At 69.0% G+C, this 55,033-nt stretch carries 51 protein-coding genes, 2 tRNA genes and 3 rRNA genes (2 of these 56 only partly in view); 37 read left to right on the top strand and 19 right to left on the bottom strand.

Annotation, left to right across the window (positions count from 1 at the left end; translation table 11 throughout):
- The 6 genes from KYK13_RS38140 to KYK13_RS38115 form a co-directional block, all read left to right on the top strand.
- Positions 1-61 carry the final stretch of a cytochrome c oxidase subunit II gene (locus tag KYK13_RS38140; RefSeq protein WP_223640280.1) on the top strand. The gene continues 776 nt to the left of window position 1, outside the view, so only the last 61 of its 837 coding nucleotides appear in the window; its start codon lies beyond the left edge, outside the window; the stop codon is at positions 59-61.
- Entirely contained in the window at positions 58-1,791 is a 1,734-nt protein-coding gene (locus KYK13_RS38135) for a cbb3-type cytochrome c oxidase subunit I (RefSeq protein ID WP_223640277.1), read from the top strand. Before KYK13_RS38140 ends, KYK13_RS38135 begins: the two co-directional genes overlap by 4 nt.
- Before the next feature lie 136 nt (positions 1,792-1,927).
- Positions 1,928-2,512: a hypothetical protein gene (locus KYK13_RS38130; RefSeq protein WP_223640275.1), complete on the top strand. Its 585-nt coding sequence runs from the start codon at positions 1,928-1,930 to the stop codon at positions 2,510-2,512.
- A complete protein-coding gene (locus KYK13_RS38125) occupies positions 2,509-3,507 on the top strand; it encodes a cytochrome c (protein WP_223640272.1) in 999 nt (332 codons plus the stop codon). The genes KYK13_RS38130 and KYK13_RS38125 overlap by 4 nt, the downstream gene beginning before the upstream one ends.
- Positions 3,508-3,610: 103 nt before the next feature.
- Complete coding sequence (locus KYK13_RS38120; protein ID WP_223640269.1) at positions 3,611-4,723, top strand: LysM peptidoglycan-binding domain-containing protein; 1,113 nt, start codon at positions 3,611-3,613, stop codon at positions 4,721-4,723.
- A gap of 135 nt (positions 4,724-4,858) precedes the next feature.
- A complete protein-coding gene (locus KYK13_RS38115) occupies positions 4,859-6,334 on the top strand; it encodes a hypothetical protein (protein WP_223640266.1) in 1,476 nt (491 codons plus the stop codon).
- Here the strand turns inward: KYK13_RS38115 and KYK13_RS38110 are convergent, their stop codons facing one another.
- Together KYK13_RS38110 and KYK13_RS38105 are read right to left on the bottom strand one after the other, a co-directional pair.
- The gene (locus KYK13_RS38110; RefSeq protein WP_223640263.1) at positions 6,335-7,132 is read right to left on the bottom strand and encodes a hypothetical protein; all 798 of its coding nucleotides are present in this window, start codon (positions 7,130-7,132) and stop codon (positions 6,335-6,337) included.
- Positions 7,133-7,244: 112 nt separating this feature from the next.
- Entirely contained in the window at positions 7,245-7,382 is a 138-nt protein-coding gene (locus KYK13_RS38105; protein WP_223640260.1) for a hypothetical protein, read from the bottom strand.
- Between the two features lie 341 nt (positions 7,383-7,723).
- Between KYK13_RS38105 and KYK13_RS38100 the strand changes: the two genes are divergently transcribed.
- The 4 genes from KYK13_RS38100 to KYK13_RS38085 all read left to right on the top strand — a co-directional run bounded on the left by KYK13_RS38100 (position 7,724) and on the right by KYK13_RS38085 (position 10,568).
- Positions 7,724-8,143, top strand: coding sequence for a nuclear transport factor 2 family protein (locus tag KYK13_RS38100; RefSeq protein ID WP_223640257.1), 420 nt, complete (start codon positions 7,724-7,726; stop codon positions 8,141-8,143).
- A 179-nt stretch (positions 8,144-8,322) separates the two neighbouring features.
- Positions 8,323-9,117, top strand: coding sequence for a hypothetical protein (locus tag KYK13_RS38095; RefSeq protein WP_223640255.1), 795 nt, complete (start codon positions 8,323-8,325; stop codon positions 9,115-9,117).
- 78 nt (positions 9,118-9,195) lie between these two features.
- Positions 9,196-9,768: a YceI family protein gene (locus KYK13_RS38090; RefSeq protein ID WP_223640253.1), complete on the top strand. Its 573-nt coding sequence runs from the start codon at positions 9,196-9,198 to the stop codon at positions 9,766-9,768.
- Positions 9,765-10,568, top strand: a complete 804-nt coding sequence (locus KYK13_RS38085) for a ubiquinol-cytochrome c reductase iron-sulfur subunit (RefSeq protein WP_223640251.1) — start codon at positions 9,765-9,767, stop codon at positions 10,566-10,568. Before KYK13_RS38090 ends, KYK13_RS38085 begins: the two co-directional genes overlap by 4 nt.
- Positions 10,569-10,627: 59 nt before the next feature.
- On the opposite strand, the gene KYK13_RS38080 is transcribed toward KYK13_RS38085, so the two are convergent.
- The 3 genes from KYK13_RS38080 to KYK13_RS38070 form a co-directional block, all read right to left on the bottom strand.
- On the bottom strand, positions 10,628-11,701 hold the full coding sequence (locus tag KYK13_RS38080; RefSeq protein ID WP_223640249.1) for a CBS domain-containing protein: 1,074 nt from the start codon (positions 11,699-11,701) through the stop codon (positions 10,628-10,630).
- A 124-nt stretch (positions 11,702-11,825) separates the two neighbouring features.
- Positions 11,826-12,935 (bottom strand): ArsA-related P-loop ATPase, encoded by a 1,110-nt coding sequence (locus KYK13_RS38075; RefSeq protein ID WP_223640247.1) that lies wholly within the window; start codon positions 12,933-12,935, stop codon positions 11,826-11,828.
- Entirely contained in the window at positions 12,932-13,885 is a 954-nt protein-coding gene (locus KYK13_RS38070) for an ArsA family ATPase (protein ID WP_370645464.1), read from the bottom strand. The genes KYK13_RS38075 and KYK13_RS38070 overlap by 4 nt, the downstream gene beginning before the upstream one ends.
- A 389-nt stretch (positions 13,886-14,274) precedes the next feature.
- Here KYK13_RS38070 and KYK13_RS38065 point away from each other — a divergent pair, with 389 nt between their 5' ends.
- On the top strand, positions 14,275-14,718 hold the full coding sequence (locus tag KYK13_RS38065; protein ID WP_223640241.1) for an STAS/SEC14 domain-containing protein: 444 nt from the start codon (positions 14,275-14,277) through the stop codon (positions 14,716-14,718).
- 19 nt (positions 14,719-14,737) lie between these two features.
- Here KYK13_RS38065 and KYK13_RS38060 read toward each other — a convergent pair whose 3' ends face one another.
- Positions 14,738-15,421, bottom strand: a complete 684-nt coding sequence (locus tag KYK13_RS38060; protein WP_223640238.1) for a hypothetical protein — start codon at positions 15,419-15,421, stop codon at positions 14,738-14,740.
- A gap of 167 nt (positions 15,422-15,588) precedes the next feature.
- Here KYK13_RS38060 and KYK13_RS38055 point away from each other — a divergent pair, with 167 nt between their 5' ends.
- Entirely contained in the window at positions 15,589-16,011 is a 423-nt protein-coding gene (locus KYK13_RS38055; protein WP_223640235.1) for an STAS/SEC14 domain-containing protein, read from the top strand.
- Positions 16,012-16,113: 102 nt separating this feature from the next.
- Here the strand turns inward: KYK13_RS38055 and KYK13_RS38050 are convergent, their stop codons facing one another.
- The 3 genes from KYK13_RS38050 to KYK13_RS38040 form a co-directional block, all read right to left on the bottom strand.
- Positions 16,114-16,449 carry a hypothetical protein gene (locus KYK13_RS38050; RefSeq protein WP_223640233.1) on the bottom strand — a complete coding sequence of 112 codons (336 nt, stop codon included), beginning with the start codon at positions 16,447-16,449 and terminating at the stop codon, positions 16,114-16,116.
- 229 nt (positions 16,450-16,678) lie between these two features.
- Positions 16,679-17,977 (bottom strand): serine/threonine-protein kinase, encoded by a 1,299-nt coding sequence (locus KYK13_RS38045; RefSeq protein ID WP_223640230.1) that lies wholly within the window; start codon positions 17,975-17,977, stop codon positions 16,679-16,681.
- A 114-nt stretch (positions 17,978-18,091) separates the two neighbouring features.
- Positions 18,092-19,306 (bottom strand): serine/threonine-protein kinase, encoded by a 1,215-nt coding sequence (locus tag KYK13_RS38040; RefSeq protein WP_223640228.1) that lies wholly within the window; start codon positions 19,304-19,306, stop codon positions 18,092-18,094.
- 229 nt (positions 19,307-19,535) lie between these two features.
- Between KYK13_RS38040 and KYK13_RS38035 the strand changes: the two genes are divergently transcribed.
- The 6 genes from KYK13_RS38035 (at position 19,536) to KYK13_RS38010 (ending at position 23,485) form a co-directional block, all read left to right on the top strand.
- Positions 19,536-19,913, top strand: coding sequence for a helix-turn-helix domain-containing protein (locus tag KYK13_RS38035; RefSeq protein ID WP_223640226.1), 378 nt, complete (start codon positions 19,536-19,538; stop codon positions 19,911-19,913).
- 80 nt (positions 19,914-19,993) lie between these two features.
- Positions 19,994-20,434 (top strand): helix-turn-helix domain-containing protein, encoded by a 441-nt coding sequence (locus KYK13_RS38030; protein ID WP_223640224.1) that lies wholly within the window; start codon positions 19,994-19,996, stop codon positions 20,432-20,434.
- A gap of 141 nt (positions 20,435-20,575) precedes the next feature.
- On the top strand, positions 20,576-22,156 hold the full coding sequence (locus KYK13_RS38025; RefSeq protein ID WP_223640222.1) for an ATP-binding protein: 1,581 nt from the start codon (positions 20,576-20,578) through the stop codon (positions 22,154-22,156).
- A 63-nt stretch (positions 22,157-22,219) separates the two neighbouring features.
- Positions 22,220-22,594, top strand: coding sequence for a response regulator (locus KYK13_RS38020; RefSeq protein WP_223640220.1), 375 nt, complete (start codon positions 22,220-22,222; stop codon positions 22,592-22,594).
- A complete protein-coding gene (locus tag KYK13_RS38015) occupies positions 22,594-22,839 on the top strand; it encodes a hypothetical protein (protein WP_223640217.1) in 246 nt (81 codons plus the stop codon). The genes KYK13_RS38020 and KYK13_RS38015 overlap by 1 nt, the downstream gene beginning before the upstream one ends.
- Positions 22,840-22,846: 7 nt before the next feature.
- On the top strand, positions 22,847-23,485 hold the full coding sequence (locus tag KYK13_RS38010) for a diguanylate cyclase (protein WP_223646948.1): 639 nt from the start codon (positions 22,847-22,849) through the stop codon (positions 23,483-23,485).
- Between the two features lie 10 nt (positions 23,486-23,495).
- Here the strand turns inward: KYK13_RS38010 and KYK13_RS38005 are convergent, their stop codons facing one another.
- Positions 23,496-25,070, bottom strand: a complete 1,575-nt coding sequence (locus KYK13_RS38005; protein WP_223640214.1) for an LVIVD repeat-containing protein — start codon at positions 25,068-25,070, stop codon at positions 23,496-23,498.
- A 133-nt stretch (positions 25,071-25,203) separates the two neighbouring features.
- Between KYK13_RS38005 and KYK13_RS38000 the strand changes: the two genes are divergently transcribed.
- From KYK13_RS38000 to KYK13_RS37985, 4 genes are all read left to right on the top strand, one after another.
- Positions 25,204-26,298 carry an AAA family ATPase gene (locus tag KYK13_RS38000; protein WP_223640211.1) on the top strand — a complete coding sequence of 365 codons (1,095 nt, stop codon included), beginning with the start codon at positions 25,204-25,206 and terminating at the stop codon, positions 26,296-26,298.
- Entirely contained in the window at positions 26,295-27,191 is an 897-nt protein-coding gene (truB, locus tag KYK13_RS37995; RefSeq protein WP_223640208.1) for a tRNA pseudouridine(55) synthase TruB, read from the top strand. The genes KYK13_RS38000 and truB overlap by 4 nt, the downstream gene beginning before the upstream one ends.
- Positions 27,192-27,203: 12 nt before the next feature.
- Positions 27,204-27,800 carry a GNAT family N-acetyltransferase gene (locus tag KYK13_RS37990; RefSeq protein WP_223640205.1) on the top strand — a complete coding sequence of 199 codons (597 nt, stop codon included), beginning with the start codon at positions 27,204-27,206 and terminating at the stop codon, positions 27,798-27,800.
- Positions 27,801-28,009: 209 nt separating this feature from the next.
- A complete protein-coding gene (locus KYK13_RS37985) occupies positions 28,010-29,527 on the top strand; it encodes a hypothetical protein (protein ID WP_223640203.1) in 1,518 nt (505 codons plus the stop codon).
- 92 nt (positions 29,528-29,619) lie between these two features.
- On the opposite strand, the gene tkt is transcribed toward KYK13_RS37985, so the two are convergent.
- The 3 genes from tkt to KYK13_RS37970 all read right to left on the bottom strand — a co-directional run bounded on the left by tkt (position 29,620) and on the right by KYK13_RS37970 (position 33,850).
- Positions 29,620-31,677: a transketolase gene (gene tkt, locus KYK13_RS37980; protein WP_223640201.1), complete on the bottom strand. Its 2,058-nt coding sequence runs from the start codon at positions 31,675-31,677 to the stop codon at positions 29,620-29,622.
- Between the two features lie 108 nt (positions 31,678-31,785).
- The gene (locus KYK13_RS37975; RefSeq protein WP_223640199.1) at positions 31,786-32,991 is read right to left on the bottom strand and encodes a VWA domain-containing protein; all 1,206 of its coding nucleotides are present in this window, start codon (positions 32,989-32,991) and stop codon (positions 31,786-31,788) included.
- 10 nt (positions 32,992-33,001) lie between these two features.
- On the bottom strand, positions 33,002-33,850 hold the full coding sequence (locus KYK13_RS37970) for a MoxR family ATPase (protein ID WP_223640197.1): 849 nt from the start codon (positions 33,848-33,850) through the stop codon (positions 33,002-33,004).
- Between the two features lie 72 nt (positions 33,851-33,922).
- Here KYK13_RS37970 and KYK13_RS37965 point away from each other — a divergent pair, with 72 nt between their 5' ends.
- From KYK13_RS37965 to KYK13_RS37940, 6 genes are all read left to right on the top strand, one after another.
- Entirely contained in the window at positions 33,923-34,585 is a 663-nt protein-coding gene (locus KYK13_RS37965; protein ID WP_223640195.1) for a vegetative protein, read from the top strand.
- Between the two features lie 122 nt (positions 34,586-34,707).
- Positions 34,708-35,241 carry a hypothetical protein gene (locus KYK13_RS37960; RefSeq protein ID WP_223640193.1) on the top strand — a complete coding sequence of 178 codons (534 nt, stop codon included), beginning with the start codon at positions 34,708-34,710 and terminating at the stop codon, positions 35,239-35,241.
- A 458-nt stretch (positions 35,242-35,699) separates the two neighbouring features.
- Positions 35,700-36,809, top strand: coding sequence for a 3-oxoacyl-ACP synthase III family protein (locus KYK13_RS37955; RefSeq protein ID WP_223646947.1), 1,110 nt, complete (start codon positions 35,700-35,702; stop codon positions 36,807-36,809).
- 45 nt (positions 36,810-36,854) lie between these two features.
- The gene (locus tag KYK13_RS37950; RefSeq protein WP_223640191.1) at positions 36,855-37,472 is read left to right on the top strand and encodes a DUF2378 family protein; all 618 of its coding nucleotides are present in this window, start codon (positions 36,855-36,857) and stop codon (positions 37,470-37,472) included.
- Positions 37,473-37,517: 45 nt separating this feature from the next.
- A complete protein-coding gene (locus KYK13_RS37945; protein WP_223640188.1) occupies positions 37,518-38,033 on the top strand; it encodes a hypothetical protein in 516 nt (171 codons plus the stop codon).
- A gap of 112 nt (positions 38,034-38,145) precedes the next feature.
- Complete coding sequence (locus KYK13_RS37940; RefSeq protein ID WP_223640185.1) at positions 38,146-39,585, top strand: hypothetical protein; 1,440 nt, start codon at positions 38,146-38,148, stop codon at positions 39,583-39,585.
- 11 nt (positions 39,586-39,596) lie between these two features.
- Here the strand turns inward: KYK13_RS37940 and KYK13_RS37935 are convergent, their stop codons facing one another.
- Entirely contained in the window at positions 39,597-40,079 is a 483-nt protein-coding gene (locus tag KYK13_RS37935; RefSeq protein ID WP_223640182.1) for a nuclear transport factor 2 family protein, read from the bottom strand.
- 107 nt (positions 40,080-40,186) lie between these two features.
- Between KYK13_RS37935 and def the strand changes: the two genes are divergently transcribed.
- From def to rrf, 7 genes are all read left to right on the top strand, one after another.
- Positions 40,187-40,726: a peptide deformylase gene (def, locus tag KYK13_RS37930; RefSeq protein ID WP_223640179.1), complete on the top strand. Its 540-nt coding sequence runs from the start codon at positions 40,187-40,189 to the stop codon at positions 40,724-40,726.
- 41 nt (positions 40,727-40,767) lie between these two features.
- On the top strand, positions 40,768-41,472 hold the full coding sequence (locus KYK13_RS37925; protein WP_223640176.1) for a sterol desaturase family protein: 705 nt from the start codon (positions 40,768-40,770) through the stop codon (positions 41,470-41,472).
- Positions 41,473-42,432: 960 nt separating this feature from the next.
- Positions 42,433-43,968 (top strand): 16S ribosomal RNA (locus tag KYK13_RS37920).
- 213 nt (positions 43,969-44,181) lie between these two features.
- A tRNA-Ile gene (locus tag KYK13_RS37915) sits at positions 44,182-44,258 on the top strand.
- 44 nt (positions 44,259-44,302) lie between these two features.
- A tRNA-Ala gene (locus tag KYK13_RS37910) sits at positions 44,303-44,375 on the top strand.
- Between the two features lie 293 nt (positions 44,376-44,668).
- Positions 44,669-47,634 (top strand): 23S ribosomal RNA (locus KYK13_RS37905).
- Between the two features lie 178 nt (positions 47,635-47,812).
- A 5S ribosomal RNA gene (rrf, locus tag KYK13_RS37900) occupies positions 47,813-47,929 on the top strand.
- The 16S, 23S and 5S rRNA genes sit together here with 2 tRNA genes alongside, the layout of an rRNA operon.
- 121 nt (positions 47,930-48,050) lie before the next feature.
- Here rrf and KYK13_RS37895 read toward each other — a convergent pair.
- The gene (locus KYK13_RS37895; RefSeq protein WP_223640174.1) at positions 48,051-48,908 is read right to left on the bottom strand and encodes a hypothetical protein; all 858 of its coding nucleotides are present in this window, start codon (positions 48,906-48,908) and stop codon (positions 48,051-48,053) included.
- A gap of 388 nt (positions 48,909-49,296) precedes the next feature.
- On the opposite strand from KYK13_RS37895, the gene KYK13_RS37890 reads away from it, so the two are divergent.
- Together KYK13_RS37890 and lnt are read left to right on the top strand one after the other, a co-directional pair.
- The gene (locus KYK13_RS37890; RefSeq protein ID WP_223640171.1) at positions 49,297-49,617 is read left to right on the top strand and encodes a hypothetical protein; all 321 of its coding nucleotides are present in this window, start codon (positions 49,297-49,299) and stop codon (positions 49,615-49,617) included.
- A complete protein-coding gene (gene lnt / locus KYK13_RS37885) occupies positions 49,614-51,224 on the top strand; it encodes an apolipoprotein N-acyltransferase (protein ID WP_223640168.1) in 1,611 nt (536 codons plus the stop codon). Before KYK13_RS37890 ends, lnt begins: the two co-directional genes overlap by 4 nt.
- Before the next feature lie 6 nt (positions 51,225-51,230).
- Here lnt and KYK13_RS37880 read toward each other — a convergent pair whose 3' ends face one another.
- The 4 genes from KYK13_RS37880 to KYK13_RS37865 all read right to left on the bottom strand — a co-directional run.
- Positions 51,231-52,115, bottom strand: a complete 885-nt coding sequence (locus tag KYK13_RS37880) for a bifunctional 2-polyprenyl-6-hydroxyphenol methylase/3-demethylubiquinol 3-O-methyltransferase UbiG (protein WP_223640165.1) — start codon at positions 52,113-52,115, stop codon at positions 51,231-51,233.
- Positions 52,116-52,172: 57 nt separating this feature from the next.
- Positions 52,173-53,378 (bottom strand): multidrug effflux MFS transporter, encoded by a 1,206-nt coding sequence (locus tag KYK13_RS37875; RefSeq protein ID WP_223640163.1) that lies wholly within the window; start codon positions 53,376-53,378, stop codon positions 52,173-52,175.
- On the bottom strand, positions 53,375-54,001 hold the full coding sequence (locus KYK13_RS37870) for a TetR/AcrR family transcriptional regulator (protein WP_223640160.1): 627 nt from the start codon (positions 53,999-54,001) through the stop codon (positions 53,375-53,377). Before KYK13_RS37870 ends, KYK13_RS37875 begins: the two co-directional genes overlap by 4 nt.
- Before the next feature lie 101 nt (positions 54,002-54,102).
- A protein-coding gene (locus tag KYK13_RS37865; RefSeq protein WP_223640157.1) for a GMC oxidoreductase crosses the window boundary here: on the bottom strand, positions 54,103-55,033 show its 3' portion. 593 nt of this gene lie beyond the right edge of the window; only the last 931 of its 1,524 coding nucleotides appear in the window; its start codon lies off the right edge, out of view — the gene reads right to left on this strand; the stop codon is at positions 54,103-54,105.

The following is a 55,033-nucleotide window of genomic DNA, read 5'->3' as shown; positions in this document are numbered from 1 at the left end:
GCAGGCCTACGACGCGGATGACACGGCGGCCCACTGGGGCTGGGTGTGGAGGACGCCATGAAGGCGGGGGCGTTCTTGAGGTCGCTGTGGACGACGGACCCCCAGCGCGTGGCGCGGCAGTACCTGTGGGGTGGGTTCCTGTTCCTGCTGGTGGGCGGCCTGCTGGCCATGCTCATCCGCTTCCAGTGGGCGTGGCCGGGGCAGCCGGTGCCGGGCCTGGGGTGGGTGCTGCCCGAGTCGAAGGGCGCGCTGACGCCCCCCACGTACACGGCCGTGTTCACGATGCACGGCCTGTTGATGATCTTCTTCGCGGTGACGCCGCTGCTCTTCGGGGCGCTGGGGCACTTCGTGCTGCCGCTGGCCATCGGCTCCAAGCAGATGGCGTTCCCCCGGCTGTCGCCCTTCGGCTTCTGGGCCTACGCGGTGGGCGGCGCGCTGATGCTGGTGTCGTTCGTGGTGCGGCTGGGGCCGGCGAGCGCGGGGTGGACGTCCTATCCGCCGCTGGCGACGTCCGCGTTCACGCCGAGCCTGGGGCAGACGCTGGTGACGGTGGCGGTGCTGTGCGTGGGCGTGTCCGCGTTCCTGTACGGGCTCAACTTCGTCGTCACGGTGGTGCGCTGCCGCGCGCCGGGGATGACGTGGGGGCGGATGCCGCTGGTGGTGTGGGGGCTGTTCTACGGCGCGGTGCTCAACGTGCTGTTCGTGCCGGTGCTGGCGGCGGCCACGGGGCTGCTCTTGTTGGACCGGGTGGCGGGCACGCAGTTCTTCATCGCGGGCGCGGCGGCGGTGGGCGGGGGCGGCGACCCGGTGGTGTACCAGCACCTGTTCTGGCTGTTCGGCCACCCGGAGGTCTACATCCTCATCCTGCCCGCGTGGGGCATGGTGGGCGACTTCGTGGCGTTCTTCAGCCGCAAGCCCGCGCATGGCTATCGAATGACGGCGGGGGCCATGGGCGCGGTGACGGCGCTGAGCGGCGCGGTGTACGCGCACCACCTGTTCACCAGCGGGATGGCGCCGGTGCTGGGGCGCACGTTCATGGTGCTGACGCTGCTGATTTCACTGCCCGCGCAGGTGATGTTCCTCAACTGGCTGATGACGCTGTGGCGGGGGAGCGTGCGGCTCACGTCGCCGATGCTCGCGGCGCTGGCGACGATGATCGTCTTCGGCCTGGGCGGCATCACGGGCCTGGCGCTGGGCGCGGTGGCCACGGACGTGCCCCTGCACGGGACGATGTGGGTGGTGGGCCACTTCCACCTGACGATGGGCGCGGCCAGCTTCCTCGCGGTGTTCGCGGGGCTCTACTTCTGGTTCCCACGCATGTACGGGCGCGCGCTGGATGAACGGCTGGCGAAGGTGCACGTGGTGCTGAGCGCGGTGCTGTTCATCGCCGTCTTCGGTGGCCAGCTGGTGGCGGGCTACGCGGGGCAGCTGCGGCGGCTCTATGACCCGTACCAGTACGCGTTCCTCTCGCACCTGCTCACGTTGAACCGGTGGACCAGCTGGGCGGCGTTCGCGCTGGGCGCGGCGCAGCTGGTGTTCGTGGTGAACCTGGCGCGGACGCTCGGGTGGGGCCGGGCCGCGGAGCCGAACCCGTGGCGGGTGGGAACGCTGGAGTGGACGGACGCGGGCCCTGGCGCCGTGGTGCTGCGCGGGCCGCATGCGCTGTCGCAACCGGAAGTACAAGAGCAACTGGGTCGCGATTGGGTGGGGCAGGCGGAGCCGCTGCCCTCGGGCGCGGCGGTGCCGGAGCCGGTGGCGGCGCCGGTGCCCGGGGTGGAGGGCGCTGTCTAGCGGTGTTCCCAGCGCCCGGGTTCACGGGTGCGATGCGTGGACGTGATTCGGTCGATGGGCGCCGCTCCGAGGGGCGGGGGGCCGCCCGGCTTCCTGGTGCTTTCCGCCGGGCCCAGGCATGCGAGAGTCCCGCCTCGTGAGCACGAACGACCCCGCCGGGACCCTGGCCTCTCCGTCCCCCCAGCGCGACGAAGCGAACCTCTGGTTCGGGACCGTCATCGCGCACGCCGCGGCCGCGATGCTCTTTTGCGCGGTGGCCTTCACCGCGGGCTTCTACCGGCTGCGCGGCTTCTGGCCTCCCGCCTCCGCACGCCCTGGAGTCCTCGTCCCCGCGCTGGCGGGTGGGCTCCTCGTCACCGGAGCAGTGCTGTTGCAAGTCGTGCTCGGGCGCAGCGCGGAGCCGCGGCGGATCCGTCTCCTGTTGGCAGGCGTGCTGGGCACTGGCGCGGGCTTCCTCGGGACACAGGCGGCGTGGCTGCACGTGCTGTTCTGGTATCGCGACATCCGCATCCCCGACAGCGGCGTCTTCGCCTCCGCGCTGTATGGCCTGTCGGCGGTGCAAGCAGCGCATCTGGCGGTCGTGTTCGTGGGGTTGCTGCGCGCGGGACTCCGGGTCCTGCGCGGCATGGACGCACGGGCTCCGCTGCGGCGCGCCCTTCCTGGCTGGTGGTGTTCGACGGTGATGTACGGCGTCCTCTTCGCGGTGGTGTACCTCCCATGAAGCCCACTTCCTGCTTCTCGCTTCGCCTGTTCGCCGTGCTCGCGTTGGGGGCGCTCGCTCCCGCGTGCCGCAAGGAGACGCCCACCTTCGAGCCCATGAAGCTCGCGGACGGCACCGTCATCCCCGCGGCGACGTTGTCGCGCGGCTACGACGTCTACACGCACTACTGCGCGTCCTGTCACGGCGAGAAGGGCGACGGACAGGGCCCGGCGGGCTCCGGTATGCGGCCTCCGCCGCGCAACTTCCGCCAGGGCCTGTTCAAGTTCGGCGGCGTGGCCGCGGGCGAGCTGCCCACCGACGACGCGCTCAAGCGCACCCTGCGCCGAGGGCTGCACGGCACGCCCATGTTCGCGTGGGACGTGCCTCCGGCGGACGTGGACGCCGTGGTGCAGTACCTCAAGACCTTCAGCCCGCGCTGGAAGCAGGAGTCCCCCGGCGCGGCCATCGCCGTGTCCGACGACCCGTGGAAGGGCCGTGAAGCCGAGGCCGTGGAGCGCGGCCGCACCGTCTACCACGTGGCCGGCAAGGGCAACGCGGGCTGCGCCAGCTGCCACGTCGCGTACCTGCCTCGCGAGGAGCTCGCCGCGCTCACCGAAAGCGTCACCGGCCGCAAGGTGAACCTGGCGAACGCGGATCCGTACACGGCGCTGCCTCGGGATTCGGACTACTCGCTCACCGTGGACGCGAAGGGCGAAGCCACGCAGTTCGCCAAGGTGCTGCCGCCGGACTTCCTCTTCCACCGGCTGCGCACCGTGTGGCCGCAAGGCACTCGCGTGGAAGGACAGCCATACACCGCGCAGGCCCAACGCGAGGACCTCTACCGCGTCATGGCCGCGGGCGTCGGCGGCGCCGCCATGCCGTCATGGAAGGGCGCCATCCCGGAGGAGAATCTCTGGGCGCTCGCGTACTACGTGCAAACCCTTATCGTAATGAATGACACCACCGCGGCACGCGACCTTCAGCAACGATTGCGTGACTCGAAGGTGCGGAATTAACGGATTGCTTCAATCAGGTAAAAACTAGATTTCCTGGGAAACTAATTCCCAGGCGTCGCGAAAATCCGGGCACTGATTTACCTCTTTTCCCGGAGTTTTAACCGTGACGACCTATTCCGTTCGCAGCGGCGACACGTTGAGCGGGCTGGCGCAGCGCTTCAACACGTCGGTGGCTTCGCTTCAGAAGACAAACCACATCGCGAACGCGAACCTCATCCGCGTGGGCCAGCGGCTGACGGTCCCGGATGGGTTCCAGGCGGCGCCGTCGAAGGCGGGCAGCTACACGGTGCGCAGCGGGGACACGCTGAGCGGCATCGCGGGGCGGCATGGCACGACGGTGGGGGCGCTGGCGAAGGCGAACCACATCGCGAACCCGAACAAGATCTACGTGGGCCAGAAGCTCACGATTCCGGGCGCGGGCGGAGGCGCGGCGCCGGTGACGTCGAAGCCGCCGTCGTCTGGAGGCGCTTCGTACACGGTGCGCAGTGGCGACACGTTGAGCGGCATCGCGGGCCGGTACGGCACGACGGTGGGGGCGCTGGCGCAGGCGAACCACATCGCGAACCCGAACAAGATCTACGTCGGGCAGAAGCTCACGATTCCGGGCCGCGCGGGTGGAACGGGCGGGACGTCGAAGCCGCCTCCGTCGACGGGGGGCGTGGGCGGGACGCCGGGCACGTCGGGAGGGAAGGGCGGGGTGTCGGTGGCGCAGCTGCGGCGGATCATGCCGAACCTGTCGCAGGCGAAGGCGGAGCAGTATCTGCCGCACCTGAACAAGGCGATGGCGGAGGCGCACATCAACACGCCGCGGCGGCAGGAGATGTTCCTGGCGCAGCTGGCGCATGAGAGCGGCGAGCTGCGCTACATGGAGGAGATCGCCTCGGGTGCCGCGTACGAGGGCCGCGCGGACCTGGGCAACACGCAGCCGGGCGACGGCAAGCGCTACAAGGGCCGGGGCCCCATCCAGCTCACGGGCCGCGCGAACTACCGGGCGGCGGGCAGGGCGCTGGGCATCGACCTGGAAGGGCACCCGGAGCGCGCGAAGGATCCGGACGTCGCGTTCCGCATCGCGGGTTGGTACTGGAGCTCGCGCAACCTGAACAGCTACGCGGACGCGGGCAACTTCCGCGAGGTCACCCGCCGCATCAACGGCGGCTACAACGGCCTCGCGAGCCGCGAGATGTACTACCGCCGCGCGCAGGACGTGCTGGGCTGAGCCCGTCTGGGACGTGGGACCCGGGGTCCCGCGCCTGGCCACATGGATGCGAAAGGGCGCCTGTGATTCCGGGCACCTTCCCGTGGCGCACCGGCTGCACGGGGCAGGGGCTCCTCCTTCCTCGGAGCGAGCCTGATGTCCCGAATCGATGCGCCCGGTGGCAGCCCCCTGTCCCCCGAACCCACGCCTCCTGAACCCGATGCACCCGCGCCCGAGCTTCGCGTGGGCACGGCCGCGGCCCGCAGGACCTCCGTCAGTGAGAGCAGTGCCTCCGCGCCCGCTCGCAATGAGCTGCGGCCCTATGACGGTCCCCCCGTTGCTCCCTCCGCGCCCCGGACCCCCACGCACGCGGACGGCCCCGCCGTGTCCGCTCGCGAGCTCGCGGCGATGGGCGGCCGGCTGCGCTCTCCCTCCGCCCCCGTCCCCGAGGATGTCTATGCCTCGGTCCGTTCACATCTGACTCGCAGCCTGTCCAATCCCTTCCTCACCGGCGGCGATGTGAAGGCCGCGCACGATGCGCTCGGCTCCGTGCCTCGCGACGCGTACCGCGCCACGCTGGAGCGCATGGACCGCGACGGACTGCTCGCCACCTACGTGTCCCGGATGGACGCTCCTTCGCGCCAGGCCTTCCTCGAACAGGCCGCGTCGAATGGCGTCCTCTCCCGTCGCCCGGGCAGTGCGGAGGGGCCGCTCGGCATGCCGGGTCGTCCGGAGACCTTCGTCAATGATCCGAAGCTGCCCGGCGCCCTGCGCGATGCGGTGAATGCCCATGCCACCGACGTGGGCCGCGCCACCGTCGTCGCCTACGACGCGTACCTGGGACGCTACGGCGACGCCGTGGCCCAGGCCGGCAGCCTCCAGGCCCTCCGCACGCTGGGACCTCCGCAGGCGCTGGACCTGCGCGAAACGTCACTCGGCCTCTCCTGGTCCGACCCGCGGCGCGAACGCTACGAGGCCGAATGGAAGGCCGGACTGGGACGCCCTCGACACTCGCTCGTCCAGGCCTATGAAACCGTCACCGCCCGCGCCCGGGTCCTCTCCGGCGAACGCCCCGCCGGTGCCTTCGTCTCCGCCGAAGTGAGCGCGTCCCTCGAGATGCTCCACTTCAAGCGGGAGGCCCATGTCTCCGCGCGCGGCACCACCGACCGGGAGACGCAGGCGGGCATCGCCACCAAGGCGGGTCCCCTGGGCCTGGAGGTGATGATGGACGCGCACGGCAAGTCGGAGGCGCAGCTCCAGGTGGAGCTGGGCATCGCCAGCGTCAGCCGCGACTCCCAGGGCAAGGTGGAGCTGTCCCTCGGCGCGGGCCCGCACGCCCGGGCCCATGCGAACGTCAACCCGCGCACCGCGGAGTTCGGCGGCGGCGTCGCCTTCGAAGTCTCCGACAAGGCCAGCCAGGGCCACGCCGCCCTCAAGCTGGGCTACGGCCTGCGCGGCCTCACCCCCGAGCGCGCCGCCCAGGCCGTCCGAAGCGACGTCCCCGGCCTCTTCAGCCGCCCCAAGGACCTGGACCCCGGCGTCTCCTGGGACGCCCTGCCCGCCGAGCGCCGGGCCCTCTATGAACGCCAGGGGTGGACGCGCGAGGAGTGGGCCCGGGACGCGCGGCGCTGATCACCGCGCTTGCGGTCCTGATGACCGGGGCCGGCGCGTTTTCGGCGCTGGCGGTTCCTCCTCTTCGGCTTCCGGGCGCAGGGAGATGGCGGTCCACAGCGCCAGGTGCCACGGGGCGACGACCAGGGCCAGGCCACTCGTGAACACGGCGGCGGGGAGGGCCACCAGGAACCACCCCACCGTCGCCACCCACAGCAGTGTCGAAGCGACGATCTGCATGTTCCGCGCACGGGAGTGGTGGCTCATCAGGGCGCACAGGGTGGCGAGCCAGATGCCCGCGCCAACGCTGAGCATCACCCCGGTCGTCGCTTGGTGGTATCCGAGGAGGTACCACGTCGCCACCAGCACCCCCGACTGGTACAGCGCACTCACCAGCGCGAGCGTGATGTCGCCCCCGCTCAGCCCCGGTTTCCTCGCGCCCTCTTCCTGCGTCTCCAGCAGGTCGGGAGGCAGCTCCATCGCGTACGGATAGCCCATGGCGAGCAGGGCCTCCTTCGCCGCATGCCGCACCTTCATCCCGCCCGAACCCGTGTAGTCCCCGAGCGGGTTGCTCCGGTCCAGGAGCCCCAGCAGCAGGTCCGCCCGCTCGCGCGGCGGTTCGTCCGGCGCGGGCGGACGGCCCAGGCCCACGATGAGCGCGTCGATGTCCGCACGCACCATCCCCGGCGAACGCACCTCCTCCATCAAGAGCGCGAGCGGCGAGGAGGACTCCGCCGCGATGGACTCGGGGACGTCGGCGAGTGCCCCGTCGTCGGTGGAGGAGGACGGCGGCGCGGAACGGAGGGCTTCCTGGGGCATGGGTGCTCCTGGAGGACAGTCATCCTCCGGCGGACGGCCCGCGAGCAAGAGGGCACCTGCCGTCCTCGGGGGCGTTGAGAAGACAGTGTCCGTAGCGCCGCCTCCGGACGCGTCAGCGCAGCACCTTCTCCACGACCACGATGTCGTGCCACACGCCGCCCTCCCTCGCGTGCTTCGCGTGGGTTCCCACCGTCGTGAATCCCAGGCGCTCGAACAGCTCCCGGCCCCGCGTGTCCTCCGCGAGCGGCATTGCCCGGCGGACCTGGGCGTGTGCGGCCCGGACGCGGGGGCCGAGGCGTTGGCCGCTACCTCCAATGCACCTTCGGCCCGCTCCGCCATGGGAGGGGCCAGGGCCAGCAGGGATGCCTCGGCCTCCTGCCAGGTCTGTTTCCTCGGGGCGGACGACGGCTGGGCGCGGTGGACTTCCTGGGACATGACGGCGTCCCTCTTTCAGCAGCGGGCCGCCCGGGAGCAAGAGGGGGGCCTCCCGGCCGCGGGACAAGGGAGCGGCCTCCGCCGCAAGGCCACGTGCCCCTCTCGTGCGCACCCTTCCCGGGCACATCCCCCTTTCGCGACGAGCGAGGACTCCCGATGGAACGAGCGCAGCGGTTCGTGGATGCACTGCTGAAACTGGAGCAGGACGGCGACATCGAGCCGATGGTCGCCCTCTTCGCCGACGATGCACAGGTGAGCAACGTCGCCTCTCCCAACATCTACTCCGGCCTCGACGGCGCCCGCCGCTTCTGGACCGAGTACAAGGGCACCCTGGGCCAGGTGAAGTCCGTCTTCCGCAACATGATCGAATCCGGCGACCGCGTCGCCCTGGAGTGGGAGACGCAAGGCACCGCGCGCAACGGGGCCGCCATCGCCTACGAGGGCGTCTCCATCATCGAGTGGGACGGCGACCGGGTCCGCCGCTTCTTCGCCTACTTCGACCCGCGCGCCCTGGGGCAGGAGCTCTCGCACGGCACCGGGCCGCGGTCGGAGGTGCCGACGACGACACCTGCCTGACACACCTGGAGCACGCAACATCCGTCGGCACTGGGGTGCTCATGGCTGCGGCCGACAGGAAGAACAAGGTTCACCTGGACGGTACGCACCGTCGTGCACCGGCACCGCGAGCCGGGGTAGCCTGGGAAGGCATGGCCCCCCTCTTTTGTAACGGGCCGCGTTGTCTCCTCGGGAACCCCATGATGACCCGCGTCATTTCACCCCTCCTGGCCGTCATGCTCCTGGCGGCCTCCCCCGCTGGCGCGGCCCTCGCGCCGGATGCTCCCGTGATGGTCGCCGCGGCGAAGCGCAAGCCCGCGAAGCGCAGGCCCAGCACGCCGGTGCCGCCGCCCCCGCAGGATGCCGCGCCCGCGGCACCGGTGACGCCGGACGTCGCGCCGCCGGTGTCCGCCACGCCGGAGTCCGGTTCGACGGCGGCCTCCAAGACGCAGGACTCCAGCGGCACGACGCCGTCGTCCGAGCCCGGGCTGGACTTCGACCTGCTCACGCCGGAGGCGGAGGCGTCCAAGGGCCTGTTGGATCCGAACCTCCAGAAGGAGCTGGAGACGCGCCGCACGATGCTCAAGCTGCACCAGGGCCTGGGCCTGGCCATGGCGGGCGGCCTCACCGCGGCCACGGTGCTGGGACAGCTTCAGTTCAACCGCTCGTTCCGGGGTGGCGGGGACGACCGCTCGCTGCTCGCCTGGCACCGGGGCGTCGTCATCGGCACGTCGGTGCTGTTCGCCACGGTGGGCACGCTGGGCGTGCTGGCGCCGGACCCGGTGGAGCGCCCGTTCCAGTGGGATACGGTGACGTTCCACAAGATCTTCATGAGCCTGGCCACCGCCGGGATGATTGCCCAGGCCGTGCTCGGCATCCTGGCCACCCACAGCTACGGTGAGATCACGGAGCCGAAGTACGCCACCGCGCACCAGGTGGTGGGCTATGCCACGCTGGGCTGCGTCGCCGCGGGCATCGTCACGCTCACTTTCTGACCCCATCCCCTTGTCGTGAATGTCTCCGCGCGCCGGCCGTTGTGCGGAGACAAGACGTAGCCCCCTCTGGAGGACGCCGTGATTGCTCGACGACTCGTTCTGTCCGCTGCCCTGCTGCTCGCGCTTCCCGCCGCAGCGCAGAACGCGAAGATGTTCTCGGTGAAGAAGGATTCCAGCAACCTCACCTACAAGCTCATCCACAAGATGCACACCGTGTCCGGCAAGGCGCCCCCCAGCGAGGGCAAGGCCGTGCTCAAGCCGGACGGCACCCTGCAGGTGGCCGTGCGCGCGCAGGTGAAGGACTTCGACTCGCAGAACTCCAACCGCGACACGCACATGCTGGAGGTGACGGAGGCCTCCAAGTTCCCGCTGGTGGAGGTGAAGGCCGTGGGCTCCGGCGTGAAGCCGCCCGCCACCTTCCCGGGCACCGTGCCGGTCACCCTCAAGGGCAAGCTGACCTTCCACGGCGTGACGAAGGACGTCGAAATCCCCATGACGGTGAAGTTCGACTCCGCCTCGCAGGTGACGGCGGACGGCACCTTCAAGATCAGCCTGGAGGGTTACAACATCGAACGGCCCACGCTGCTGCTGGTGAAGGTCGATGACGAGCTGGTGCTGGAGCCGCACCTCGTCTTCACGGAGGGCACGTGAGCTCGTCGCGTCGCGACTTCTTCAAGAAGCTGTTGGGCACGGGCGTGGTGGTGGCGGGCCTGCCGCCCGCGTGCGCGCCGAACATCGACCCCGCGCCGGTGCTGGACGTCCCCATGCCCGGCGAGGACGGCATCGTCGCCCTGGTGGTGCAGCGCTACCCGGACCTGTCCCGCGAGGGCGGCGCGGTGACGCTGCGTTTCCCGAAGGAGTCCGGGCAGGAGAACCTGCTGGTGATGCACCCCACGGCGGACACCTACGCGGTGCTGTCCGCCACGTGCACCCACGTGGGCTGCCCCATGGGCTTCGACGGCAAGGAGGCCGTGTGCCCCTGCCACCTGTCGAGGTTCGCGCTCGACGGCACGGTGACGCACTCGCCCGCCACGGTGCCGCTCACTCAGTACGCGAGCACGTACAACGCGGGCACACAGGTGCTGAGCATCAACATCTTGGATGGTGATCCCAACTTCCCTGCGGTGGTGCGCGGCAAGTTGGCGCTGACCTTCGAGGAGTTCCCGGACCTCCAGAACACGGGCGGCATGGTGAGCGGCCGGCCCAGGGGCTACGGAAAGCGCATCTTCGTCTTCAAGCTGGAGGACGGGACCTATTCAGCGGTGGACTCCGTCTGCCCGCATCAGCGGTGCGAGGTGGGCTTCGATTCGGGCCTCAACGAGCTGCTCTGCCCCTGCCACGCGTCCACGTTCACCAAGACGGGCACCGTCACGCAGGGCCCCGCCACCAGCGACCTGAAGAAGTTCACCGTCACGGTGGACGCGAACGGCGTGGTCGTCGCCATCACCTGAAGCCCTGGCGTCCCGGACGGGAGGCTCTCCACGCCTCCCGTCCCCACGGGCCGGCTTCCTCAGCGCAGCCGGCTCCAGAACGAGCGCCGCGAAGAGATGCGCTCCAGTGCCTCCTGCAGCTCCTCGTCCTGATCCGCGCGGCTGGCGATGTCCCCCAGCGCGATGATGCCCACGAGCCGGTCGTCGGGCTCCACCACGGGGACGCGGCGCACCTGGCGGCGGCCCATCAGCTCGATGACGCCATGCAGGTCCTCCTCCGGCAGCACCGCCTCCAGGTCCTCCGTCATCACGTCCCCGGCGCGCAGGCCGTCCACGGCGCGCTGTCCGCTGAAGGCGCGCAGCGCGAGGTCGCGGTCCGTGACCAGGCCCTGGAGCCGCCCCTCCGCGTCCACGATGGGCACCACGCCGCAGTCCTCGTCCCGCATCAACTGCGCCACCTCGCGCAGGCTGCTGTCGCGCCGCGCGGTGCGCACCTGCCGGGTCATGATGTCGCGCGCGGTGAGCGGCTCGCGCCTCCAGCGGCGGCGGGAGGCGCCGGACGCCGGGGCCGGGTCACGGGGCGAGGCCCGGAGCCTCGGATCCAACGGGAAGGCCTCCTCCCTTCGCGGGGCCAGCCGCTCGCGCAGGCTCGGGTCCTCGCGCCACCCCGGCGCGCCGCGGCCCTGGCGGTCTCGCAGGAGGGGCTCCTCGCCGCCGTAGCCGGTGCGGTCCCACTCGCGGTAGTCGGCGCGCTCGTGAGGCATCTCCTGCACCGTGTCCTCGCCCTGGGTGCGCCGGGGGCCCGCGCCGTTGGCGTAGCGCACGTCCCGGTCGTCGCGGCCGTAGGGGCCGGCGGTGCCGCCATCGCGCTCGCCCTCCCGGTCCGCGCGCCAGGTGCCCGTGTCGTCCACGTCCGTGCGCACGCGGCCCAGGCGCCACGCGGCGGCGCGGTGGAAGCGCCCCTGTCGGTCGGCGGGGCGCTCGTCGCGCCCGGGCGTCCAACCGCTCACGTCGGCCTCCGCGCGCTCGCGCGAGCCTGGCGGCGCCACGTCCGGCGAGCGGTGCGTGGCCATGGCATCCGTGGGAGGCGTGGAGATGTCCGCGCGCCCCAGGTCATGCCTGCCGTTTCCGTTGCTGTAGTCCTTGGTGCCCATGTGCGTCGCAAGCCTCCTCGACTTGCGAACATGGGAAGCGGGTCCGGACGCGCAAAGCTCCAGCCGGCCAGGTACGGCGCCGCTCGCCCGTCCGCCCCAGGCCGCGGCGCCGCGCGCGCTGGGGTCAGGCGACGGTGAGCGCGTCGCCCAGGTGCACCAGGCCCCGGAAGTCCTCCAGGTCCGCGCCCGCGTCCGGCGCGGCGATGGCCATTGCGCCCCGGGGCAGGCCTTCCGCCAGCCTCGCCAGCAGCGAGCGGTGGGCCTTCGCGCGCGCGTCCTCCACGCCCGCCAGGTGCTCCAGCGCGACCACGGCGTCCGAGTCCGCGGCGTTGTTCGCGTGCGGCTTCAGCGCGGCGGCCGGGGCCAGGCCGTCATCGCGCGCCCAGCTGCGGTTGAGCACATAGCCCGCGAAGGGCAGCCCCTTGGCCTGGAGCGTCTGCTGGAAGAACGTGGCCTCGCGCAGCGCGGCGGCCTCCGGCGACGTGACGAGCAGGAACGCCGCGTCCTTCGACGACAGGTGTTCCCGCAGCCGGTCCGCGTGCAGGCGGATGCCGGCGAACAGCCCGCCGAAGGCGCCGACGAAGGTGCGCATCTCCTGCGCGAAGCCGCCGCCGAAGATGCCGTCCAGCACCTTGCCCACCAGCGCCTGCGCGCCCTGCCACAGCCGGCCGGTGCGGCCCGAGTCCGGCCCGAAGAGGGAGACGATCCGTTCGTCCAGGAAGCGCGACAGCCGGCCCGGCGCGTCCAGGAAGTCCAGCGCGTGGCGGCTGGGCGGGGTGTCCAGGACGATGAGGTCGTAGTGGCCCTCCGCGAGGAAGCTGTCCAGCGCCTCCGCGGCGGCGTATTCCTGCACGCCCGCGACCAGCTCCGACAGGAAGCGGTACAGGCGGTGCTCCAGGATGGTGCGCGCGGCGCTCTCCGTGGCGGACATCCGGCGCACCATGCGCTCGAAGACGATGCGCGGCTCCAGCATCCACACGTCCAGCCGGCCCTCGCCGCGCGGGCCGTCCGCGTACAGGCGCTCCGGAGGCACGGTGGTGGGCTCCGCGCCGTTCTCCTTCAGCCCCATGGCCTCCGCCAGCCGCCGCGCCGGGTCGATGGTGAGCACCAGCACCTTGCGCCCCGCGCGCGCCGCGGCCACGCCCAGCGCCGCCGCCGTCGTCGTCTTGCCCACGCCGCCCGCGCCGCACAGCACGAGGATGCGCTTGTCGCGCAGCAGTCCGTCCAGGTTCATGGCGTGGCCTCCTGGCCGGGGTGGAGCGCGGCCCCTTCGAGTTTGGACATCAGGTGCTCCGCCAGCCGCTCCACCAGCGCCACGCCCGTCAGCGCCAGCTCCGGCAGCCCCCAGTGCGGCACGGCCACGCCCGCCGCCAGCCGCTGGCGGGCCTGCCGCGCGCGCTCCAGCCGCTCCAGCGCCCGCTGTCCCCGGTGTGGCCCGTGCGTCTCCAACAGCCGCTCCAGCGCCGCGCGCGACTCCGGCGTGAAGGGGTCCTCCGGCATGCGGTTGAGCACCGCGGCGGACAGGGGCAACCCCACGTCCTTCAATTCGCCCACCAGCGCCAGCGTCTCGCTCACGGGCAGCGGCTCCGGCAGGGTGGTGAGCACCACGCCCGTGCGCGCGGGGTCCTGGAGCAGGTCCAGCCCTTCACGCACCGCGCGCCCCACGGGCCCGCCCGGCATCAGCGACAGGATGCTCCGGGGCAGCGTGGCCAGCGCCAGCGCGTGACCGGTGGCGGGCAGGTCCACCACGGTGAGCGGGTGCACCCAGCGCCCGTCCGCATGCTTGCGTCGCAAGAGGGACAGCAGCTGGAACATCAGCCCCATCTCCTTGAGCGCGGGGCCCGCCTCCAGGAAGCGCCGCAGCGCCTTGGAGCGCAGCGCGGCGTCCGCCAGCCACTTCGCGGGCAGCGTCTCCTCCAGGAACAGCCGGTGCCCTTCGGGAGCGGACAGGCGCACGAAGGACAGGTTCGGCCCCGCTGCCACCACGCGCGGCCCGGCCTCGTTCGCGCCCACCAGCCCCGCGAGCGCGGACGGGCCGCCCTCGTCCGGGGACAGCTCCGCCAGCAGCACCGGACGGCCCGCGCGCGCCGCCGCCACCGCCAGCGCCGCGGAGAGCGTCGTCTTGCCCACGCCGCCCTTGCCCGACACGAGCACGGCGCGTCTCCTCCACAGGGAATCCAGCACCACGCTCCCATCCTCCGCGCACGCGGCGCGACCCTTCACGGTGAGCAAGGAAGCGCGCCACGACAACCGGCCGGTGATGCGCCCAGGGACGACCGTCCGTCCGGCCGCCCGCACCCCGAGCATAGCGGCTTTCCCGGCACGTCCTGGCAGCCCCGCGCGCCGCGCTGACCCGGCCGTGACACAGCGCACGCCGCGCGGCCCCGCCCGGGACGTCATGACGCGACGTGCGAGGAGGGCGGGAGGACCCGGTCCGGAAGGACGCGCGGTGCGCGCGGCCGTCGCGACCCGGCGAGTAGTACCTTCGGACAAGGCCCGGAAAGAACGCGTCGCGGACTGGTGACGTCCCCCGGGATCTGGTTACCCTCATGCCCCTCTGCGTGGGAGAGGGCATGGCGGTGCTTCGGGAGTGGGTCTTCGGGACCCAGCGTGTCTCGCTGGAGTCCTCCGACATCCTCTGGGCGAAGATCCGGGGCTCGTTTTCAGAGCCGGACGTGCGGGAGCTGGTGAGGGTGTTCCGCGAGCTGGAGGCGGGCCCCGACAAGCCGCTCTACTTCGTCGTGGACCTGAGCGACAGCAACCCCGAGGGGCTCTCGGTCGCGCCGCGCAAGTACCTGGCCGAGCACGTGCGCCCCGGCTGGTTCCACGCCATCGTCTTCTTCGGCGCCAGTCGCATGCACCGCGAGGTGCTGCAGGCGCTCGTGGTGGCGCTCCAGTTCGTCGACGACACGAAGCTGGAGGCGCAGTTCGTGGACTCGGAGGCCCAGGCCCGCGCGTGGCTGGAGGCCCACCGGCGCCGCCGGGAAGCCGCCGGCGCGCTGAAGGGGCACGCCTGAACGGCGAGGCCGCCGGACGTCAGTGGACCGCCCAGCGCTCGGCGATCTCCTCGCACGCGAGCACCACGTCGCCCAGCCGGCGGATGTGCGCGCGCGGCGCGACGAACAGCGAGCCCGCGAACACGTCCACCACGGTCATCAGCCGGTGGTCCGCCGGGCCCAGCCGGCACAGGTGCTGCTCCGCGAAGCGCTGCAGGAGCGTGCCGATGTACTGGCCGCTGCGCTCGTCCAGGGGGTGCGTCTTGGAGAAGTAGAGCTTCATCAGCCCCACGCGCGGGTTGCCCTGCTTGTCCAGCCGCTGCACCACCACCTCCGGGCGCACGCTGATGGTGACGCCGGCCATCTCCAGCACCGGCGGCTCCGCGCCCACCGCGCTGATGATGGCGTCGTCCAGGTCCAACCACGGCACCAGGTCCGCGAAGCGCTCCAGCGCCTCCGAGCACAGCTGCATGCGCTGCGCCTCGAACTCCGTCTGCGGCACCGCGCAGGCGAAGCGGCGCTGGGCCTCCCGCAGCACGTTCAGGTCCATGCCCCGGCACAGGAAGTCCGTGATGGCCTGGGACGCCTCCGGATAGCGCAGGTACTGGGCCTCCGGCGGGTGCTTCTGGTCGTGGATGATGCGCTTGCGGCGGGCGGGCGTGGCGACCAGGTACTCGCCCAGCTTGTTCACCGAGACGCGCGGCATTTCACGGGTTTCCGTCATGGTGGTTCCCCCTCTGAAGGCTGTCGGAATGGGTACACAGTACAGAGGGGGTCTGACATCCAATGGACAGCGATTCCTTGTACGAAAGGGCAGGGATGCGTTTGGGCACTTTCCCTGGGTGGAGGGGTCCGGCGTAGGGTCTTCCCAGAAGCCGGGGGGAGGACCGCATGGAGCAACAGATTCGCGAGTGGACGTGTGGCGTGCACCGGATCCGCATGATTGCGCCGGACGTGTTGCACACGAAGTACACGGGCATCGTGGGGCTGCAGGACGCGAAGTGGGCGCTGCGCGTCTATGAGGAGATGGCGGCGAAGGGGCCGTTCTACCTGGTGGCGGAGGTGCCGGGGTCGGAGCTGCCCGCCGAGTCGCGCAAGTACCTGGCCAACAACGTGCGCGCGGAGTGGATGCGCTCGGTGGTGTACGTGGGCTCCGACCTGACACAGCGCGTGGTGGGCAAGGCCATGTCCGTGGCCATGCTGCTCACCGGCCACGCGGCCAGCTTCGACACGGTCTTCGTGGACACGCTGGCGCAGGCCGAGGCGTGGGTGGACGCGCACCGCCTGGATCACGCGCCCCGCCGCGCGGGCTGAGGCGCTCCAGCGCTGGCCGCCATGCGGATGTGACGAGGGGCCAGGCCCGGGCGGGATGCCCGGGTCCTGGCCCTCGGCGTCCGGGGCGCGGGAGGAGCGCTCTCAGGGCATGCGGTCCGGGTGGCCGTAGCGGTACACGTCGCTCACCGGGTTGGTGCCCGCGTCGCTGCGAGGGCCGTCGCCGTCCGGCATGTCGTCGAGCGAGGACCCCGGTGAACGCTCGCGAGGGTCGTACGGGCGCAGGCCGCTGGCGTCGTAGCGGCGAGCGTCGCCGTCGTCGTCGTCCCCGGTCTGGTCGCGGCGGGGCTGGCGCTCGTCCTCCTCCTCTTCCTCTTCGGCGCTGGAGCGCTGGGGTGCTTCGCCGCGTGGATCCGTCGGACGCCCGTAGAAGTCCTCGGCGGGCTGCGTGGGGGCGGGGCGCTTGTCGTTGGTGGCCATGAAGGGTTCCCTCCGTCGGAAGAGGTTCTTCATCGCTCCTGGCCCGCGGCAACCTGCTCCGGAAGCACCCGCAAGGGGCTGGAGGGCAGGCGGCCAGGCATCAGGGCCCTCCCGCGCGCGGGTGCCGCTTCATCGCCGGGCGTGCGCACGAAGGCATGGCCGGGCGGAGCGCCGTGCAGATGGCTGGGTTTGATTTGAAAAGACAGTCATGGACCTCCGGCGCCACGGCTCACACCGGCTGGTGGCCGTCGTCGTCGTCGTCGAAGCCGTCTCCCGGCACCTCCTCGTCTGGCCCGGCCAGCTCGTCCAGGGCCTCCACGGGCAGGGGTTCGTCATCCAGGTCCGGCGTCACGTCGTCGCCTCCGAGGAACGGCGGCGGGCCCTCCGCGCCGGAGGACTCGGACGTCATCGCGGCCTCCTCGGCGGTCAGCTCCTCCGGGTGCAGGCCCCCCTCCAGCAGCTCCGCCTGGTTGCGCCGGCCGGTGGCCTCGCGCGCCGCCTCCGCCACCTCTTCCGCGGCGGCCTGCCGTCCGTACGCGGGCGCGTGCTCCCGCAGCCACTCCCGCAGCGCCGCGGCCAGCTCCGCCGCCGTGCCGAAGCGCTCCGCCGGGGACTGGCGCAGCGCGCGGACCACCACCGCGCGCAGGCCCGCTGGAGCGTCGCGCGCCAGCTTCTCCACCTCCCCGGGCCCCACCAGCGCCATGCGCGCCGCCACCTCCGTCAGCGGCATCCACGTGGGCCCCTGCGCCTGCACCAGCGGCAGGTCCGGCGGGGGCGGAGGCGCCGGGTCCCCCTGCGCCAGCGGGTGCGTCCCCGTCAGCACCTCCAGCAGCACCAGCCCCAGCGAGAACAGGTCGCTGCGCGCGTCCACGGGCTCGCGCCGCAGCGCCTCCGGCGAGGCGTACGCCACGTCGCCCTTCACCAGCGGACGGCTGGTGATCTCCCTCCCCGGCAGCGTGGAGAAGGCCGCCGTGAAGTTCGTGAGCTTCACCTCGCCATGCACGCCCAGGCGCAGGTTCCGGGGGCTCACGTCCCGGTGCACGATGCCCAGCGGGCGGTTCCACTCGTCCCGCAGCGTGTGCGCGTGGTGCAGCGCCTCCGCCACCTCGGAGACCACCCACGCGCCGAAGGCCGGGGACATGGGCTTGCGCCGCATGGCCACCAGGTTCAGCACCGTGTCCAGCGACCGGCCCTCCACGTACTCCATCACCACGTGCGGGACGCCCCGGTAGGCCTTCAGGTGGTAGACCTTCGCGATGCCCGGGTGGTTGAGCCGGAACGTCAGCTCCACCTCCTCCACCAGCCGCCGCCGCTCCACGAACCCGGACGGGTTGCGCAGCCGCTTGATGACCACCGGGCCGCCCAGCCCGCCCCGGTAGCGCCTGCGCGCCAGCATCAGCAGCTCCCCCGTGGCGCGCACCTCCAGCTTGCGCACGAACTCGAAGGCCGTGCCTCCCACCGTGAACAGCACGCGCGGCCGGCGGGGCATGCCGGGAATCTCCTCCGTCGTCGTATCGGGCGTCTTCATGTCCTGCCTTCCAACCTCCAGGGTCGAGCGGAAATCGCTCCACCCCGCAGGTAACACAAACCCTGTCGCGTTCAAACGTCCAGGGTTGGATGGAAGTCATGGGACTCCTGGGGTTCATCCGCCCCGGCGCAATCCCAGACGCCGGAGCCACCGCTCCCATTGTCTGCGCCACGCCAGCCGCCGGGCCACCCACCAGGGCATGGGCGGAGGCAGGGGCGCGGCCAGCCCCAGTGACGGTCCAGACGTCGGCGTCACGGGCGGCGTGGACGCGCTGGAGTGGGGCGCCGCGCCGGGGACGCGCCGCTCCCGGGCGCGGGCCCAGCGGCGCAGCTCGCGGGCCTCCTCGTCGCCGTCGAAGTACGCGTCGGACTCCTCCGTGACGGCCTCGTGGAGCGGCGGCGCGGCGAACAGCGGCGTGTCCCAGCTGTCCGGGGCGCGCTCCAGCGCGGTGCTCAGGTCGGTGTAGAGGTCCGCGCCCATCTGGTAGCGCTGGCTGGCGTCCCGGCGCAGCAGCCGGTCGCAGATGTCATTGAGGGCGCGGGGCACGCGCGGGTTGAGCGCGCGCGCGGAGCGCCCCTTGATGGCCTGGATGCCGTCCAGCAGCGCCGCGGCCGGCAGGTCCGGAGGGTAGGGGAAGTCCCCCGTGAGCACCTGGAAGAGCGTGAGCCCCAGCGAGTAGAGATCGTCCGTGGGCTGATAGTTGTAGCGAGCCATGCCCTTGGGGTTGCTCAACCAGTAGCGCAGGAGCTCCGGGCTGCGGTAGCTGGGCGTGCCCGGCGGCGGCCGCCCGTCCGTGATGGCCGGCGCGCAGGCGTGGTCGCTGGAGCCGAAGTCCACCAGCACCGGCCGCGCGTCCGACGCGCGCACGATGATGTTGCTGCCCTTGATGTCGCGGTGGCGCACGCCCGCGCGGTGGATGAAGTCCAGCGTCAGCGCCAGCTCCGCGAACAGCCGCGCCACCTGCCGCGCCGTGGGCTTCGTCTCCACCGCCCAGTCCGACAGCGTGGGACCCTCCACGTAGTCCATGACCAGGAAGAGGTAGCCCGTGAGCGGGTGCGGCCAGCGGTGGTAGCCGCGCAGCGCCACCACGTTGGGGTGGGTCATGCGGTGCAGCACGCTCACCTCCTTCAGCGTGCGCGCGTCCACCTGCGAGCCGTCCTCGGCGTCCTGCGGCCCCTGGAGCGCGAACTTCAGCGCCACGTGGAAGCCCCCGGTCTCCGCCAGGAACACGGTGCCGTAGCCCCCCGTGGCCAGGCGCTTCAGCAGCCGGAAGCTGCCCACCACCTCCTGGGGCTGAAGGAGCAGCGGATGTCCTCCTTCCAGGTTCATGACGCCGCGCCTCCCGGGCCCTGTCGGGGCTCGAAGGACATTGGATGTGGAGGGTTCAATCGAAGAGGGAGGATGTGGCTGGGAGGAGGCATGCGGAAATGGATGGAAATGACCTGCCAGGTCCATAGCATGGCAAACGCCCCTTGGGGTAGTGTTGGTGCTGTGTCAGGTAGGACGCCGGGCGCCTGACTTCATGGGAGACACATCCGGCCAGGGGTGGTGAGCGGCAATGAACGAGGAGCTGGCCATCACGGTGGGCAACGCGGCGCGGGCGGCCCGCGAGCGGCAGGGCCTGACCCAGGGCGACGTCGCCAGCCAGGTGGGGATCGCCATGGAGGTCTACAGCCGCATGGAGCGCGGACGGGTGCTGCCCAGCTCCACCACCCTGCGCAGGCTGTGCATGGTGTTGCGCATCCGCGCGGACACGCTCCTGGGATTGGACGGGCCCTCGCCGCCGGAGGAGGCGCGCACGCTGGCCCTGGCGGACCGCGAGGAGGATCCGCCGGGGCTGCGCCGGCTGGTGCGCGCGCTGCGGCCCCTGGATGAAGAGGCCTTGAAGGCCATGGGCCTCATCATCCAGGGCGCGCTCGCGCTGCGCGGCCGCTGAAGCCCGGGGCCCCAAGGCCTGTCGCCCCGAAAACTTGCGCGCGGGGGGAGAGATGCAAGGTTTTGGGGGTGCCCGCCCCGGTGAACGAAAACCTGTACACGATATTCGGAGCCGCCGCCCGCGAAGCGCGGCTGCGGTTGGGACTCACGCAGGCGGACGTGGCCGAGCGCGTGGGCATCGCCATGGAGGTCTACAGCCGCATGGAGCGCGGCCGCATGCTGCCCCGCGCCCAGACCCTGCGGCGCCTGTGCGACGTGCTCTCCGTGTCCGCGGACGCGCTCCTGGGCGTGGGGCCCGGCTCCGCGCAGGCGCAGGTCCGCTCCCCGCCGCGCCAGGAGGACTCGCTGGAGCTGCGCCGGCTGGTGCGCACGCTGCGCGAGCTGGAGCCCCCCAGGCTCAAGGCCGTGGCGCGCGTGGTGCGCACGGTGGTGTCCGTCATGCCTCCGAAGCCTGCTCCCGGGGCCTCGCCCACCGCCCGGAAGAAGCCCGCGCCCCCTGCCCGGAAGCGACGCGCCGGTTAGCGCGGCGCCATGGGCAGACAAATCCTCCCGGACTGCAATGGGGGGTGCCCGCCTGTCCTCCGCACCCGGGGCCTGGGCCTGGCCTTCGCGCGGGCCCCTCTCCCCAATGGCAGACACATGGGGTAGCACAGGGGGTACGCCATGCTTGCTCCCTCGACGCCGGCGGATGAGTCGCGGCGCCTCCAGGCGCTGCGTTCGCTGTGTCTGCTGGACACGCCTGCCCAGGAACGCTTCGACCGCATCGTGCGCACGGCGTCGCACCTGTTCCGCATGCCCATCGCGCTCGTCACCCTCGTTGACGAGGACCGCCAGTGGTTCAAGGCCCGCCACGGCCTGGACGTCACCGAGACGCCGCGCGAGTCGTCGTTCTCCGGCCACGCCATCCTCACCCCCACCACCTTCGTGGTGCCGGACGCGCTGAAGGACCCGCGCTTCCACGACAACCCCTTCGTGCTGGGCGCGCCCTTCGTCCGCTTCTACGCGGGCCACCCGCTGCGCGCCGTGGACGGCAGCCGCGTGGGCACGCTGTGCCTCATCGACTCGCACCCCCGCGACTTCTCCGACGCGGACCGCGCCGCGCTCGCGGGGCTGGCCGCCTGGGCGGAAGGGGAGCTCAACGCCATGGACGAGCGCGCGGCCCGCACGGCGCTGGAGCAGCAGGAGCGCTTCTTCGAGGTCTCCGTGGACATGCTCTGCATCGCCGCCATGGACGGCACCTTCCTGCGCCTGTCCCGCGCCTGGAGCCGCACCCTGGGCTTCAGCGAGGCGGAGCTCTACAGCGCGTCCCTGGTGGACCTGGCCCTGGAGGAGGACCGCGCCGCCACCTCGCGGCACCTCGCCCGCGCCCGGGAGGGCCTGCCCGTCCTCCAGTTCGAGCACCGCGCCCGCTGCCGCGACGGCTCCTGGCGCTGGCTCCAGTGGAACGCCGTGCCGGACCCGGAGGAGGGGCTGCTCTACGCCGTCGCCCGCGACGTCACCCAGGCCCGCCGGCTGGAGGAGGAGCGCCAGCGCGTGGAGCGGATGAAGAACGAGTTCATCTCCACCGTGAGCCACGAGCTGCGCACGCCGCTCACCTCCATCCGCGGCTCGCTGGGCCTGCTCAACGGCGGCATCGTGGGCCCGTTGGATCCGCAGGTGGAGGAGATGGTGAACATCGCCCACCGGAACAGCGAACGGCTGCTGCGGCTCATCAACGACATCCTGGACCTGGAGAAGGTGGAGTCCGGCCGGCTGGACCTGAAGCTGGTGCCCACGGACGTGGCCCCGCTGCTCACCCAGGCGCTCCTGGCCCACCAGGGCTACGCGGCCGAGTACGGCGTGCGCCTGGAGGCCGTGGTGGACATCCCCGACGCCCGCGCCCGCGTGGACGAGGACCGCTTCATCCAGGTGCTGGCCAACCTCCTGTCCAATGCCATCAAGTTCTCCCCCCAGGGCGAGCGCGTCACCCTGTCCCTCACCCGCGAGGACGGCGCCCTGCGCGTGGGCGTGCAGGACCACGGCCCGGGCATCCCGGAGGCCTTCCAGGCCCACGTCTTCCAGAAGTTCGCCCAGGCGGACGCGTCCGACACCCGCAAGCGCCCCGGCACCGGCCTGGGGCTGAGCATCGCGCACGGGCTGGTGGCCCGCATGGGGGGCACCCTGCGCTTCACCACCTCCCCCTCCACCGGCACCCGCTTCTCCTTCGACTTGCCCGAGTGCGAACCCGGGCCCGAGGCCGCCTGACAGCCAGTTCGCCCCGGCTTGCGAAGCACGAGCCAGAAACCCCAGCCCGGAGCACTCCCTCCCATGGCGAAAATCGAGAAGGTCCTGCTCGTGGACGACGAGGACGACATCCGCACCATCGGACAGTTGAGCCTGAGCCGTGTGGGCGGCTGGAAGGCGGTGCTCGCGTCCTCCGGCGCGGAGGCCCTGGAGAAGGCGGGCCAGGAGTGCCCCGACGTCATCCTCCTGGACGTGATGATGCCCGGCATGGACGGGCCCACCACCTTCAGCCGGCTGCGCGCCCAGCCCGCCACCGCGAACACGCCCATCATCTTCATGACCGCCAAGGTCCAGAAGCAGGAGGTGGCGCGCTACCTGGAGCTGGGCGCGGTGGGCGTCATCGGCAAGCCGTTCGACCCCATGACCCTGCCGCAGGAAGTCCGCCGCCTGGTGCCGTGATGGAACCCCGCCTGTCCAGGCGCTCCGCCGCGCTGGCCGCTGGCGCACGGATGCTCCTCCTGTGCGCCCTGTTCATCCTGGGCCGCCCGGGCTCCACCGCCGACCACGACCGCTACCGCACCCAGCTGCGGCAACCGCGCGTGGCCACGTCGGAGCTGGAGCAGGACGTGCTGCGCCAGCGCCTGGGCATGGCGCCGCTGCACGGCACCTCCGACCAGGACTTCGACGCGCTGGAGAACGCCTAACGGCCTCCTGGACGCGCTCGCGCAGCGCCGCCCGGACCTGCTGCTGTTGGACGTGCGGATGCCCGGGCCCAGCGGGTTCGACCTGTGCCGCATCCCGCGCCTGACGCCGGAGTGGCAGGCGCTGCCCGGCCTGCTCATCACCGCGCAGGTGGGGCTGGAGCTCCGCCTGGCCGCGTTCCAGGCCGGCGCGGATGCACCTGGCCAAGCCCGTGCTGAAGGAGGAGCTGCGCGCCCGCGTGCGCGCGCGCCTGGAGCGGGCACGGCTGTCGCGCGAGCGCACGGAGCGAGACGCGCTCACCGGCCTGTTGCTGCGCTGTCCCTTCGTGGCGGCGGTGGGCTGGGACGGCTGCTGGGCGCGCGCTTCCGCCGCGAGGACCTGCGCGCCCGCTGGGGTGGCGAGGAGTTCGTCGTCGCGCTCCCGGGGGTGTCCGCGGAGAGCGCGAAGGAGCTCCTCTCCCGCACGGCGGAGGAGCTGGCGGGGATGTCCTTCGAGAGCGACGAGGGCGAGTCCCTCCACGTCACCTTCAGCGCCGGACTCGCGGTGGCGCCGAAGGACGGCACCACCCTGGACGAGCTGCTGCGCGTCGCCGACGCCCGGCTCTACCGGGCGAAGGAGAACGGCCGCGACCGCATCGAAGCGGAGTGACGGCGGGGCTTCACGGCTCCGCCAGCACCAGCAGGCCGCGCGACAGGTCCACGACGTACACGTACCCATCGCCCGGCACGCGGATGCCGGTGGCCCCCTGGTAGAGGCTGTTGGTGCTGCGCGGGTGGGCCTCCTGGAACGAGTCGAAGGCCGCCACCTCCTTCGGGTGCTCGGGGGTGGACACGTCGAAGACGCGCACGCCCTCGTGGTACCAGGCGACGTAGAGCCGCGTGCCCTTCAGCACCATGTTGTGGATGGACGTCTGCGGGCGCTTGCGCACCTCGCCGATGAGGCGGATTTTCGCCGGATCGGTGACGTCCAGCACGCGCAGGTGCGCGCCCGGGCGCTCGCCGCCCTCGAAGGCGATGGTGCGCCCGTTGATGGTGCCCACCGCGTTCGCGTGGCTGAATTGGCCGTCGAAGACGTACTTGCCCAGCACGGACGTCATGTCCGAGCGCTTCACGTCCATGACCACGTAGCCGCCGGTCGTATGGTTGATGTACAGCCGGTCCTGGTAGGCGAACGCGTCGTGCGGGTAGTTGCTCCCTGCCTGAGCGGTCACGGTGATGCGGCTGAGCAGATAGGGGTTCAGCGGCGAGTCCACGTTGAACATGAGCGTCTCGCCGTTGGGGGACGGGGACATGGCGTACAGCCGGATCCCGTCAACGAACACGGTGTGCACGTTGAGGGAGCCGCCGGGCAGCGCTCGCACGTACTGGGGGTTCGCCGGGTCGGTGATGTCGTAGAGGATGACGCCGGAGTTGCTGCTGGCGATGTAGAGCGCATCGCCCCGGGCCCAGACGCCGTTCCAATAGTTGTCGTTGGGCAGGCTCACGGAGGTGACGAAGAGCGGGTGGACCGGATCCTTCACGTTGAAGACGCTCAGGCCACCGGGCGCGTCGCCTCGGGGCAGGGACACCACGTACGCGTGCCCCTTGGTGACGTAGACGTCCACCGGGTCGCCCACCGGAACGGTGGTCTCGGAGACGAGGCGCATGGGCTGCGCACCCGTGGCCGCTTCGTGGGCCAGGTTCATCCGCCGGGCATCGAAGGTGCCTGAGTACTCCGGCACGCCGTTGGTGCAGCGCACGAAGCAGCCGGTGACGCGGCCCGGCTCCGGCACGCGGCAGCCGGCGAGCGCGTACAACTGATGCTCGTTGTTGGAGGTGATGAACTGCCCGGTGAGGAAGAACCCCTGGGGGCCCACCTGCTGGTACACGGGGGCGCCGCCCAGGAACCTGGGGTTCGTGTCCAGGCGGAAGCCCGCGCTGAACGCGCTCAGGGAGTTGTAGCGGAAGAGGGCCTGGTAGACGCCGGACGGCTCCAGGGCGCCCACCGCGTCCAGGTCACAGCCCGCGAGGGGGAAGCTGGCCGGGTCGGTGCAGTTCGCCCGAGGGGACGCATAGCTCGAGTCCATGCAGGGCTCGTTGGGAACCACGTCGATGTAGTCGGTGAGCTCGACCAGAGGCTTCGGATCCGGCGTGCCCGCGTCTGGCACGGGAGGGGAGTCGGAGTCGCTACAGCCGGACAGGGACAGGACGCAGGCGAACAGGCCCGTGCCCAGGAGGCGAAGGGAAGGCGTCATGGGATGGATGCTCCTGCGGAGGGCGTCGCGGTCCTCGGCCGACGCGAAGCCCAGGGAAGTCTAGCGCACGGACCGGAGCGGGCGCGCAAGCCCACCGGAAGCTCCTCGGGCCGGATAGTCTGGCGCGCGCACCATGCCCCTCACGCGTCTGGACATCGCAGGCTACCGCTCCGTACGTCAGCTCCACCTGGAGCTGGGGCCGGTGACCGTGGTGGTGGGGCCCAACGGCAGCGGCAAGACGAACCTGTACCGCGCGCTGTACCTGCTCGCGGCGGCGGCGGATGGGAGACTCGCGCGCACGCTGGCGGAGGAGGGCGGCACCCCGAGCGTGATGTGGGCCGGCCCCCGCGACCCCAGGAAGCCGGTGCGCCTGCGCGTGACGGTGGACCTGGACGACCTCACCTACGAATTGCAATGCGGCATCGTGCCCGGGCCGCCCCCGCCAACGATGTTCACCCTGGATCCGGAGGTGAAGGAGGAACACCTCTGGGCGCACTCCGGAGGCCGGCGTCTGGTGTTGATGGAGCGCAAGGACCGCACGGCCTTCATTCGCGACGCGGACGGCAAGCGCGTCACGTTCCCCACGGAGCTGTGGGGCGCGGAGTCGGTGATGGCTCAGCTCTCCGAACCGCACCGCTTCCCCAGACTGGGCGAGGTCCAGCGCACGTTGAGCGCGTGGCGCTTCTACCACCACTTCCGCACGGATCCGGACGCGCTGCCCCGGCACCCGCAGGTGGGCGTGCGCACGCCGGTGCTCGCGTCGGACGGGCGAGACCTCGCCGCGGCGCTCCAGACCCTCTGGGAGATTGGCGATGACCGCGCCCTGGAGCAGGGCATCGACGATGCCTTTCCCGGGGCAAGGCTGGAGATTCGAGCGGAGGAAGGCCGCTTCAGCCTCTTCCTGCACATGCCCGGCCTGTCGAGGCCCATGGCCGCGCCGGAGCTGTCGGACGGAACGCTGCGCTACCTGTGCCTGCTGGCGGCGCTGCTCAGTCCGAGGCCGCCGCCGCTCCTCGCGCTGAACGAGCCGGAGACCAGCCTGCACCCGGACCTGCTGGAGCCCCTGGGGCGGCTCATCGTGCGAGCCTCGGAGGACAGCCAGGTCTGGGTGACGACGCACGCGGAGAGCCTCGCGCGAGTCATCGCCGACAAGACCGGCACCTCGCCCGTGTACCTAGAGAAAGAGCAGGGCGCGACGACGGTGAAGCGCGACGGGAACGACGAATGACGCCCGGCCTCTACCTCACGCACAAGCCCGTGGGCGCCACCAGCTTCACCACCGTCCGTGCCTTCCAGGAGGAAGCGCAGGCAACGCGCCCCGGCCGCCGCACGGCGCTGTGCCACGGCGGCACGTTGGATCCGTTCGCGGAAGGACTGCTGCTGATGCTGGTGGGCCCGGCCACGCACCTCTTCGAACACCTGCACGCCGCGCCCAAGGTCTACGAGGCCCGGGTGGAATGGGGCACGGAGACGGACACCGGTGACCTGCACGGCCGTCCGATACATCAGGGAGACGCGGCCGCGCTCACCCCCGAGCGCCTCGAAGAAGCACTGCGCCCCTTCCTCGGCTGGTCGGATCAGGTGCCCCCCGCCACCAGCGCGAAGAAGCTCGGAGGCGAGCCCGCCTACCGCAAGGCCCACCGGGGTGAAGCCGTGGACCTGCCTCCGTCGCGCGTGTACCTGCACACCGCGCGCTGGCTTTCGCACCACCTGCCCACCGCCAGCGTCCTGGAAATCACCTGCCGCGGCGGCTACTACGTCCGCTCCCTGGCCCGCGATTTGGGACGTGCACTCGGCTGCGGCGCGCACCTCTCCACGCTGAAGCGCACGGCCATTGGCCCCTGGAAGGACCCCGGTCACGGCGCGCGCATCGAGCTGCACGGCCGGGACCTGCTCCCCTGGACGCCCTCGCGCCCGCTCACGGATCAAGACGTGGGCGCCCTGCGCCAGGGCCAGTCCATCCCCGCCACGCCGCTCCAGCCCCCGGACTGGCGCCTGCCCGGGGGCTACCCGGAACCCACCGGCCCGGTGCGGGGCTTCCATCAGGGGAAGCTGACCTTCCTGCTCACCATGCGGGACGGAGCCCTCTGGCCCGAGACAGAGCTGCGCGGCGGAGTCTAGAACGGGCGGCCCATGGCCCCTCCCGACCTGAAGACCGTCGAGCTCACCCCGGAGCTCTGGCCCGACCTCGAGAAGCTCTTCGGACCCAACGGCGCCTGCGGCGGCTGCTGGTGCATGTTCTGGCGCATCCCGGAGGGCGAGCGCTACGACGACGTGCGAGGCCCCGAGGCGAAGCGCCGCTTCAAGGCCCTGGTCGCGAGCGGCGAGGCCAGGGGCATCCTCGCCTACGCGGACGGCGAACCCGTGGGCTGGGCCACCTTCGGCCCGCGCCGCTCCTTCTCGCGCCTGGACCGCGCCCCCAGCCTCACCTGCGATGACGCGGACACCGTCACCTCCGTGCCCTGCTTCTTCATCCACCGGAACTGGCGCAACCAGGGCGTGGCCACCGCGCTGCTCGCCGCCGTGGAGGCCGTGGTGCGCCGCGAGGGCCCCGCCACCCTCGAAGGCTATCCGGTGAAACCGCCCCAGGGCTCGGCGCGCGTCAGCAACGCCATGGCCTACACGGGCACGCTCCCGTTCTTCCTCAAGCGGGGCTACGTCCACGTCGCGGACCGCCCCGCCGGCAAGCAGCGCGTGCGCAAGGCGCTCAAGCCCGCGCGCAGGAAGTGATGCCTCCGGTCACCACCCCGGGGGGTGGGGGAGATGATGACTGTCATCACCGCTGGTGACTGTTGTCACCACCCCGGTTTTCGCGTCATCGCCGCGTAACCCGTTGAAGTCATTCAGGGTGTGCCGGCTCGGGGGGCTGGCACGACGCGAGCAATAGGTCCCGGCATGACCGCTTCCGCAACGGAAGCCGCTCCACCCGGAGATCGAAAATGACCATCCACAAGTCCGCTTCCCCCGCCATCGCCCACGCCCTCCACAACAAGTCGGCTCTCGGGAACAAGGAGCTCGCCGTCCTGCGCGGCCCCACGTCCCCGGCGAAGCAGGCCGCGGAGATGAAGGCCACCCTCAACAACATGAAGTCGCAGATGGAGGGCCTGAAGGCGCAGCTCCAGGACCTGAAGTCGCGGCAGGCGCACCACGGCGACGGCTTCTCCACGCACCACGGCCACGGCTGCTTCGGCCCCCGGCGCGACAACTGGCAGCCCAAGGACCTGGGCGCCATGGTGGAGATGAACAAGCTGAACCAGACCTCCGGCCCCATCGGCGCCGACCAGTTCGCGGACAGCATCGAGGCCGCCGTCGGAGACCTGGACGGCCAGGCCGCCTCCAGCGAGTACCGCGCCGTCGCGGACTGGGCCGCCAACAACCGCGAGCGCCTCACCCCGGAGGCCCGCAAGGTGATGGACATCTACAGCAAGTACGCGGCGCTCTCCCAGGCGCGCGGCGAGTCCGGCATCCCCCAGGGCGACTTCAAGAAGATGCTCGCGGAGATGCGCGACGTGGGGGACGCCAGCGCGAAGAAGGCGCTCGCCCACCTGGACAGCAAGACCCACGGCGGCACGGTGTCCGGCCAGGACATGGCCCGCGCCATCAGGAACGGCACCGCGGATCACGACGGCCAGGCCGGCGGCGCGGAGCTGAAGGAGTTCGAGAAGTGGGCCGCCAGGAACCAGAGCCGCCTGTCCCCGGAGGCCAAGGAGGTCCTGGACGTCTACCGCAAGCACACGAAGGCGGCGCAGGCGCAGGGCCGCACCGGCCTCACCGACGCGGAGACCGCCGCCATGAACCGCGAGCTGCGCCAGGTGGGCGCCGGTGACGTGAGCGCCCGCAAGGCCACGGAGGCGCTCGACAAGCAGAACGGCCCCATCTCCGGCGAGGACCTCACCCAGGCCATCAAGGAGGGCATCTCCGACACGGACGGCCACTCCACCACCTCCGAGCTGCGGGAGTTCGAGAAGTGGGCCGCCAGGAACGAGAGCCGCCTCACGCCCGAGGCCCGGGAGGTCCTGAAGACCTACCAGCACGCCGCGAGGAAGGCCGGCCCCGAGGGCATGACCCAGAAGGAGACCGAGGCCATGTTCAAGAAGATGGAGGGCTTCAAGACCTTCCACGACAGCTCCATGCGCGACGCGCTGGAGGGCCTGGACGCCAAGCAGGGCCCCATCTCCGGCAGCGACCTGACCGCCGCCATCGAGAAGGGCGCGGGCGACCTGGACGGCAACGCGGCCGGCACCGAGTTCACCGACACGATGAAGTGGGCGCGCATGAACTACGACCGCCTCACGCCGGAGGCGAAGAAGGTGGTGGACACCTACGAGAAGTACGCCACCCGCGCGCAGGCCCACGGCTCCACGGGCATCGACCAGAAGGACTTCAACCGGATGATCAACGAGATGAAGTTCATCAGCACCCCGCGCCCCACGCGCTCCATGTTCTACGCGGCCTGAGCCGGGAAACGGGGGGAGTCGCGGAAGCAGGGGGGAGAGGTGCCCCGGACCTTCGGGGGAGGGTCCGGGGCCCTTCATTTTCTACAGGCGCGTCAGTGCTTCTTCGCCTTGGCGATGGTGGCGTGCGCCTCCTTCACCACGTTCTCCACGGTGAAGCCGAACTTCTGCTGCAGCGCCTTGATGGGGGCGGACGCGCCGAAGCTGCGCATGCCGATGACGCTGCCCGTGTGGCCCACCCAGCGCTCCCAGCCGAACGCCGCGCCCTTCTCCACCGCGACGCGCGCCTTCACGCTCGGGGGCAGCACGCGGTCCTGGTACTCCTGGGGCTGCTGCTCGAACAGCTCCCACGACGGCATGCTCACCACGCGCGCCTTCACGCCCTCGGCCTTGAGCTTCTCCGCGGCCTCCACCACCAGCGCCACCTCCGTGCCCGTGCCGATGAGGATGACGTCCGGCGTGCCGCCCTCCGCCTCCAGCAGCGTGTACGCGCCCTGGGCCACGCCGGACGCGGGCGCGAACTTCGTGCGGTCCAGCGTGGGCACCGGCTGACGCGACAGCACCAGCACCACCGGGTGGTGCTGCTGCTGCGCGATGTAGCGCCACGCCTCGGTCACCTCGTTCGCATCGCCGGGGCGCAGCACGATGTTGCCCGGCACCGCGCGCAGGGACATCAGCTGCTCCACCGGCTGGTGCGTGGGGCCGTCCTCGCCCAGGCCAATGGAGTCGTGCGTGAAGATGTGGATGGACGGAATCTCCATCAGCGACGACAGGCGCATGGCGGGCCGCTCGTAGTCACTGAAGATGAGGAACGTGGCGCCGTAGCCGCGCACGTGGCTCAGGTTGAGCCCGTTGACGATGGAGCCCATCGCGTGCTCGCGCACGCCGAAGTGGATGTTGCGCCCCGAGTACTCGCCCGGCTTCATGGACGTGGACGCGGAGATGTACGTCTTCGTGGAGGGGTTCAGGTCCGCGGAGCCGCCCACCAGCCACGGGTAGTTCTTCGCCAGCGCGTTGAGCACCTTGCCGCCGGACTCACGCGTGGCCATGCCCTTCGGGTCCGCGGGGAACACCGGCAGCTCCTTGTCCCAGCCCTCGGGCAGCTCGCGCTTGAGCAGCGCGTCCAGCTCGCGAGCCAGCTCCGGGTGCTGCTTGCGGTAGTCCGCGAGCGACTTCTCCCACGCGGCGTGCAGCGCCTTGCCGCGAGCGCCCAGGCGCTCCTGGAAGCGCTCGCGCACGCCGTCGGGGACCAGGAACTGCGCGTCCTCGGGCCAGCCGTAGGCCTTCTTGGTGGCCTTGATTTCGTCCGCGCCCAGGGGCTCGCCGTGGGCGCTGGCGGAGCCCTGCTTCTTGGGCGAGCCGTAGCCGATGAACGAGTTGACGATGATCAGCGTGGGCTTGCCGCGCTCGTCCTTGAAGGACTTGTAGGCCCTGGACAGCGCGTCCAGGTCGTTGGCGTCGGTGACCTTGAGCACGCGCCAGCCGTAGCCCTCGAAGCGGCGGCCCACGTCCTCGGTGAAGGCCAGGTCGGTGCTGCCGTCGATGGAGATGTGGTTGCTGTCGTAGATCCAGCACAGGTTGGGCAGCTGGAGGTGGCCCGCGAGCGACGCGGCCTCGGACGCCACGCCCTCCATCATGTCGCCGTCGCCGCAGAGGGCGTAGACGTCATGGGTGAACAGGTCGAAGCCCGGCTTGTTGAAGTGGCTGCCCAGCCACTTGCTGGCAATGGCCATGCCCACGCTGTTGGACACGCCCGCGCCCAGGGGGCCGGTGGTGGTCTCCACGCCGGTGGTCCAGTGGTACTCCGGGTGGCCCGGCGTGGCGGAGTCCAGCTGGCGGAAGTTGCGGATGTCGTCCAGGGACACGGCCGGCACGTCCAGCACCCTGGCGTCCTTCACGCGCTTCACGCCCGCCAGGTGCAGCAGGCTGTAGAGCAGCATGGACGCGTGGCCGTTGGACAGGATGAAGCGGTCGCGGTCCGGCCAGTTCGGCGTGGCCGGGTCGTACCTCAGCTCCTGCTGCCACAGCTGGTAGGCCACGGGCGCCAGCGCCATGGGCGCGCCCGGGTGGCCGGAATGAGCCTTCTCCACCGCGTCCATGGACAGCGTGCGGATGGTGTTGATTGCCTGGGTATCGATCTTCTCGGTCGTCATGCGGCCTCCCGCGCAGGACTGCGTCGCGGGCGCACCATGCCGTAACTGGGGCCTCCGCGCCGCACCAAACGCGCCCGTCCGTCGACGGGCGCACGCCCATTCCGGGAATTACCGCCGAGCCGTCGCGCCCCGGGGCGTCTTCCCTCGGGTCAGGTGGTTCACCGCCTCACCCAGCCCCTCCACGGTGAGGGCGAACATGGGGAATACATTGGCGATGACCGCGATGGTCCCCGTGCGCCACGACCCGCGAGGCTCCGGGTTGAGCCACACGTTGCGCTCGAAGTGCTGCGCCAGTTGCATCAGCCACGTCAGGCCCTCCAGCCCCTCCTGCCGGTACTGGCCATTCGCGTCCGTGCGGATGCCCAGCTCATACGGGGCCATGGACGCATCGCCCACCATCACCAGCTTGTGATGCCGTCCCACCTGCGCGGTGAGCTCCGGCACGGTGATGCCGCCCGTCAGCTGCGGCGTGGCGTACAGCTTCCCGTAGACGCAGTTGTGGAAGTAGTAGGTGCGCAGCTCCTTGAAGTGCGTGGCCTGGCTGGCGACGCTGAACAGCCGGCTCACCAGGTGCGCGTAGGGATCCATGGATCCGCCCACGTCCATGCACAACACCACGCGCGTGTTGGGCCGGCGCGGCGGACGCGTCACCACCTCCAGCTCGCCCGCGTTCTTCGCGGTGGCGGCGATGCTCTCTTCGATGTCCAGCTCCTCCGCCACGCCCTCGCGCGCGAAGGCCCGCAGCTTGCGCAGCGCCACCGCCATCTGCCGGGTGTCCAGCACCAGGTCATCGCGGTAGCCCGCGTACTTGCGCGCGCCGGCCTGCCACAACGCCTGACCCTGACGGCCCCCGGTGCCGCCAATGCGCACGCCCTGCCGCGCCATGCCGCTGTTGCCAAAGGCAGACGCGCCGCCCGTGCCCACCCAGCGCGTGCCGCCGTCGTGGCGCTCGGTCTGCTCCTTCAGCCGCTCCTCCAGCTGCCGCCGCAGCTCCTCCGGATCCCACTGCTCCAGGAGCGCCAGCTCCTCCGGGCTCAGGTCGGTGCGCTCCTTCGCCTCCTCCAGCCAGGACAGCAGCTCCTCGGTGAGCTTCAGCGCGTCGGAAGCCACGCCCTGGAAGTGCGCGAGGAACGCCTGGTCAAAGGCATCCAGCTGCGCCTCCGAGTGCACCAGGAGCGCGCGCGCCACGTGGTAGAACCCATCCAGGCTGCTGTCATGCAGCCCGGCCTTCAGCGCCCCGGCCAGGGCGAGCGCCTCCTGAGCGCCCACCTTCACCCCGCGCCTTCGCAGCTCGTAGAAGAACGGCAGGAACATGGCGTGTCCCTTACGCGCGCGTCCGCCGGCCGCGTCCGAAGGCTTCCGCCACCGCCACCAGGTCCTGCTCCTTCTTGAGCAGCGCGCCCAGGAACGGCAGCTGTTCGTCCAGCTTCAGCTCCATCACCCCGTTGGCCTTGAGCACTGAAATCCAGTCGACGAGCTCGCTGGTGGAGGGCCGCTTGCGCAGCCGTGTCATCGCGCGCAGCTCGTAGAAGACCTTCAGCGCCTGGTCCGCCAGCGCTGCGTCCAGCCCCGGGTGGTGCACGTCCACGATGCGCTGCATGAGGTCGCGGTCCGGGAAGTCGATGAAGTGGAACACGCACCGGCGCAGGAACGCGTCAGGCAATTCCTTCTCGTTGTTGCTGGTGATGAGCACCACGGGGCGGTGCTTCGCCACCACCTCGTCGTTCGTCTCGGAGATGCGGAAGCGCATCCGGTCCAGCTCGTGGAGCAGGTCGTTGGGGAACTCCAGGTCCGCCTTGTCCACCTCGTCGATGAGCAACACCACCCGCTCCGGCGACGCGAACGCCTCGCCCAGCGGCCCCAGGCGGATGTATTTCCGGATGTCTCGCACGTCCCCGTCCCCGAAGCGCGAGTCATACAGCCGCTGCACGGTGTCGTAGACATACAAGCCATCCTGCGCGCGCGTGGTGCTCTTCACGTGCCAGGTGAGCAGCTTCAATCCCAGACCCTGGGCAATCGCTTCCGCCAGCAGCGTCTTGCCGGTGCCGGGCTCGCCCTTGACCAGCAGCGGCCGCTCGAGCGTCAGCGCGCAGTTGACGGCCGCCTGCAGGCCCTCGCTCGTGAGGTAGGAGTCAGTGCCGCGGAAGCGAACGGAAGGGGGAACCGGAGTCATGATGGGTTCCTTTAACATCCCGGGGAATGTTTCCATCCCTCGCCGGGCGGATGGGTGTATATCCTGCCCCACATGGCCCCACTTTCCCTTGAGACCGAACTGCGCGAGATGGTCCGTCGCGAGTTGCAACTGCAACTGGCTCCCGTTCAGAAGGCCGTCGCCCGGATGGCCCATGGGCTGGATGCCCTGGACGACCTGCGGGAGATGATTGAACGGCTCGCGCCGCTCTCCAGCCGCCTGGGGGCCGTGGCGGGCGTGCGCACGCCCACGCTCGCGCCGGAGCCGGTCCGCCGCCGTCCGGGCCGTCCGCCGAAGGCTGCTCCCGCCGTGAAGGCGCCGGCCGCGAAGGCCGCGCCCGCCGCGAAGGCCGCGCCCGTCGCGAAGCCGGCCGCCGCGCCCGCCGCGAAGTCCCCGGGCCGTCCGCCGAAGGCCGCCGCCGAGGAAGGTCAGGCCTGCGCCGTCATCGGGTGCAAGCGCCAGAGCCGCTCCAAGGGCTACTGCTCTGCGCACTACCAGAAGCTGCGCCTGCTCATCCGCACCGGCCGCCGCCCGGAGGCGTGGGTGGATGGCGCGAAGCCGCAGTCGGTCCCGGACGTCACGCTGCCGCGGGGCCGCGCGGGAAGCCAGGCGCTGAAGGAGGCCGCGAAGCCGGTCCCCGCGCCCGCGGCGCCGCCCAAGCCCAAGGCCTGGGTGCGCAAGAAGGGCTCCGGTGGCGGCATGGTGTCGCTGACCTGACGGGGGACGTCGGCCGTGCGTCTCCCCGCGTGACGGGTCGCTCCGAGCGGCCCGGCGTGCGTCCGACACGCGCTGCTTCCTTCCATTGACATGCGGGCCGTGGAGGTGTGAATCCCGGCCCCATGAGCGAGCAATATCCAGTCACCGTCGCGGTCCGCCGTCCCGACGGTTCGGTGGAGCAGGTTCGGGTGGGAACGGCGTATCGGAACGGCGACGGCTTCACGCTGCAGTTGGGTGAGCTGTCCATGAGCGCCACGCCCGTCGCGGCGTCGGCCCCGGCGTACCGCCGCCCCGCGTCCTCGGGCGCCCCGTCCGGTGGCGGCGGTGGTGGTGGCGGCGACGGCATGCTCCTGCCCAACTACGGCCGCAGCAAGGGCGCCCCCGTCTACGGCGCCAGCCTCCAGGACCTGGAGTTCTACGCCAACGGCGCGCGCCGCTCCCTGGCGGACCCCAGCAAGTCGCGCTGGCACGACAAGGAGCGCCAGCTCCTGGCCGCCATCGAGGCGGAGATTGCCCGGCAGCGCGGCGAGGGCGGCGGTGGCGAGCCCCCCTCGCGCGGCGGTGGTGGTGGCCGGGGCGGTGGCTACGGCTTCGGCAACCCGCCGGACGACGGCGACATCCCGCCTCCCGGCGACGACGACAACATCCCCTTCTGAGGGGAGCCGCGGGCCCCGCGACAAGAATAATCGGTCGCGGGCGATCCATTCGGGCCCGCCCGGGTCAATGGAAAGAGGGCCCGGCCCGGCCAGCGGGAAATCTGATGTTCCGCGCTCTCCGTAGTGGGGGCGCGGCCCCTGGCCGACGCGAGGGTGATTGACGGTGTCGAGCCAAGGGCAGACACAGTGGGTGGGTTGGAATTCGCTGAAAGTGAATTGACACGTCGCGTGTGATTCATTCCACGTCGATAGCGTCACTTTTGAAGCATTCCGCATCCCACGGATTTCACAGGCATTGGGGGCTCTTCTGTCCTGGCGTGCACTTCACGGGTGACGCGTCCACGAACAGGAACTCCGTCTTTCCAAGGGCTTAGGAAGTGGCCTGGAACGTGCTCTATGCACGAGGGCCCGGGAATCCATCCCGTCCGGCGAGGCTGTGAAATCGCGAGGCCATGGAAATGACCGAACGGGTATGTGTGGTGGGCGCGGGTTCCTTCGTCCCCGCGCGAACCATCTCCAACGAGCGGATCGCCAAGGCGATCCCCGGTTGGTCGGCAGCCCGCATCGAAGAGAAGATTGGCATCAAGGAGCGCCGGTTCCTCTGGGACTTCGACGACGAGACGGGCCGCGCCATCCCCCCTCCGGACGACGTGATGGGGCACTTCTATCCGGCGACGAACACGGACATGTGCGAGGTGTCGCTGCGCCAGGCCCTGTCGCGCGGCGGCGTGGACCCGAAGGAGCTGGACGCGCTCTTCGTGGTGACGTGCACCCCGGACGCGCCGCACTTCAACCACGACGCCATGGCGCTGCACGAGCGGCTGGGCCTGCGCGAGGACGCCTTCGCGCTGGTGGTGGACGACGGCTGCGGCGGCACGCCCTACGTGCTGGACCTGGTGCGCAAGATGATGGACGGCGGCCGCTTCCGCACGGTGGCGGTGGTGGCCTCGGCGTTCACCTCGCCGCTGCTCAACCGGGAGGTCTACACGGACGAGCTGCCGCCCACGCCGGGCCGCCCCAAGGCGCTCAACGCCTACCTGTCCATGTATGTCTTCGGGGACGGCGCGGGCGCGGTGGTGCTGCGCAGGCAGGAGGGGCCGGAGGACGGCCCGGGCATCCTCTCCTCGTTCTCCGGCAACGCGTACGCGGAGCTGGTGTCACGCCGGGGCGGCGGCATGCTGAAGCTGCCCTACCAGCCAGGTCGCACGCGCCCCTCCGACATGGCCTTCGTGGTGGACGGCTTCAAGGTCGCGCGCAGCTACCCGGAGTACATGCAGAGGTGCCTGGACGCGGTGCTCACGCCCGCCGTGCGGGAGCAGGTCAAGCGCTACTACTTCCACCAGCCCAACAAGCGGGTGATGGACGCGTTCGTGAACCGCGCGGGCCTGCCGAAGGAGGCCGTGGCCTGCAACGTGGACCGGATTGGCAATACTTCCGCGGCCGGGATGTTGATTCTCCTGGCGGACGACCTGGAGCAGGGTCGCGTCGCACTCGGTAGCGGGGATCTCGTGGTGGTAGCGGCTGTCGGGGCCAACGTTCATTATGGGGCCCAGCTCGTGCGCCTGTAGCGCGCACGGGTGTTCATCTCCTCCCCCCCGGAGATTCCCCCCTCTATGAGTGAGCAGCGCAAGGAAGTCACGATCCTGGAGCCGGCCATCGCGCAGGACCTGGAGAAGCGCCTGGCCCTGACGACCCCTGACGACACGGCCCGAGGCATGTTCTTCAACGGCGCGCTGAACGCGGTGCGCATCCTGGGCGGCGACGCTGCGGTGGAGAAGTGCCTGGCGGCGGTGCAGGAGAAGAAGTTCGTGGACTTCTTCAACTACCCGGTGTCGGGCTTCCTGAAGCTGTCCTTCACGGGAGCGCAGTTGATGGGGCCGCAGCTGGGCGGCTTCGACGCGATGTTGCGCAAGATGGGCACGCAGGCCACCACGGACTTCCTGTCCTCGGCGGCGGGCAAGACGCTGCTGCTGCTCGCGGGGGACAGCCCCAAGCGGCTGGTGACGAACCTGCCCACGGGCTACCGCGCGGCGGTGAGCTACGGCGAGCGCTCCGTGGATTGGTCCAGCGACCGGGCGGGCCGGCTGGTGATGAAGCGCGACTTCATGCCGCCCGCGTACCACGAGGGCGTGCTCCAGGCGGTCATCGAGGCGCTGGGCGCCCGAGGCGTCCAGGTGAAGGGCCGCCAGACGGGCCCGGTGGACACGGAGTACGCGCTGTCCTGGCAGTGACCGCGGCACCACCCCCACGGCGCTCGACGAAGGATGGGTTTGCGCATGGCCCGGGAACAGGCAGGAGCCACGGTGCGGCTGCAGTCCGGCACGGAGTGGGTGTATGCCTTTCGCTCGCAGGAGGACGCCGCCACGCCGCCGGATGAAGCGGTGTGCGCGGCGGCGCCCTTCGCGCCCACCGTGAAGCTGGGCGCGGGCCTCTACGTGCCCGCGGGCGACGGCGGCTACGAAAGGGTGGGCTCGGCCACGGCCTGCTTCCGGCTGACGGACCGCGCCTTCACCCCGGGAACGTTGGTGCCGTTCCACGCGCGCTTCCTCCTGCCGGTGGGCGCGTTCACCGCGCAGGGCGAGTGCGTGCTCGTGAGCAACGACCAGCCCCAGGCAGGGGTGGTGCTCGCCGGAGGCGCGCTCAAGCTGGTGGAGGTGCCACCGGGCTTCGTGGGCGGCGTGATGACGAACCTGAGCGTGTTCAACCCGCTCAAGCTGCCCGGCTTCGCCACGGGCTCGTACTACACGCTCTACACCTTCCGGAAGGAAGGCATGGACACTCCCTCGCCCTGACCGCCGGCCCGGCGTACCGGCCCCTCTCCCGGCCTGCCTGGATGGGCAGGAATGTCGGGGTTGTCTGGGAGAATGCGTCCCTGGCCATCCGACGCCATCACGAGGGGGACGCATGGAAAGCAGGTGGAATCCGCTCTACGAGTCGCTCGGCTACCGGCCGCCCGCGGCAGGCCGGGCCGCGCTCTCTGGGGCGCCGCAGGAGGACACGGACCTGCCGCTCCTGGGCCCCGAGGAACTGGAGGCGCTCAAGTCCGCCTTCCTCCGTGAACCGGAGGACGTGCTGCGCTGGACGGAGAGCAGCCTGGGCGCGAGGGTCACGGTGGGCGCGTTCGTGGAGGCGCTGCGCGAGCTCGAGCTGCTCTTCACGGACCCCGGCCAGCTCCAGGAGCAGCTGGACGCGACGGAGCGCCACGCCCGGCAGGGGACGGGAGGACTGCCCGCGGACTTCACCTTCCCGCTGCGGACGGAGGAGATCCCCATCGACCCCACGCGCACGCGCTTCGAGCCCCAGGCGGACCTGCGCGGCTGGCTGTTGTTCAGCGGCCCGGTGTGGCTGGAGCAGGGAGCGGCGGCGCGGCAGGCTCCGTTCCGCTGGCACTTCGGCGCGAAGAGCCGCTTCGTCTACCCGCTGCGCGAGCCGGAGCCGGGCCGTCCGGTGGAGGTGGCGCTCGTCGGGGACTTCGGCACGGGCGAATACGCCTCCCGATACATCGCCCGGCAACTGGTGATGCGCGGCGAGCGCCTGGACTGCGCGGTGCACCTGGGCGGCGTCTTCTACGCGGGCCGCCAGGGCGAGTTCGACGCGAACGTGGCGGAGCCGCTGGAGCCGCTGCTCGGGACGACGGCGCTGCTGACGCTGAACGCGCCGCCGGAGATGCGCTCGGGAGCGGGGGCCTACTTCCGCTACCTCGACGAGCGGCGAGGCGCGGGCTCTCGTCACCCGCAGGAGGGCAGCTACTTCTGCCTCGCCGCGGAGCGCTTCCAGCTCATCGGTCTGGACACCGCCTGGTTCGAAGCGGACCGCCACCGCGAGCCCGCGCTGCTGCAATGGCTGGAGCAGCGCCTGTCGGAGGGGCGCCGGCGGGGCGCGATGAACATCCTGCTGAGCCACGCGGCACCCTACGGGCCGGACGCGAAGCGGCTCACTCCACTGGTGACCGAGGACCTGCGCATGCTGGTCGTGGAGCGTGAATGGGTGGACCTCTGGTGCTGGGGAGGCGCGCGGGCCGGAGCGCTCCATGACCGGGCGCCGGGCCTGCCCTTCCTCGGCGCCAGCCTGGGCCACGGCGGCTTCCCCTCCGAGCGGCGGGATGCCCCGGAGGACCCGGTGGCGCCGGTGCGCTTCTTCGAATCCCGGCCACGCTTCCCGGAATGGACAGGCGTGCGGCAGGACCGGGGCAACCACGGTCACGCGACGCTGTGGCTGCACGCGGACGGCACGGCGTCGCTGCGCTACACGGACTGGATGGGACAGGTGCGCTGCGAAGCGACCCTGGCGCGCGAAGGGCTCCGGGGACCGGTGACGCTCAAGCAGCTCGACGTGAAGGAGTGAATCAGGGGCCCTCAGGGCCCGGTGATGCCGCGCTCCTTCATGTACTTGCGCAGGCCCGCGGCGCCCTGGGCGCGCACCTTGTTGTGGAGCAGCGGCGTCCACCCGAGCGCCCAGCCCACAGGCCCCAGCGCCTGCCGCGACCAGGTCCAGAAGGGGAACCGGTCGGTGTGGCGGATGATCTTCCCGTCGGCGAACTCGAAGGATGCGTCGATGCGGTTGAGCACCTTCCGGCCCGTCTGGCTGAAGGTGTAGCGCGCATCCCAGTGGGCGCGGCCGGCGCGGTCATCGGCATCCACCTGGCTGAAGACGAGCTCCAGGTCTTTCCCGCGCTCCAGCAGCATGCGCCACATGGAGGTGGCCTCCGCGTAGCGCAGCCCCTGGAACACGGCGTCGTTGAACTCCACGTCCGGGTGGTAGCAGGCGGCCATGCCGTCCGCGTCGCGCCGCTGGAAGGCCGAGTAGAAGTCGGTGATGAGCTGGGAGTGCGGGTGCATGGCGCCGGTCTAGCAGACCCGTCCGGTCGCGCGCTCGGGGGGACCTGGAAGGGCGGCAGGCGGAAACGGCCGAGCAATGGAAGGAACCGCATGGCAGAGTCCGCCGCATGGCTCGCGACATCGTCATCTGGCCCCACAAGGTTCTCACCTCGCCCACCCAACCCGTGACCGACTTTGGCCCGGCGCTCGAAGCGCTCCTCCAGGAGATGTCGGAGGCCATGGCGGAAGCCAAGGGCATCGGCATCGCGGCCAACCAGGTGGGGGTCCCCCTGCGCGTGGCCATCGTCGGCCGCGAGGACGGCACCCAGTTCGAAATCGTGAACCCCCAGATGCTGTCGAAGGAGGGCAGCGTGAAGCTGGAGGAGGGCTGTCTCTCCGTGCCGGACGTCTGGGAGAAGTGCCCCCGCGTCGAGCGCGTGAAGGTCCGCTACCAGGACAAGGCGGCCCAGTGGCACGAACTGGAGGCGGACGGGCGGCTCGCGCACGTGCTCCAGCATGAAATCGACCACCTGGACGGCCACGTCTTCGTGGACCACCTCTCCAGCCTCAAACGCACCCTCATCCTGGACCGCATGAAGAAGCTGCAGAAGTCGCTCGCGCGGCGGAAGGAAGAGCCCTCGGAGGGCAAGGGGCCGAAGCGCTCCTGACCGTAAGCGGTGGAGACGCCGGGCGCGCTACGCTCGAGCGCATGGAATCGCGCCCCGTCCCCCGCCAGGTCCAGGCCTTCCGTGAGGAGTACCGGGCCCGTGGCATCGGGCCTGGCTACCGGGGGCAGGTCCACTTCGCCTTCACCAGCCTCGTCTGCCTGGGGGGAATCGCCCTGGCGCTGAGCCGGGTGGCGGCCCCCCGCCTCTGGGAACTGCTCGGAGTCCCCGCGGTCATCGCGCTCGCGAACACGGTCGAGTTCCTCGGCCACCGGGGCCCGATGCACCACCGCACCCGGGGCCTGGGCCTGATGTTCGAGAGGCACACCGTCCAGCACCACCGCTTCTTCACCCACGAGGCGATGGCCTACGCGTCCCCCCGGGACTTCAAGATGGTGCTCTTCCCCCCGGTGCTGCTCCTCTTCTTCCTGGGAGCCATCGCCGCCCCCCTGGGCGCGCTTTGCTTCGTGCTCATCTCCCACAACGCGGGCTGGCTCTTCGTCGCCACGGCGCTTGGCTACTACCTCGCATACGAGTGGGTGCACTTCGCCACGCACCTGCCGAGCAGCCATTGGAGCGCCCGGTTGCCTGGCGTCGCCTTCCTCCGGCGCCACCATCAGGTCCACCACGACCCCACCCGAATGGGGCGCCACAACTTCAACATCACGTTTCCGCTCGGAGACGGGCTCTTCGGGACGCGATGGCGCGCCCCGTTGGACGAGGGGCAGGCGGCACGCCGAGGCAAGTGACGGCGAAAGAGGAAAGCCGTACCCGGGGGTTCACACGATGGAGCGGCGTGCTCATATCCCCGGCGTCCCGGGAGGGATGATCAGGCCCGGATCAATCAGGGTTTGACGTCGCTGAACCAAAGCGTTAGAGAGTGAACCCCCGCGCAACGAACCGCTGGCCTCCGGGCCACGGGAAGTCAGCGTGGGGGAAGAAAAGGGTCGACGAAGGGTGTTGATCCCGAACGCGGCAAAGAGGTAGAAGCCGCGCCCCGCTCGAACTGCTCCGAGAGCAGCAGGTCGGAACGCAGAGCGGACAGCAGCAAGCGGTCGCCACCAAAATGGTTGATCGCGGATGCGGCGGTGGTAGAAGCCGCGCCCCTCGCTTTGAAGCCCGCGCACTGGCGCGGAAGGCACTTCGGAGAGAGAGCAGCACCGACAAGGAAATAGGGCAGTCAACGAGCGGGTTGACAGCGAATGCGGCGAAGAGATAGAAGCCGCGCCCCACCGAAGAAGCAGGCGTCCGGCAGGCAACAAAACGGACGCAAGGCGGTGAAGGAAGCTGACAGCAAGCGGTTGACAGGGAAGACGGCGCTGAAGTAGAAGCCGCTCCCCTTCGAAAGAAAGCGGCGGAAGTCACTGGACGGCGCCGACGAGATTCGAAGCAGCCCGCAGGACGCAAAAGCGAAGTTGACGCTGACTGCGAACTGAAATAGAAGCTGCAACCCCGCCGGTTGAGACGAAACCGGCAGCGAAGTAGACGGTAACAAAAGTCGCGAGGCAACACAAGCGGCTCGGTCTTTGAAAACCAAATAGCAAGCCCAAGCAGTAATGGATTGCGGAAACCGCAGTCAATTTTTTGAGGGCATCTTCGCCTTGAGGGCAGCGCTGAAAAGCGCAGCGAGAGGGAAGTGCCGACGAATCAGCGAGCCGAGACTCCTTAGCCGGGTCTCGGGGGACGCCGGTTCAAGCAAACCAAGAATACAATTGGAGAGTTTGATCCTGGCTCAGAACGAACGCTGGCGGCGTGCCTAACACATGCAAGTCGAGCGCGAATGGGGAAACCCTAGTAGAGCGGCGCACGGGTGCGTAACACGTGGATAATCTGCCTGGATGCCTGGGATAACCAGTCGAAAGATTGGCTAATACCGGATAAGCCCACGGTCTCTTCGGAGACTGAGGGAAAAGGTGGCCTCTGTATACAAGCTATCACAACCAGATGAGTCCGCGGCCCATCAGCTAGTTGGCGGGGTAATGGCCCACCAAGGCGACGACGGGTAGCTGGTCTGAGAGGACGATCAGCCACACTGGAACTGAGACACGGTCCAGACTCCTACGGGAGGCAGCAGTGGGGAATTTTGCGCAATGGGCGAAAGCCTGACGCAGCAACGCCGCGTGTGTGATGAAGGTCTTTGGATTGTAAAGCACTTTCGACCGGGACGAAACCGTAAAGCCTAATACGCTTTGCCTTGACGGTACCGGGAGAAGAAGCACCGGCTAACTCTGTGCCAGCAGCCGCGGTAATACAGAGGGTGCAAGCGTTGTTCGGAATTATTGGGCGTAAAGCGCGTGTAGGCGGCTTTGCAAGTCGGGTGTGAAAGCCCTCAGCTCAACTGAGGAAGTGCGCCCGAAACTGCAGAGCTTGAGTGCCGGAGAGGGTGGCGGAATTCCCCAAGTAGAGGTGAAATTCGTAGATATGGGGAGGAACACCGGTGGCGAAGGCGGCCACCTGGACGGTAACTGACGCTGAGACGCGAAAGCGTGGGTAGCAAACAGGATTAGATACCCTGGTAGTCCACGCCGTAAACGATGAGAACTAGGTGTCGTGGGAGTTGACCCCCGCGGTGCCGTAGCTAACGCATTAAGTTCTCCGCCTGGGAAGTACGGTCGCAAGACTAAAACTCAAAGGAATTGACGGGGGCCCGCACAAGCGGTGGAGCATGTGGTTTAATTCGACGCAACGCGCAGAACCTTACCTGGTCTTGACATCCTCGGAATCCTTCAGAGATGAGGGAGTGCCCGCAAGGGAACCGAGAGACAGGTGCTGCATGGCTGTCGTCAGCTCGTGTCGTGAGATGTTGGGTTAAGTCCCGCAACGAGCGCAACCCTCGCCTTTAGTTGCCACGCAAGTGGATCTCTAGAGGGACTGCCGGTGTTAAACCGGAGGAAGGTGGGGATGACGTCAAGTCCTCATGGCCTTTATGACCAGGGCTACACACGTGCTACAATGGCCGGTACAGAGCGCTGCAAACCCGCGAGGGGGAGCTAATCGCAGAAAACCGGTCTCAGTTCAGATTGGAGTCTGCAACTCGACTCCATGAAGGCGGAATCGCTAGTAATCGCAGATCAGCACGCTGCGGTGAATACGTTCCCGGGCCTTGTACACACCGCCCGTCACACCATGGGAGTCGATTGCTCCAGAAGTCATCTCACCAAGAGATGCCCAAGGAGTGCTCGGTAACTGGGGTGAAGTCGTAACAAGGTAGCCGTAGGGGAACCTGCGGCTGGATCACCTCCTTTCTAAGGAGACCGGGTGTTGGACTCATCCTTCGGGAGAGTAGGCAACACCAGCAGCCTTCGGGCTGTCAGGTCTGACTAGGTCAAAGTTTCCGATAAACAATCCATTATGAACTTCGGGCTTGCTGTTTGGTTTTGAAGGACCGAGCGAAGGCGGCTCGGCTCTTTGAGAATGAAGGACGCTGTAGGGTTCTGCCGATGCTTTAGCCCCCACCTGGGCCTATAGCTCAGCTGGCTAGAGCGCGCGCCTGATAAGCGCGAGGTCGGTGGTTCAAGTCCACCTAGGCCCACCATTCTCCCTCATTGGGGGGACGAAGGCGGTGCCGACGCGAGAGTCGGGGCTGTAGCTCAGCTGGGAGAGCGCCAGCTTTGCAAGCTGGATGTCGTCGGTTCGAACCCGATCAGCTCCACAAGTTACCTGCTTCCAAGCAGGGACGTTCTTTGACAAGTGCATACGAAGGGTAAGTTGCAATTTCTGCTGAGTGAAGTTCTCAACAGAAGTGCCGACTTCGAAATCTGCTTTACCAGGCGCCGCGAGGCAGCCGGGTAGAGGGGAACGAAGTCTCCCACACAAGAAGAAGCAGTGAAGAGAACAGCAATAAAGAAAGTCTTCCGGGCCTGCTAGCGAAGAGCAGAGGCCTGGGCCTTGGTTTCGAGTTTCGACAATCCGCCGGGAGGCGGGCGTTGGACAAGAGATTAGGGCAAGTAAGCTACTAAGGGCGTGCGGTGGATGCCTAGGTGCCAAGAGGCGATGAAGGACGTGGGTGGCTGCGAAAAGCTTCGGGGAGTTGCCAACCAAACGTTGATCCGGAGATGTCCGAATGGGGAAACCCAGCGTGGCGAAGAGCTGCGTTACTGCAACCTGAATTCATAGGGTTGCAGAGCAAACCAGGGGAAGTGAAACATCTCAGTACCCTGAGGAAGAGAAAACAACGAGTGATTCCCAAAGTAGTGGCGAGCGAAATGGGAAGAGGCCAAACCAACGTCATGCAAATGGCGGTGGGGTAGCGGGTCCGCGGTAGGACTCTGGAGGGCTAGCGGAAGCACCTGGAAAGGTGCACCAAAGAGCGTGATAGTCGCGTACGCGAAAGCCGTCTGGAGCTGAGCGGGTTACCCAAGTAAGACGGGACACGTGCAATCCTGTCTGAATCTGCCGGGACCATCCGGTAAGCCTAAATACTCCTTGGCGACCGATAGTGAACAAGTACCGCGAGGGAAAGGTGAAAAGAACCCCGGTGAGGGGAGTCCAAAGAACCTGAAACCGCATGTCTACAAGCAGTTCGAGCACTACGGCGCAAGCCAGTGCGAGAGCGTACCTTTTGCATCATGATTCGGCGACTTAATATACGTAGCGAGGCTAAGCCGATAGGTGGAGCCGGAGCGAAAGCGAGTCCGAACAGGGCGCTAAGTTGCGTGTATTATAACCCGAAGCGGGGTGATCTACACATGGCCAGGTTGAAGTGCGGGTAACACCGCATGGAGGACCGAACTCATGAAAGTTGAAAATTTCTGGGATGAGCTGTGTGTAGGGGTGAAAGGCCAATCAAACTCCGTGATAGCTGGTTCTCCCCGAAAGATATTTAGGTATCGGCTCGGGTAATTCAATGCCGGAGGTAGAGCACTGAAACGGCTAGGGGTCTCACCAGATTACCAAACCGTATCAAACTCCGAATGCCGGCAATTGTTATCCCGGGACGCAGTCAGTGGGTGATAACGTCCATTGGCAAGAGGGGAATAACCCAGACCGACAGCTAAGGCCCCCAAATCTAGTCTAAGTGAACACTAGAAAGGATGTGGCAGGTCATTGACAACCAGGAGGTTGGCTTAGAAGCAGCCATCCTTTAAAGAAAGCGTAATAGCTCACTGGTCAAGACAGGCCGCGCCGAAAATGTAACGGGGCTCAAGACTAGTGCCGAAGCTTCGGGTCATGCATGTTTGGCATGCATGGCGGTAGGGGAGCGTCCCAGTTGCAGCGAAGGTGGACCGAAAGGGCCGCTGGAGCGACTGGGAGTGCTGATGCCGAAATGAGTAGCGATAAAGGGGGTGAGAAACCCCCTCGCCGTAAACCCAAGGTTTCCTGGGTCAAGTTAATCTTCCCAGGGTTAGCCGGGTCCTAAGCCGAGGCCGAAAGGCGTAGGTGATGGCAAGCAGGTTAATATTCCTGCGCCATCTTGCAGACGTTGAACTGAGGGAGGACGGAGAAAGCTAGGCGAGCTGACCGGTGGTTGTGTCAGTCTAAAGGCGTAGGGGTGTCGCGTACGAATAAAGGCGCGGCAGTCATCCCCGAGACCCCATGGCGCCCCGCAAGGGGTAAGTCGCTGATGCTCGGCTTCCAAGAAAAGTCCCGCAGGGAGTCTGCAGGGTGTCCGTACCGCAAACCGACACAGGTGGGTGAGGAGAAAATCCTAAGGCGCTTGAGAGAACTCTCCTCCAAGGAACTAGGCAAATTTCCACCGTAACTTCGGAAGAAGGTGGGCCTCTGGTAGGTGTAGGCGTACAGCCGAAGCCGAGAGAGGTTGCAGAGAAATGGCGGTAGCGACTGTTTACCAAAAACACAGGACTCTGCGAAGGCGACAAGCCGACGTATAGGGTCTGACTCCTGCCCGGTGCTGGAAGGTTAAGGGGATTCGTCAGCCGCAAGGCGAAGCGATGATCCGAAGCCCCAGTAAACGGCGGCCGTAACTATAACGGTCCTAAGGTAGCGAAATTCCTTGTCGGGTAAGTTCCGACCTGCACGAATGGAGTAACGACTTCCGCACTGTCTCGGAGAGGGACTCAGCGAAATTGAAATAGCTGTGCCGATGCAGTTTACCCGCAGCAAGACGGAAAGACCCCGTGAACCTTTACTACAACTTGACAGTGACACTAGGGATTGACTGTGTAGGATAGGTGGGAGCCTTTGAAGCCGGGCCGCTAGGTTCGGTGGAGGCAACGGTGAAATACCACCCTGTTGATTTCTGGTGTCTAACCACGTCTCGTCAGCCGGGACTGGGACACTGTCTGGTGGGTAGTTTGACTGGGGCGGTCGCCTCCCAAAAAGTAACGGAGGCGCGCGATGGTTCCCTCAGCCCGATTGGAAACCGGGCGTCGAGTGCAATGGCATAAGGGAGCTTGACTGCGAGACCGACAGGTCGAGCAGGTGCGAAAGCAGGTCATAGTGATCCGGTGGTCCTGAATGGAAGGGCCATCGCTCAACGGATAAAAGGTACTCCGGGGATAACAGGCTTATCTCCCCCAAGAGTTCACATCGACGGGGAGGTTTGGCACCTCGATGTCGGCTCATCGCATCCTGGGGCTGGAGCAGGTCCCAAGGGTTTGGCTGTTCGCCAATTAAAGCGGTACGCGAGCTGGGTTCAAAACGTCGTGAGACAGTTTGGTCCCTATCTGCTGTGGGCGTAGGATACTTGAGAGGCTCTGACCTTAGTACGAGAGGACCGGGTTGGAGGCACCGCTGGTGTACCAGTTGTCTCGCCAGAGGCATCGCTGGGTAGCCATGTGCCGATTGGATAACCGCTGAAAGCATCTAAGCGGGAAACCGACCTCAAGACCAGGTATCCCGGGCGCAAGCCCCTGAAGACTCGTGGAAGACTACCACGTTGATAGGCTGGGTGTGTAAGCGCGGTAACGCGTTAAGCTAACCAGTACTAATAAGTCGAGCGGCTTACTTCCCCCCTTCTCTTGCATGCCCCCTCGTGGGGAGTAAGGGACTCGGGGCCAAGGCCGAGGCCATGGACGCGCATGCCCGCGTCCGCCCGGAAGACAGCTGTTTCGCTCTTCTTCAAATGAAGAGGCTTCACTCCAAGCAGAAGCTTGCAACTTACCCTTCGTATGCACCGTCATCCCATTTTCCGGTGGCAATGTCGGAGGGGTCACACCCGTTCCCATCCCGAACACGGAAGTTAAGCCCTCCAGAGCCGATGGTACTCCGCGGGAAACCGCGTGGGAGAGTAGGTCGCTGCCGGATTCTTTTCTCAAAAGCCCCTGATGCCTTCATGGCGTCAGGGGCTTTGTCTTTTTCGGGCTTGTCATTCCCGGCTGCCTGGTTTGAGCGCGATCCGCGCTCGCCGGGTGATTGTCTTTACGGCTCAGCCCAGCAGGCGCACCGCGAGAAAGACTGGCAGGGCCACGTAATAGAGCGCGCGGCAGGTCCACTCCGCGGTGATGCGTGTGTTTCGTGCCCAGCGGGGCCCGAGCCATGCGGCGCTGAAACACAGCGCTTCCGCGAGCCCTCTCCAGAAACAACCAAACAACAACAGCGCCAGGAACACGGGCAGCCAGGTGCGCGCGAAGGACGTGAGGTACGCCGTCCATCCGTACATCTGGAGCTCTCCGAACGGACCTCCGAAGGAGATGTACTGGTGTGCCCGGAAGAAGATGACTGCGAGTGCTCCGGGCACCAGGCCGTACTTCAGTGCCTGGTCGTACCAACGCCTGCGCCACTTCTCGCTTCGCGCCTGTGCGTACCTCACCCGCGGATCGTTCCTCGCCTCTCCACGGGTGCCCATCGCTTCGAGCAGGGCCAGCGGGGCCGGTGATTCCAACCCGTACTCGAAGGCGCGTCCTGTCCGTAGCCGCAGCGTGAGTCCTGGAGCTGGGATGGGCAGATGCCACGGGCGGATGGATTCCAGGGCGTCGAAGGGAATCTCGAAGTGCGCGCCCCCTTGTAGCGTCAGCACCAGCCCTTCCGGTCGCACTGTGACCGTGGCTCTCGTGCCCATGCGCAACAGGCGCAGTGCGATGAGCGGCAGGACCCCGCCGACCGCGATCAGCATTGACAATGGCTCTGGCTGGAGTGTCTGTGTACCCGCGAGCACGTCCTTGAGCAGCAGCGCAGTGGCGTAGCAGAGCGTGCCCAGCGCTGTGACGTGCAGGACGCCTCCCAGCGCACGCAGCCGGGGTGTGAAGGCGTGGAGGGGGAAGGGGCCGGACGCGTCGACGGTCATGGGAGGGGCATGGCCGCTCGCGCATTGCCTCGATGCGAGTGGCTTCCGTAGCATACGCACCCCGGAGGCCCCTCAAAACATGCGTTCCCCGCAGTCTGGCCCTGAGCGTCGCACGGATTCGGATGGCGTGACGCGGGTGACGCCCTCTCGTGGGCCCTCGGGGGGCGTGGGTTCCTGGCTTGTTGGAGGGGCCATTGCCGTCACCGGGTTGTGCGTGGGCCTCTGTCTCTGGTGGCTCTCCCGGCCTGTCCCTGTCGATGACTTGCCGCCGGTCGTGGTGGCCGAGCGCCCTGTGCCGGCAGCTCCCTCCCCGGAACCGGTGCGTCCCTCCGTCCGGCCCGCGGTCGCGCGTGTGCCCGTGCCCACTCCCGTGGAGGAGCCTGCTCCCATGCCTGTTGATGAGCCGCCACCTCCGGAAGGCAAGAGCGGGACGGCGCTTTACCAGCGCGGGACCAAGCCGTTGAAGCGGGGGCTCGTCGTGCCCGACGACTTCGAGCTGCCTCCTGGGTACATGCGCCACTACCAGACGACGGACAACGGGCAGCCGCTCGCCGCCATCCTGATGTTCCATCCGGACTTCACCCCGAAGGACGCCAACGGGCAGCCCATCCCCATCCCCGAGAACCGCGTGGTGCCGGAGGAACTGGCTCCTCCTGGCATGCCTCATCGGCTCCTGGACATTCCTGTCGAGGACGGGGACTCGCAGTGACGTTCGTGAAGGGGTGGGCCGGGGCGCTCCTCTGCGTCGCGGCGACCACCGCGCTGTTCGCGGCGTTCGGGGAGCTGAGACCCGGTTGGGTGTGGCTGGGGGCGGTGACCCTGGTGCCGTGGCTCGCGGCCTTGGATCGGGTTCGTTCCGGTCGTGGGGCCGTGCTCCTGGGCTCGCTGCTGTCGGTGACGTTCACCGCGGCGGTGTTTGGTTGGTTCCCAGGCGCCATCGCGGCGTACTCGCGTGCCCCGGTGTGGCTGTGCTGGGGTGTGTTCCTTCTCATCGCGCCCGTGCTGGAGTTGCAGTTCATCAGCGCCGCCTGGGTGCGGTGGTATTCGCGCCGGCAGGTGGCGGATGCCCCGCGACTTGCCTGGGTGCCTCCTGTGCTTACCGCGCTCACGTATGTGGGCACGGAGTGGTTCACACCCAAGCTGTTCGCGGAGACGCTGGGCCATGGCCTCTATGCCTCCGAGACGCTGCGCCAGGGAGCGGACCTGGCTGGCGCTCCGGGCCTTACGCTGGGCCTGCTGCTCATCAACGAGTGTGTCGTGGCGGTGGGGCAGGGGCTGGCTTCGCGGCGGGGATTGCAGCTTCGGCCGGTGGCCCTGGCCGTTGTGCTTGCGGTGGGAGGCTGGGGCTATGGGTGGGTGAGGTTGGGGCAGGTGCGTGCGGCGGTGCACTCGGCTCCTTCGCTGGTGGTGGGGGCGGTGCAGGCGAACATCACCAACATCGAGAAGCTGGCCGCGGAGCAGGGCAGATACGAGGTCGTTCGCAACATCCTGGATACGCATTACGCGATGTCGGATGCGCTGTTGCGCTCGGCTCCGTTGGACCTGCTGGTGTGGCCGGAGACGGTGTACCCGACGACGTTCGGCACTCCGAAGAGCGAGGATGGCGGCGCTCTGGATGATGAGATCCGCTCGTGGGTCGCGGAGCGCGGTGTGCCACTGGTGTTCGGCACCTATGACCTGGACGGCGAACGCGAGTTCAACGCCGCCATGTTCCTGGGGCCCTCCGCGACAGGCCAGCTGGCTCAGGCGGCGTACCGGAAGACGATGCTGTTCCCGCTCACGGAGTGGGTTCCGGATGCGGTGGACACGCCCTCGCTGCGTGCCTGGCTTCCTTGGACCGGGAGATGGAAGCGGGGGCCGGGGCCTCGTCTGATGGACTTCCGGATCAATGGCGGACGTGTGCTCAAGGTCGCTCCGCTCATCTGCTACGAGGCGATCTTCCCCAATTACGTCGCGGCGGAGGTGCGTCAGGGGGCGGACCTGATTCTCACGCTGTCGAATGACTCGTGGTTCTCGGGTACTCCTGCACCCCGGTTGCATTTGATGCACGCGGCGTTTCGCAGCATCGAGACGCGTACGGCTCAGGTGCGCGTGACCAACTCGGGCATCTCCGCGTTCATCGATCCCACGGGCACCTGGACCTCCGAACTGGAGGACAACCAGCGCGCCGGCACTGTGATGCATGTGCCTACGGCGGATCGGCTGAGCTCACTCGCGGGGGCCTGGGGGGACTGGCTGGGGCCCGTGGCGCTCGTGCTGGCTGTGGTGTTGGGTGTGTGGATTCGCCGCCCGTGGAGCCGGCGCATGCTCGTGTGAAGCCACTCAGGCGGCTTCGACGCGCGGGGCTGGGAGCTGGGCGTCTGCCCTGGGCTTCTGGGCGATGACCTGGATCTCTCTTCGCATGTGCGTCAGCCGGCACACCTGGACCCAGGCCCAAAGGAAGACGAAGCGGGCGTATTCGTAGGGGGCCCTCAGGCCCTTTGCCAGCCTTCGGCGCAGGATGTCCTTGCCTGCCTTCACGGGTCGCAGGCCGGCCCTGGCGCAGGCGTCCGCGAGGTTGTGCTCGTAGAAGTAGACGTGGTGCTGCCAGCCTCTCCGGTCCGGCCGGAAGGAACGGCCCCTCTTCGGCATCACGATGATCTTGTAGTACGCCGCGTCCGGCACGATGACGAAGGCCACGCCTCCCGGCCTCAACACGCGCTGAATCTCTCGCAGCCCGCTCATGGGCTGATCCACGTGCTCCAGCGTGTGCTTGAGCGTGATGATGTCGAAGGACGCGTCCGGGAACGGCATCTGCGTCAGCGAGCCGTACTCGGCCGTGTAACCTCGCTCCCGGCAGAGGTTCACCGAGAACTGTGAGTAGTCCAGTCCCGTGGCATTCAAGCCTGCTCGCTGCGCCGCCTCCAGCACGTAGCCCGCGGAGCAGCCCACATCCAGCAGGTCCTTCGCGTGCGGTGCGTACTCCAGGCACACCAGCACCTGCCGCAAGCACTTGCGCACCCGGTGCTCCCAGCGGCTCAGGTACTTCGCCCGGTTGTGCTTGAAGTACTTCTCCTCGTAGCCCTCTCCCAACCCGGGCTCCTGCTCTCGCTTGTAGATGAGCCCACAGCCCGTGCAGCGGCCGTAGCTCAACTCGCGGAATGCAACGACTGGACGGGAGCCGGTCTCATTGCAGACAGGACACGCGGAGTAGAAGGGAGCAAGCATTTCGGGCCGCACCATCGGACGTCGCGTTCCGGGGTGTCAATCCCACGGGAGCGCGGCTCAGTGCGCGGGAGCCCGCTTCGCCAGGCCCAATGCTCCCAGGGCGAGCAGGGCGGCGATGGAGACTCCCAGGGCCATGGGCCTCGCCGTCCCGTCGTGGCTCGCGCTCACCGCCGCGGAGGCTCCCGCCGCCAGCATGAACTGGAGCGCTCCCAGCACCGCGGACGCAATGCCTGCCTGCTTCGCGTGGTGCTCCATGGCCAGGGCTGTCGCGTTCGGGGTGATGGCGCCCAGGCTGGAGACGAAGACAAACAGCGACAGCGCGATGCCCCACAGCCCTCCGAAGCCTGTCGATGCCACCGCCACCAGCGCCAGCCCCGCGAGCGTGGCCACTCGCACCGCTTGCTTCAACACCCGGGCCGGCGAGGAGCGCGCCAGCAGCCAGTGATTGATCTGCGACATCGCCACCAGCCCCGCCGCGTTCGCTCCGAAGAACCAGCCGAAGTGCTCCGGCTTCACGCCATGCAACGTGATGAACACGAAGGGCGAACCGCCGATGTACGCGAACATCCCTGCCTGAGCGAGCCCCGCCGCCAGCGCGTGCCCCAGGAAGTCCGGCACCTTCGTGATGCCCCACATCGTCCGGAAGGGGGTCGATGGGGTCGCTCCGCTCCTCCGCGGTGCTGTCTCCGGCAGGATGGCGAACACCGCTCCCAGCGTGAGGAGCCCGATGGCCGCGTGGCTTGCGAAGATGGCTCGCCAGCCCGCGGCCCGCAGCACCCAGCCTCCGAACAGCGGGGCCAGGATGGGCGCGATGCCCATCACCAGCACCAGTCGAGACATCATCCTCGCCGCCGCTGCTCCGGAGTGCAGGTCCCTCACGACGGCCCTCGAGGTCACCATGCCCACCGAGCCGCCCAGCGCCTGCGCGAACCGGCAGGCCGCCAAGACATCCGCCGATGGCGCGGTCGCGCAGCCGATGGAGCCCAGCACGTAGAGCAGCAGTCCCGCGTAGAGCGGCTTCGTGCGGCCGAAGTGGTCGCTCACCGGACCCGCGAAGAGCTGCCCCACCGCGAGCCCCGCGAAGAACGTCGCCAGTGTGCGCTCCACCTCTCCCGCCGTCGCGTGCAGCGACTCGCCGATGGAAGGGAACGCCGGCAGGTACATGTCGATGGACAGCGGCCCGAAGCCGATGAGCACCCCCAGGATGAGGGTCAGCCAGGGCCCCTCCGTGGAGCGGGACAGCTTGGGCGCGGCGGTCGTCATCGCGTGGTCCTCTTCAGCGGCTTCTTCCGGGCCCGTGCCGACGCTTCCCGGGGCGTCAGCAGCACCCGGATGAGCTGGCGCAGGACCGTCGCGTCCTCGCCAGGGGCGTAGGTGGCTCCGCCCACGTGGGCGTTGAAGCAGCGGGCCTCCAGTGCTCCACAGAGGGCTTCCGCTGCCACCTTGGGCTCGGCCAGGTCCACCCTGCCGGCCCGCTTCGCTCGGGCGAGCCACTTCGTCAGGCCCTCGCGCAGCGCGACCGGGGGCGGGGTCTCCAGGTGCAGGGCCCTCGCGCCGCCCAGCGCCGAGTAGTGCAGCACGAACAACCACGGCACCAGCCGGCGCAGGAAGTCCCGGTGATGCAGGAGCGCTTCCAGGAGCTGGTCCTCGATGGACGTGTCGTCCTTCGGGCCGTGGGCCAGCAGGGCCAGGGCGCTCGGGGGCACGGGGCGGAGGGCCCTGGCCATCAGCGCCTCCTTGGTGCCCACCCGGTGCAACAGCGCCGCCTGCGAGATGCCCAGCCGCTTCGCGATGTCCTGCAGCGGCGCGGACGGCCCCTGCTCCAGGAAGACGGCTCGGGCCGCTTCATCAATCTCTGGGTCCAGGACTCGCTGGGGACGGGACATGGCGCGGTCGGATTAGTTACTGACTGGTAGGTAATAAAACCGCGCCGGCCATGCAAGGGGCCCTGTGTGTCGGGCGCCTCGCGGCCGTGCTCAGAGGGGAATCAGAGGCGGCCGGCCTTGAGCTCGCCCACCAGGTGGGCGCAGGCGCGGACGGTGAGCGCCATCATCGTCAGGGTGGGGTTCTGCGGGCCCTGCGAGGGGAAGCACGAGCCGTCCATGACGTACAGGTTGGGAACGTCCCAGCTCTGGTTGAACGGGTTGAGCACGGACGTCTTCGGGTCCTTGCCCATGCGCGCCGTGCCCACCTCGTGGATGGCCATGCCCGGCTGGGAGAGCGTCTTGTTGATCTTCTCCACCGTGCAGCCCGCCTCTTCAATCATCTCCTGGCAGGCGGCGGCCGCGTCCTCCGTCATCTTCAGCTCGTTATCCGAGTGACGGCACTCGATGTGCGCCGCGGGGATGCCCCAGCGGTCCTTCACCGTGTCGCTCAGCGTGACGCGGTTCTCCGCACGCGGGAGCATCTCGCCGAAGGGCACCAGGTGCATCTGGTCGTCGAAGGTGAAGACCTGGATGCCGTAGCCCCGCGCGAAGCCCGGGTGGCGCTCGGTGACGTTGCGGAACTGGGGGATGTAGGCCCAGCCATGCTCCTTCTGCTGCAGGTGCGCGGGCAGGTTCATGCGCGCCTCGATGCCCTGCAGATACATGTGGTCCATCAGGTGCCGGCCCACGAGCCCCGAGCTGTTCGCCAGGCCCTCCGGGAACGCCCGGTTTCGCGAGTGCAACAGCAGCCGCGTGGACTCAATGGTGCCCGCCGACACCACCACCACCTTCGCGTGAACCTCCTCGGAGGTGCCGTCGTTCGCGTCGATGAAGGACACGCCCGTCACGCGGCCCGTGTTCGGGTCGTGCAGGATGTGGCTGGCGATGGCGTGCGAGCGCAGCGTCAGCCGCCCCGTCTTCAGCGCCGCCGGCAGCGTCACCGGCGCGTTCGCGGTGCGCCGGGCGACGAGGTGGCGCTGGGGCCAGCGGGCC

This window comes from Corallococcus sp. EGB (genome assembly GCF_019968905.1).
In the GTDB taxonomy this organism is placed as follows: domain Bacteria; phylum Myxococcota; class Myxococcia; order Myxococcales; family Myxococcaceae; genus Corallococcus.
Note: the sequence above shows the minus strand (reverse complement) of the source record. Positions and strands in the feature narration are given on the sequence as shown.

Excerpts from the sequence above, each read along its gene's own strand:
- KYK13_RS38135 (WP_223640277.1), top strand. The coding sequence starts at position 58 with ATGAAGGCGGGGGCGTTCTTGAGGTCGCTGTGGACGACGGACCCCCAG.
- KYK13_RS38125 (WP_223640272.1), top strand. The coding sequence starts at position 2,509 with ATGAAGCCCACTTCCTGCTTCTCGCTTCGCCTGTTCGCCGTGCTCGCG.
- KYK13_RS38115 (WP_223640266.1), top strand. The coding sequence starts at position 4,859 with ATGTCCCGAATCGATGCGCCCGGTGGCAGCCCCCTGTCCCCCGAACCC.
- KYK13_RS38110 (WP_223640263.1), bottom strand. The coding sequence starts at position 7,132 with ATGCCCCAGGAAGCCCTCCGTTCCGCGCCGCCGTCCTCCTCCACCGAC.
- KYK13_RS38105 (WP_223640260.1), bottom strand. The coding sequence starts at position 7,382 with ATGCCGCTCGCGGAGGACACGCGGGGCCGGGAGCTGTTCGAGCGCCTG.
- KYK13_RS38100 (WP_223640257.1), top strand. The coding sequence starts at position 7,724 with ATGGAACGAGCGCAGCGGTTCGTGGATGCACTGCTGAAACTGGAGCAG.
- KYK13_RS38095 (WP_223640255.1), top strand. The coding sequence starts at position 8,323 with ATGATGACCCGCGTCATTTCACCCCTCCTGGCCGTCATGCTCCTGGCG.
- KYK13_RS38080 (WP_223640249.1), bottom strand. The coding sequence starts at position 11,701 with ATGGGCACCAAGGACTACAGCAACGGAAACGGCAGGCATGACCTGGGG.
- KYK13_RS38075 (WP_223640247.1), bottom strand. The coding sequence starts at position 12,935 with ATGAACCTGGACGGACTGCTGCGCGACAAGCGCATCCTCGTGCTGTGC.
- KYK13_RS38065 (WP_223640241.1), top strand. The coding sequence starts at position 14,275 with ATGGCGGTGCTTCGGGAGTGGGTCTTCGGGACCCAGCGTGTCTCGCTG.
- KYK13_RS38060 (WP_223640238.1), bottom strand. The coding sequence starts at position 15,421 with ATGACGGAAACCCGTGAAATGCCGCGCGTCTCGGTGAACAAGCTGGGC.
- KYK13_RS38055 (WP_223640235.1), top strand. The coding sequence starts at position 15,589 with ATGGAGCAACAGATTCGCGAGTGGACGTGTGGCGTGCACCGGATCCGC.
- KYK13_RS38050 (WP_223640233.1), bottom strand. The coding sequence starts at position 16,449 with ATGGCCACCAACGACAAGCGCCCCGCCCCCACGCAGCCCGCCGAGGAC.
- KYK13_RS38045 (WP_223640230.1), bottom strand. The coding sequence starts at position 17,977 with ATGAAGACGCCCGATACGACGACGGAGGAGATTCCCGGCATGCCCCGC.
- KYK13_RS38040 (WP_223640228.1), bottom strand. The coding sequence starts at position 19,306 with ATGAACCTGGAAGGAGGACATCCGCTGCTCCTTCAGCCCCAGGAGGTG.
- KYK13_RS38035 (WP_223640226.1), top strand. The coding sequence starts at position 19,536 with ATGAACGAGGAGCTGGCCATCACGGTGGGCAACGCGGCGCGGGCGGCC.
- KYK13_RS38025 (WP_223640222.1), top strand. The coding sequence starts at position 20,576 with ATGCTTGCTCCCTCGACGCCGGCGGATGAGTCGCGGCGCCTCCAGGCG.
- KYK13_RS38020 (WP_223640220.1), top strand. The coding sequence starts at position 22,220 with ATGGCGAAAATCGAGAAGGTCCTGCTCGTGGACGACGAGGACGACATC.
- KYK13_RS38015 (WP_223640217.1), top strand. The coding sequence starts at position 22,594 with ATGGAACCCCGCCTGTCCAGGCGCTCCGCCGCGCTGGCCGCTGGCGCA.
- KYK13_RS38005 (WP_223640214.1), bottom strand. The coding sequence starts at position 25,070 with ATGACGCCTTCCCTTCGCCTCCTGGGCACGGGCCTGTTCGCCTGCGTC.
- KYK13_RS38000 (WP_223640211.1), top strand. The coding sequence starts at position 25,204 with ATGCCCCTCACGCGTCTGGACATCGCAGGCTACCGCTCCGTACGTCAG.
- truB (WP_223640208.1), top strand. The coding sequence starts at position 26,295 with ATGACGCCCGGCCTCTACCTCACGCACAAGCCCGTGGGCGCCACCAGC.
- KYK13_RS37990 (WP_223640205.1), top strand. The coding sequence starts at position 27,204 with ATGGCCCCTCCCGACCTGAAGACCGTCGAGCTCACCCCGGAGCTCTGG.
- KYK13_RS37985 (WP_223640203.1), top strand. The coding sequence starts at position 28,010 with ATGACCATCCACAAGTCCGCTTCCCCCGCCATCGCCCACGCCCTCCAC.
- tkt (WP_223640201.1), bottom strand. The coding sequence starts at position 31,677 with ATGACGACCGAGAAGATCGATACCCAGGCAATCAACACCATCCGCACG.
- KYK13_RS37975 (WP_223640199.1), bottom strand. The coding sequence starts at position 32,991 with ATGTTCCTGCCGTTCTTCTACGAGCTGCGAAGGCGCGGGGTGAAGGTG.
- KYK13_RS37970 (WP_223640197.1), bottom strand. The coding sequence starts at position 33,850 with ATGACTCCGGTTCCCCCTTCCGTTCGCTTCCGCGGCACTGACTCCTAC.
- KYK13_RS37965 (WP_223640195.1), top strand. The coding sequence starts at position 33,923 with ATGGCCCCACTTTCCCTTGAGACCGAACTGCGCGAGATGGTCCGTCGC.
- KYK13_RS37960 (WP_223640193.1), top strand. The coding sequence starts at position 34,708 with ATGAGCGAGCAATATCCAGTCACCGTCGCGGTCCGCCGTCCCGACGGT.
- KYK13_RS37955 (WP_223646947.1), top strand. The coding sequence starts at position 35,700 with ATGACCGAACGGGTATGTGTGGTGGGCGCGGGTTCCTTCGTCCCCGCG.
- KYK13_RS37950 (WP_223640191.1), top strand. The coding sequence starts at position 36,855 with ATGAGTGAGCAGCGCAAGGAAGTCACGATCCTGGAGCCGGCCATCGCG.
- KYK13_RS37945 (WP_223640188.1), top strand. The coding sequence starts at position 37,518 with ATGGCCCGGGAACAGGCAGGAGCCACGGTGCGGCTGCAGTCCGGCACG.
- KYK13_RS37940 (WP_223640185.1), top strand. The coding sequence starts at position 38,146 with ATGGAAAGCAGGTGGAATCCGCTCTACGAGTCGCTCGGCTACCGGCCG.
- KYK13_RS37935 (WP_223640182.1), bottom strand. The coding sequence starts at position 40,079 with ATGCACCCGCACTCCCAGCTCATCACCGACTTCTACTCGGCCTTCCAG.
- def (WP_223640179.1), top strand. The coding sequence starts at position 40,187 with ATGGCTCGCGACATCGTCATCTGGCCCCACAAGGTTCTCACCTCGCCC.
- KYK13_RS37925 (WP_223640176.1), top strand. The coding sequence starts at position 40,768 with ATGGAATCGCGCCCCGTCCCCCGCCAGGTCCAGGCCTTCCGTGAGGAG.
- KYK13_RS37895 (WP_223640174.1), bottom strand. The coding sequence starts at position 48,908 with ATGACCGTCGACGCGTCCGGCCCCTTCCCCCTCCACGCCTTCACACCC.
- KYK13_RS37890 (WP_223640171.1), top strand. The coding sequence starts at position 49,297 with ATGCCTGTTGATGAGCCGCCACCTCCGGAAGGCAAGAGCGGGACGGCG.
- KYK13_RS37880 (WP_223640165.1), bottom strand. The coding sequence starts at position 52,115 with ATGCTTGCTCCCTTCTACTCCGCGTGTCCTGTCTGCAATGAGACCGGC.
- KYK13_RS37875 (WP_223640163.1), bottom strand. The coding sequence starts at position 53,378 with ATGACGACCGCCGCGCCCAAGCTGTCCCGCTCCACGGAGGGGCCCTGG.
- KYK13_RS37870 (WP_223640160.1), bottom strand. The coding sequence starts at position 54,001 with ATGTCCCGTCCCCAGCGAGTCCTGGACCCAGAGATTGATGAAGCGGCC.